The sequence below is a fragment of the Curtobacterium sp. MCLR17_055 genome (genome assembly GCF_003234305.1).
In the GTDB taxonomy this organism is placed as follows: domain Bacteria; phylum Actinomycetota; class Actinomycetes; order Actinomycetales; family Microbacteriaceae; genus Curtobacterium; species Curtobacterium flaccumfaciens.
Genome location: NZ_QKSX01000009.1, coordinates 111467 through 160572, shown reverse-complemented (window position 1 = coordinate 160572; position 49106 = coordinate 111467). Strand labels below are relative to the sequence as shown.

Sequence of the window (49106 nt, the reverse complement as noted above, 5' to 3'; positions counted from 1 at the left end):
GGCCACCCCCAGCCCGCTCAGCCGTGCAGCGGCCCCGACCCCGGAACGTTCGCACCGTCCGCGAACCCGGCCACGAGTGCACGCAACGCTTCTTCGGAGGTGTGTCGGGCCTCCCATCCGAGCACCGACCGGGCGCGGTCGGTCCGCATGATCGGCACGCCGGCGGCGATGTCGATCCACCCGGCGTCCGTCGGCTGCAACCGCAGCCGCCACGTCACCGTCACGATCCCACGCAGCAACCGCAGCGGGATCCGGACGGCACCGAGCATGCCGAAGGCCCGGGCCAGACGCGGCGGGTTGAGCACGGGCGACGCGGCGATGTTGAACGCCCCCGCTGCCCGTCGGTCGACCGCGCGCCAGTAGGCGTCGGCGACGTCGTCGGCGTGCACGGCCTGGAACACGAACGGGTACGGCAACGGCAGCACGAGCCAGCGGATCCACCGCACGATCGACATCGGCACGAGGTGTCCGAGGAACAGCCCCCGGATCTCGGCGGCGGCGTCCCGCTGGAAGATCAGCCCCGGGCGGAGCCGGGTGACGGTCACGGAAGGGTGGTCGGCCTCGAACGCGTCCATCGCCGCTTCGTTCGCGGCCTTGTGGATCGAGTACGTCGCCGTCGGGATGCCGTCGGCGGGCCAGCTCTCGTCCACGGGGGTGCGCTTGCCGTCGACGTCCACCCCGCGGTAGGCACCGACCGACGACGCGACGACGACCTGGGGTACCTCGGCGCGCGCGACGGCCGCCAGGACGTTCGCCGTCCCGGTCACGTTCGTGCGGTGCTGCGCGGGGATGTCGTGCGTCGGCTGGAGCGCCCACGCCAGGTGGATGACGGCATCGGCGCCCTGGAACACGGCCGTGAGCTGGTCCACGGCGTCCGCGGCGCCGACGTCCACGGCGTGCCAGACGGCAGCAGCATACGGCTCCGCGCGCAGGTCCGGCAGGCGCCGGGCGACACCGACGATCTGGACGCCGGCAGCGTCACGCGCGACGTCACCGGCGGCGTGACGGCCGCCGTCACCGTCGCCGTCGGCGCGCACGGCCGCGAGCCGACGGAGCACCGCCGTCCCCACGTTGCCGGTCGCGCCGACGACGACGATGCGCATCAGGCCGCGGCCATCGCGGGGTCGAGCACGACCTTGACGCAGTCGTCCTGCTTCTTCTGGAAGACCTCGTACATGTGCGGGGCATCCTCGAGCGAGACGCGGTGGGTGGTCAGGTCGAGCGTGCCGAGCGGGTCCGACGGGTCGGAGACGAGCGGCATGATGTCGTCGATCCAGCGCTTCACGTTGCACTGGCCCTCGCGGATGGTGATCTGCTTGTCGAACAGCGTCATCATCGGCATCGGGTCGGCCATGCCGCCGTAGACACCGCTCAGCGAGACGGTGCCCCCGCGGCGGACCAGGTCGATGGCAGCGTGCACGGCCGCCAGGCGGTCGACGCCGGCCGTCTCGATCGCCTTCTGCGCGAGCTTGTCGGGCAGCAGGCCGGCGGCGCGCTGGGCGAAGCCCGCCATCGGGTTGCCGTGGGCCTCCATGCCGACGGCGTCGACGACCCCGTCGGGGCCACGGCCGTCGGTCAGGTCGACGAGCTCGGGCACCAGGTCCTTCGTCAGGTCGAACACCTCGGCACCGTGCTTCGCCCCGAGGTCACGGCGGACCTGCTCGGGGTCGACGGCGAGCACGCGGTAGCCGAGGTGCTTGCCGATGCGGGCGGCGAACTGGCCGACCGGGCCGAGGCCGAGCACGGCGAGCGTGCCGCCCTCGGGCACCTGGGCGTACTGCACGGCCTGCCACGCGGTCGGCAGGATGTCGCTCAGGAACAGCCAGCGGTCGTCGGGGGTGCCGTCGTCCGGCACGACGATGGGGCCGTAGTCGGCGTGCGGCACGCGCAGGTACTCCGCCTGGCCACCCGGGACCTGGCCGTACATCTTCGTGTAGCCGAACAGCGAGGCACCGGTGCCGTACTCGGTCACCTGGGTGGTCTCGCACTGCGACTGCAGGCCGTGCTGGCACATCCAGCAGTGGCCGCAGGAGATGTTGAAGGGGATGACGACCCGGTCGCCGACCTTCAGGTTCGTGACGCCGGATCCGACCTCTTCCACGATGCCCATCGGCTCGTGGCCGAGGACGTCGCCGCGGTCGATGTACGGGCCGAGCACGCGGTACAGGTGCAGGTCGGACCCGCAGATCGCCGTGGAGGTGATCCGCACGATCGCGTCGGTCGGCTCCTGGATGGTCGGGTCGGGGACGGTCTCGACGGACACCTTCTCGGTGCCCTGGTAGGTCAGTGCGCGCACGTTGCGTTCCTCTCGTGGTCGCTTCGAGCCGGCCTGGAGGCACGACTCGCGTTCCCCTCCTCGGTACGCGCCCGCCCCGTGGACGCTCCCAGCCCCGCGTCCCCCTCGCGGACGTCGGCGCGGGTGGACAGCGGTGGTCGCGACCTCAGGCGAGGACGGCTGCGAGGACCCGCTCGTGCTCGTCGCGACCACCCGGTCCGGCACTGCCGGCGAGCATGATGAGCGCCTTCCACAGCGCCCAGCCCCGGGCGCGCGCCCATGTGTCGTCGTCCAGGTCGACCGCCTGCCGGAACACCCGTCGCGCCGGGCCGTCCAGCATCGTCCACGCGAGCACGAGGTCGCACGCCGGGTCCCCCACGCCGCACGTGCCGAAGTCGATCACCGCGCACAGCCGCCCGGTGTCGTCGACCAGCAGGTTGCCCGGGGCGACGTCGCCGTGGAACCAGACCGCCGGCCCGTCCCACCGGCTGGCGAGGGCCTCGGCCCAGACCGCTTCGCACGCGCCGCGGTCGACGACGGTACCGCCGGTCCTGCCGCCGCCGCCGCCGCCGCCGCCGAGCGTGTCGAGCGCCGTCCGCACCTCGGCGTCGTACACGGACGGGTGCTCGCCGCGGTGGAACGAGTGCGCGCCGGCGGTGGGGCCGCCCGTCGCCGGGACGCTCCGGAGCTGCCGGAGCACGGCACCGACCCCGGCAGCGAAGCGCTCGTGGTCGAGGTCGTCGACCTGCACGGCGGGCACCCCGTCGAGCCACCGCCGCACCGACCACGGGAACGGGTACCCCTGGCCCGGTTCCCCGAGCGCCACGGGCTCCGGGACGGCGACGTCCAGCCGCCGGGCGAGGTACGGCAGGACGTCCTGCTCCTTCTCGACCGCGGCACGTAGCCGGCCGCGCTCGGCAGTCGCACCGACAGGGCGTCCCCGAGCCGGTAGGTGCGGTTGTCCCAGCCCTGGTGGTCGACCTCGCGCACGAGCAGGTCGGCCCAGTCGGGGAACTGCTCCGCGACGAGTCGTTCGACGAGTCCGGCGTCGATCCGGGGCACCTCGGTGTGCATGCCCGCAGCCTAGGCGTCGGACCGGGCCAGCGGTGGGGCCGGTGCGCGCGGGCGGCCAGCGGCGGGGCGGACTCGCACCGGGCCTCCCGGCCGTCGCCTCAGGCGGGTTCTGCCAGGGCGAGCAAGGCGTCGCGCGCGACCGCGAGCTCCCGCTCGTCCAGGTAGGGCGGCATGCCGACCGCGGCCGCGAGGCCCTCGGCCGCGTGCCGGACCACCAGTGCGCGGTCCTCGGGCAGGCCGTCGCGTGCGAACAGCGTCCGCCAGTGCTCGGCGTCGGCGGCGACGGCCGCGGCGATCCCCGGGACGGCCATCAGACCGGGCCAGTGCGACGACGGTGCGAACAGGTCCATCGCCTGCTCGCTGCCGCCGCAGAGCGTCCGGACGTAGGCGCGCAGGACCTTGCCCGGTCGGTTCTCGGCGAGGTCCACGTGCTGCATGACCTCGTCCGTGAACGCGGCCAACCCGTGCTCGACGACCGCGAGCAGGAGTTCGTCCTTCGACGGGAAGTGGTGCAGCAGCCCGCTCTTCGAGACGCCGGCTTCGGTCGCGATCTCGGCGACGCTCACCCGCGTACCGCGCTCGGCGAGCAATCGGCGTGCGGACTCGAGCACGGCCTGCCGCGTGCGCTCGCGGTCGCGGGAGCCGTCGGTGCCGGTGCCGGGGCCCGTGCTGCGGTCAGTGGTCATGCGGTCCATCCTGCCGGTTCGGGATGACCCGGAGCGCGACCACGGCGGCGACCGCGAGCAGCACCGCGGCGCAGACGGAGGCGAGTTGCATGCCACCGGTGAACGCTTCACGGGCGTGCTCGAGCACCGGCGACCCCGGTTGCAGTACCTGGCTCGCCGACGCCAGCGACTCCCGGACCCGGTCCGCGACCCCCGAACCCAGGCTGTCGCCCGTGAGGTCGAGGTTCGACCGGTAGAACGCGGTCTGCAGCGACCCGAGCACCGCGATGCCGAGCGCGACGCCGAGCTCGTACCCGGTCTCCGAGATCGCCGAGGCGGCGCCCGCCCGCTCCCGCGGAGCCGCGGCGACGACCGCGTCCGTCGCCAGCGTCATCGACACCCCGACGCCGAGGCCGACCACGGCGAGCGCGATGGCGATCCCCCAGTACGTCGGCAGCCCCTCGGCGAAGGCGAGTCCGGCCATGCCGACCGCGGCGACCGCCAGCCCGAGGCCGATGGAGCGACCGGGGCCGACGCGACGGGAGAGCAGGCCGATCACGGCGATGACCGCGATGGACGCCAGGGTGGCCGGCAGCTCCGCGGCTCCGGCGAGCAGCGGGGTGAACCCGCGCACCAGCTGCAGGTACTGCGAGAAGAAGAACAGCAGACCGCTCAGCGCGAAGACGGACAGCGAGTTCGCGACCACCGCACCGGAGAACGCCGGGATCCGGAACAGCTGCAGGTCGATGAGCGGCGTGGTCAGGCGTTTCTGCCGCCGGACGAACCACCAGCCCGACGCGAGCCCGAGCAACGCGGTCGCCGGCACCGTCCAGTCGAACCCGTGCCCGGCGACGTGCTTCACGGCGTAGACCAGCGGCACGATCGCGAGCACCGAGAGCACCGCGGAGAGCAGGTCGATCGGGGTCCGGGCGCCGCCGCGGGACTCCGGCAGCAGGAACGCCCCGGCGACGACGATCACCGCGATGACGGGGATGTTGATGAGGAACACCGATCCCCACCAGAAGTGTTCCAGCAGCGCCCCGCCGACGAGTGGTCCGGCCGCGGCACCACCGGTCGCGCCCGCGGACCACACCGCGATGGCGGTGGTGCGCTGCCGCGGGTCGCGGAAGATCGTGCGCACCAGCGACAGCGTCGAGGGCATCAGGGTGGCGCCGGCGACGCCGAGGAGTGCCCGTGCGGCGATGAGCAGCTCCGGGCTCGAGGCGAAGGCCGCAGCGGCCGATGCCAGTCCGAACGCGACGGAGCCGAGGAGCAGCAGGCGCTTCCGACCGATCCGATCGGCGACGTTGCCCATCGTGACGAGCAACCCGGCGAGTGCGAACGAGTAGACGTCGCCGATCCAGAGCACCTGGGTCGCGGTCGGGTCGAGGTCGGCGGTCAGGGACGGCACCGCCAGGGCCAGCACGGTGCCGTCGATCGCCAGGAGCACCACGGCCAGGGTGAGGACGCCGAGGGACGCCCACTCACGGACGGAGGCGCGGTGGGTCGGGGTGGTGCTGGTCGTGGTCATCGGTCGACCGTAACCGACCATTTGGTCGGTTGGGCAGACTGCACAGTCGGTTCACAGCACAGCACAGCGCCGCTCGGTCAGCCCCGCAGCCGGTCACGCTCCCCTGGCGGCAGGTGCTCGGTCGCCGTCCGGCGGGCAGCCGGGCTGAGGAACCGGCCGCTCTGCTCGAGGAACGCCACGAGCGCCGCCTCGGACGCCCGCTTCCCCGTCTCGCGCAGGACCAACCCGAGCGCCGACTGCACCGTCTCGCTGCGCTCCCGCACCAGGCGGCCGGCGATCCCGAGTGGCACCTCGGCGTCGCCCTGTTTCACGAACGCCAGGGTCGCCACGACCGCGATCCGACGGACCATCGCGACGTCGGACTTCGCCAGCGCGAACAGCGGACCGGTCGAGGCGCCCACCAACGGGGCGCCGACGAGTTCCTCGGCGGCCAGGTCGACGAGCACCGGGTCTTCGAGCCGCTCGGCCTTCGCCGCGGACAGGTACTCGTCGGTGAGCTCCGGGTCCGGCTGCGCCCGCATCGCCTGCACGAACAGCAGGACGGCGACGAGCTTCGCGCCGTCGTCCTCGCTCCAGAGCAGCGCCGAGCGCTCCCCCTCGTCGAGGTCGTGGAACTGCCGCGCGACCCGGCGGGCCGCGGCGACATCGCCGGTGGTGCGGGCGAATGCCGCCAGCACGGCTTCCGCGTCCCGCCCTGCCTGGAGGCCCGTCACGCGACCTCCCCGTCGCTCGCGTCGTTCTGTGGTGCCCTCCGACGCCCGCGGCTGAGCACGATGACCGCGACGACCACCAGGAACGCCGCGAACATCCAGGTGCCCACCTGCGGATCCACCAGGCGCGCCAGCACGGCACCGCCCGGCGAGCACACGGCGGCGGTGACGCCGACCGTCAGCCCGACCCGCAGGTCGACCGCGCGACGCCGGAGGTTCGCGACCGTCCCGGACACCGACGTCGGCACCATCGTGAGCAGCGACGTGCCCTTCGCCAGCAGGTCGCCGGCACCCAGCACGACCTCGAGCCCCGGCACGATGACGACCCCGCCGCCGACCCCGACGAGCCCGGACAGCACCCCGGACAGCAGCCCGAGCAGCAGCAGGACGATCGCTTCGACGACGCCGAAGTGCACCTCGCCACCGCGGGTCGGCACCGTGGTGAACAGCGACACGAGCACGACGGCGATGAACCCGACGAAGATCCACGGCAGCGCGCGGAGGGGCAGGGCACGGAGGAGCCGGGTACCGATCGGGGCGCCGATGACGCTGCCGACCGCCAGGGTCAGGGCCGCGAGCCAGTGCACCTCGCCCTGCACGGCGTAGGTGACCGCGCCGACGACGGCCGCGGGGGCGATCGCCACGAGCGATGTGGCCGAGGCCCGACGCTGGTCCATCTGTGCGAAGGCCATGAGCGCCGGCACCACGATGACCCCACCACCGACGCCGAACAGCCCGGACAGGACGCCCGCCAGGACCCCGATCGCCACCAACACGAGCACCGTTCCGCCGCGCTTCCTCATCCCGCCCAGGCTATCCGCGCCGCGGGCTACGACGCAGCGAGCGCCGCCGGCTCACCCTCGTGCACGAGCTGGTGCACCCGCTGGCACGAGACACCGAGGACGACCGCGATGTCCCGCAGGGTGAGGCCGTCGTCCTTCAGCGAGACAGCGATGGCCCTGCGGAGCGAGAGCGCGCGGGCCTCCTTCACCTCGGCCTCGGCGCGCAGCGCGGTCGCCTCTTCGAGCGAGCGCGCCAGGGCTGGTTCGAGCTCGGCACGGATGACCACGGTGACGTCGTCCTGATCGACCTCGGCGACCAAGGCGATCGCTTCACGCTGGGCATCGGCAGCGAGGTCGAGCCGACGGACCTGCGAGATCGCGCCGGGGAACTGGTCGTTCTGCTCGAACTGCTTGAAGAACGCCCGAGCGGTGCCGTCGGCGAACTCGGAGTGCCGTCCGACGGTGCTCCGAGTCGACCCGTCGACGATCCCGGTGTTGCACTGTCCACTGCCCTTGATTCCTCAACGCAAGCGACAGAGACAGAGCGGGATGTCGCCACCCTCGCACCGAGCGGGGGCGGCCAACGAGTGAGCAGAAAAGGTCGAGTGACCTCGAGCCACCCGACCTTTTCTGCTCACCCGATGCGCGGGGCGGGGTCGCGCGCGACACACGCGACGTGCGACGAACCCCACGCCCGCGCCCCGCACGCCCCGCCCCGCCTCAGCGGAAGTGCATGTTCTTCAGCGGGTCGACGAGGGTGCCGTTCCGCCGCGTCTCGACGTGCACGTGCGGCCCCGTCGACTGCCCGGTGTTGCCGGACTTCGCGATCTCGGTGCCGAGCTTCACGATCTGCCCCTGCTTCACCTCGATCTTGCTGAGGTGCGCGACCAGCACCGCCGTCATGCCGTACGTGACGACGATGTAGTTGCCGTAGGCCGCGTCGTTCGCGATGGTCTTGGTGACCGTCCCGGTCCCGGAGCCGTACACGGCCGTCCCCACCGGCACCGGGGCGTCGGTGCCCTGGTGGTAGCGCGGCACGTGCCCGGCGCCGCGGTCGTCGCCGTACCGGCCGGTGATCTTCGTGCCGTTGACGGGCCAGGCCAGGCCGGTGACCGGTCGGCTCGACCAGACCCGGGTGTCCTTCGCGCCGTAGAGCACGACGTTGCCGTCGACCTGGACGAGCAGGTTGCCCGACCCGGCGGTGCTGGTGCGCGAGCTCCAGAGCGCGACCTTCTTGCGTGAGGCGTCACGGGTCCAGATGACGAAGTTGCCCTTGGCCTGCAGCTCGGCCCAGGCGCCCGGGTGCCCGCCGGTGCGCGACTGCCAGACGACGCGACCGCTGACCTTCTGCACCAGGTTGCCGTCGGTGCGCATGTTGAGGATGCGCGTGTTCGAGGTGTCGGATCGCAGCACGGTGCCGCCCAGGATGGTGTTCCCCGACGGGACGCGGTCCTGGTAGCCGTTCCAGCTCACGACCACGGTCTTGCCGGCGAGCAGCGCCATCGTGCCGTCGGCGCGCACCTTCAGTGCGGTCGAGTTCACGGTGCCGGCCGAGGCCCATCGGGCCACACGCTTGCCGTTCTTCGTGATGTCGAGGGCGCGGTTCTTGCCGACCACGGCGATCGCGCCGGAGTTGCCGGCGGTGTTCGACGCCCACAGCACGCGGTTGCCGATGCCGTACTCGACCAGGTTGCCGTCGCCCTGCATGATGAGCTTGAACTGGCCGTTCGGCGACGTGACCTGGTCCCCGGGCAGGATCTTGGTGCCGGCCGGGGCCGAGCCGACCCAGACCGCAGAGGCCGCTGCCGGTTCGGCTGTCGCCACGAGCGCCCCCGCCGCCAGGGCCAGTGCCGTCACGGCGCCGGCGATGCGTGGGAGTCGGCGCGCACGTGCGACGGTCGACGGAGTGGTGGTCATGGATCCCCTGCCCTGGAACCGACCGTGCGAGCGCGCGGTCGTTCGGCGCTCGCCCTGCACGAGTCGCCGAACGATGTTCGCTTTTCTGCGCGGGGTGCACAACCCCTTGGACGGGGGGTGTACAGCACGGGAGTATTCGCCGCGGGACAGGATGGGACCATGTCGACGCCGAACCCCGCCTTCGTCCCTCCCGCTGCGCAGACCACCCGTCCGGACCTGCGGGGCACGTTCGGGATGGCGGCCTCGACGCACTGGATCGCGACGGCGACCGCCCAGTCGGTGCTCGAGCGCGGCGGCAACGCCTTCGACGCGGCCGTCGCCGGGGCCTTCGTCCTGCAGGTCGTGGAGCCCCACCTGAACGGCCCCGGGGGCGACCTGACGGCGGTCTTCGCGACGGCAGCCAACCCCGTGCCGACGGTGCTGGTCGGTCAGGGTCCCGCGCCCGAGGGCGCGACCCCGGAGCACTACCGCGCCGAGGGCCTCGACCTGGTCCCCGGCTCCGGCGCGCTGGCCTCGACCGTCCCCGGCGCCGTCGACGCCTGGCTGCTCCTGCTCCGCGACCACGGCACGTGGGAGCTGGCCGACGTCCTCGCCCCCGCGATCGGGTACGCCCGCGACGGACACCCGGTCGCACCTGCGGTGGTCCGGACGATCACCGCCGTGCGCGGCCTGTTCGAGCAGCACTGGCCCACCTCCGCCACGCAGTGGCTGCCGGGAGGCACGGTGCCGGTCTCCGGGGACCTGGTGCGCAACGAGGCACTCGCTGCAGTGCTCGACCGGCTGGTCGAGGCCGGCGCCGGTGCCGGCAGCCGGACCGGCCGCATCGATGCGGCCCGGTCCGAGTGGGCGGAGGGGTTCGTCGCCGAGGCGATCGACCGGTTCGTCCGCGAACCGCACCGGCACGCGTCGGGCACCGACCACGCGGGGGTCATCCGGGCGTCCGACCTGGCGGCGTTCCGGGCGTCGTACGAACCCGCGACGACCGCCGAGTTCCGCGGCTGCACGATCGCCAAGACCGGACCGTGGGGCCAGGGTCCGGCGCTGCTCCAGACACTGCGGCTGCTCGAACCGCTCGACGACGCCCTGCTCGACCCGTCGACCGAGCTCGGCGCGCACACGATCGTCGAGGCGCAGAAGCTCGCCCTCGCCGACCGCGAGGCGTTCTACGGCGACGGCGAGGTCCCGATGGACGTCCTGCTCTCCGACGCCTACGCCGACGAGCGCCGCGCACTGATCGGCGAGCGGGCCTCGGCGGAGCTCCGACCCGGCACGATCGCCGGGGCCGAGCACGCGCTGCCGCCGATCCGCACCTCGTACGACTCCGCCGGGTCGGTCGGGGTGGGCGAACCGACCGTGCAGGTCGCCCGCGAGGCAGAAGCCGACACCGAGGTCCCGCCCGCCGCTCCGCTCGAGGACCGCGGCGAACCGTTCGTCACCCCCGACGGCGAGACCCGCGGCGACACGTGCCACATCGACGTCGTGGACCGCTGGGGCAACATCGTCAGCGCGACCCCGTCCGGCGGGTGGCTGCAGTCGTCGCCGACGATCCCCGAGCTCGGGTTCTGCCTCGGCACCCGACTGCAGATGACGTGGCTCGAACCGGGCACGGCCTCGACCCTGCGGCCCGGCGAGCGCCCCCGCACGACGCTGACCCCGACCCTGGTGCTCCGCGACGGGCAGCCGGTCGCCGCGCTCGGTTCCCCCGGCGGTGACCAGCAGGACCAGTGGCAGCTGCTGTTCCTGCTGCGGTGGATCGTCGGCGGGTACTCCCCGCAGCAGGCCATCGACGCACCGGCGCTGCACACCACGTCGTTCCCGGGGTCGTTCTGGCCGCGCACGTGGGAGCCCGCCGGACTGGTCGTCGAGGACCGCCTGGGTGAGGAGGTCATCGCGGCGCTCGAGGCCCGCGGACACGTCGTGACCCGCGGCGGTGACTGGAGCCTGGGCCGGCTGTCGTGCGTCACCCGTGACCCGGACACCGGGATCCTCGGCGCGGCCGCGAACCCCCGCGGCGCGCAGGGGTACGCGGCGGGACGCTGACCGACGCCCGTTCCTTCCCAGAACACCCGCACTGGAAAGTGGAATCGGGCGTACCTGGTCAGAACTTCCGACCAGGCACGCCCGATTCCGCCAGGTACGCCCGATCCGACCAGGTACGCCCGATTCGACCGGGCACGCCCGGTTCAGAGCGTCGGGACGACCACCGCGCGACCCGAGAGCTCGCCGGCCTCAAGCTTCCGGTACGCCTCGAGTGCGTCGGACAGCGCGTAGCGCTCGACCTCGGGGACGATCTGCCCGGCGCGGTACATCGCGACGACCTCGTGCAGGTCCTCGATGGTGCCCCAGTAGGTGTTCGTGATCGTCGACTCGTACGGCGTCGCGAAGAAGTTCCACTCGGTGGTGCCGCCGGCGATCCCGACGACGGTGAACCGCCCGCCGACCGCCATCGAGGCCTGCGCGACCTTGATCGTGGGGGTGGCACCGACGAAGTCGAAGGCAGCGTCGACGCCGCGTCCGCCGGTGATCTCGCGGATGCGCTCGGCCTGGTCCGGGCCGCCGGGGACGGTGATCGCGCCCCGGGCTGCGGCGCGGTCCATCGCGTCCTGCTTCATGTCGGTCGCGATGACCGTGGCACCGGTGAGCGCCGTGAGGATCTGCACGGCGATCTGCCCGAGGCCACCGAGCCCGACGACGAGCGCAAAGCGACCGCCACCAGCCAGGTTCGGCAGGGAGTTCTTGATCGCGTGGTACGGCGTGAGCGCGGCGTCGCTCAGCGGTGCGGCGGCGACCGGGTCGGCGTCGCCGAGCGGCACGAGGTTCCGCGCCGGGACGCTCACGTACTCCGCCATGCCGCCGTCGCGCCCGAGGCCGATCCCCATGTACGGGTTCGTCGCGGCGTTCTCGCAGTAGGTGTCCTGTCCCTTCGAGCAGTACGAGCAGTGCCCGCAGCCGACCGGCCCGTAGACCAGGTAGGCGTCGCCCTCGGCGAAGCCGGTGACCCCGTCACCGACGGCCTCGACCCAGCCGGAGTTCTCGTGGCCGAGCACGAAGGCGGGGGCCTGGGCTCCCGGCTGCCCCTGCTGGAACTCGCGGTACACGGCGACGTCCGAGTGGCAGGCACCGGCGCCGGCGACCTTGAGCAGGACCTCACCGGGCCCGGGGGCGGGCTTCGGGACCTCGGTCAGGGACGGGAAGGTCTGGTACTGCTCGAACACGACGGCGCGCATGGGGTTCTCCTTTGATCGCCCTTCACGCTACACCTGTCGTCGAGGACGACATGTGTCGTCCAGTTGCCTCGGGGTCACGCCCTCCCGCGAACAGTCCACGGTCGAACCGTGCCCCACCGGGACGCGACGACCGCGCCACCATGACACCCAGCACGACCGCACCGAGCGGTCCGGTGAACACGAGGAGCAGGATCCACAGCCCGCTGTGGTCCCGGTCGTGCAGTCGCCGCACGAGCAGCGACCACCGGGGCACGATGGTCAGGATCGTCGGCACGAGGATCGCCAGGTCCCACGCGTCCGGCCAGACGTCCCGCCCACCGCTGCCCCAGCCGAACCACGCCCCCTGCCCGCGGTCGATCAGGTGGAACGAGACCCGCGGTGACGGAACGACCCCGAACGGGTCGACGTACATCTCCCACCGCCCTGCGGTCCCGTGCACGCCGACGACCCAGAGCGCGACCCCGACCAGCGCGAGCTCGAGCGCGATCACCCACCAGAACTCCGAGCGACTCGCCCGCCCGTGGAACCGCCACCCCTGCGTCCAGAACCGGAGCCAGGCGACCACCGGGTTCGTCACGTCGGCCGGCCCCTGCTCGAGTACGGACTCGCGGAAGCCTGTCTTGTCGCTGTCCCCCATGTGCCAGATCGTAGGGCAGACCTGCGTCTTCGCCGTGAGCCCGTTGCGAGAACGTTCGTTCTCCGATTGACTCAGGAGCGGTGGTCCCGTTCGGGGCCGCTCCCCCACACGAAAGGAGCGGGCATGCCCACTCGCACCGCACGCACCGCCTGGAACGGCGGCCTCGAGGACGGTTCCGGCCAGGTCGAACTCTCGAGCTCGAAGGTCGGCACGTACGACGTCTCGTTCCCGAAGCGCACCGCCGAGGACGCCGGGGGCACCACGAGCCCCGAGGAGCTCATCGCCGCCGCACACTCGGCCTGCTACGCCATGCAGTTCTCCGCGGTCCTCGGCGAGGCCGGCGGCACGGTCGAGGCCCTCGACGTCAAGGCCGACGTCTCGCTCGGCCCGGACCCGGCCGGCGGCTTCCGCCTCACCGGCATCGTCCTGACCGTCAGCGGCGAGGTCTCCGGCATCGACGAGGCCGCCTTCCTCAAGGCCGCCGAGGACGCCAAGGCGACCTGCCCCGTCAGCAAGGCGCTGACCGGCGTCGAGATCACGCTGCACGCGACCTTCGAGCAGTAGCGAACGCAGCGCAGTAGGCGCGCGAAGCAGGAACCGTCACCACGTGACGGACGGGAGGCCCGGTGCCAGCTGGCACCGGGCCTCCCGTCCGTCGTCCACCTACGCTGGGTGCCGTGCCCCGCTTCCTCGCCACCCCGACCCTCGTCGCCCTCTGGCTCGGCCTGCTGGCCGTCGTCGTCGGGATCGTGTTCGTGCTGACGGCTCCGACGTTCACGTTCGGCTTCGCCGCCGTCGCCCCGCTGTCCGACTACGCGTTCGTCGCCAACGGCCGACCGTGGCAGCTGACCGCCGGACCGGTCCTCGTGCTGGTGGGCGCGGTCGTCGCGGCGTTCGCCCTCGGTCGTCTGAGCACGCGCCGCCGGGGCTGATCCGAAGGCGTCCAGCGGACGTCCGGACTCGGCCGCCGTCGACTGGCACCATGGCGTGATGGCCGAGCAGCACCCCCCGGGCCCGCACAAGCCGGGCCGCCCACCCCGGCCACGACGCCGCAGCCTCGCGCAGCACGACCTGCGCGACGCACGAGCCCGCCTGCGCGGGACGATCTACGAGCACGTCGAGCCCGACGCCAAGGGGCGCGACCAGTACACGGCGACCCAGATCGTCGACTTCTGCCTCGACCTGGCCGAGGTCATGCTCGCCTCCGGTGCCGACACCCGCAGCGTCGAGACGGCCGTCGTCGCGGTCTCGACGAAGTGGAACCTCGCGCCGCTCGACCTCGACTTCTCCGGCAGCTCGGTGACGATCCAGTACGCCCCGGCCGACGTCCCGCCGCTCGTCAAGGTCCGCACCGTGCGGTCGGACGGCTCCGACCTCGACAAGCTCGCGCGGGCGAACCAGATCGTCGACGACCTGATCCACGACGACCGCGACATGACCTCGGCGGTGAGCGCCCTGGTCGCCGTCCTGCGACTCCCGCCGCGGTGGCCGATGTGGCTGTCGGACGTCGGCCTGTCGATCCTCGGCATCTCGATCGCCGTGCAGGCCGGAGGCGGGTGGCGGGCCGGACTCGGGGCGTTCGTGCTGATGCTCGGGATCATCGTCTCCGGGCGCTGGCTCACCGACCGGGGGTACCCGCAGTTCTTCGTGTCCGGGGCGCAGGGCGCGGTGGCGTCGGCGATCGGCACGCTGGCCATCTGGGCCGGCGTGCTGAACGCGAACGGTGCGGCGACGATGGTGGCGGCACTCGTGGTGCTCCTGCTGCCGCACCCGTCCCTGGTGACCTGGGCGCAGGACGCCATCTCCGGGTTCCGGGCGATGGCCGTGGCCCGGGCGTTCTACATCGGGCTGGTCATCGCGGCGATCGTGGTCGGGGTGCCGGCCGGGATCGCGATGACGCACTGGCTGCGGATCGAGGTCGACCCGTCCGGCATCGTAACGCAGACCCTGCCGCTCTGGGCGTCGCTGTCACTGACCGTGGTGTCAGCGGGCGCGAACTGCTTCGTGCAGCAGGCGAGCGCCCGGGTGATCCCGGTCGCCGTGGTGTTCTCGGTCGCCGCCGGTGCCGCGCTGTGGGCGCTGCGCCAGGCCGGGCTGCCGCTCCTCGGGGCGACGTTCCTGGCGGCGGTGCTGCTCGGGGTGCTCTCGACCTACGCGGCCGTCCGGATGCGCACGGCCGTGGCGGCGATCGCGGTGCCGGCGTTCTGCGGGGCGCTGCTGCCCGGTGTCGCCGTGTCGAACGCCCTGCTGAACTTCATGTCCGGGTCGTCGAGCGCCGCGCTCGACTTCGTGGCAGCGGTGTCCGTGGCACTCGGGATCGGCGCGGGCCTGGTGCTCGGTGGGCTCTTCGCGACGCCCGGTGCCCGTCGAGCGCTCCGCCGGACGCGTCGGGTCGTCGTGCACTCGGTCCACAACGACACCACGGCGCTGCGTGTCATCCGTGACACCGGGTACGACCCCGGCGACGGTTCGGTGCCGCGCGGGTCGCGCTCGAACGGCGCTTCATGAGCTGCGCGGCCGGCACCGCCCCGGAAGACGCTTCGTGAGCAGAAGAGGTCGGGTGCGACGCACGCACCCGACCTCTTCTGCTCACCGAGTGAGTCCGCCGCGCTCAGCCGGCGTCGGACACCGCGCTCGACACCGCGGTCGGGGCGTCGTACTCGCCGTCCGGGATCGCGCGGAGCGCCTCGAGGACGTCGTCCGGGGCGCCCTCCTGCTCGGCCGTCGAGACCACGTCGTCCTTGGACGCCGGGTAGTCGATGCCGCTCAGGTACTTCTGGACCTGGATGGGGTTCGGTGCTGCCATGTCGGTTCCTTCCGTCAGGTTGCGCCTCCCGGAGTACCCGCGGGGCGCTGCACGACGGCGCAAGGAACGCGCTCCGCGGACGAACCGCCGGTCAGATCTCCCAGCTGCCCGAGTCGTCGTCGTCCCACATCGCCAGACGGCGGGCGGCCTGCGGCTCGTACCGCTCCATCCAGCCGCGCTCGAGCCGGGCGACCGCGCGGTCGAACGCCGCCACCAGGTCGAGCTCGGCGCGCAGCAGGGCCTGCAGCTGCAGCCCCTCGTACAGGGCGATGAGCTGCTCGGCACCGCGGCGGGGGTCCATCGTGTGCGGGGCACGGCCGATGGCGACGTCGTGCTCCAGGCCGCGCTTGATCTGCGCGAAGAAGAGCTGGTACCGCGACCGCAGGTAGGTCGCCATCGGGTGCGCCGGGTTGCCCGCGACGGACAGCAGGGCGACGAGCAGGCGCATCAGGGCCGGGTCCTCGGCGTTCGAGGCGACGATGGCGCGGAGCAGGTCCACGGTCGAGCCGTCACCGACCTCGTGCGTGACCTCGTCCATCCGGGCACCGTTCCAGCGGTCCAGCGCGGCGAGGACCAGGCCGTCCCACGACGGGAAGTGCTGCTCCAGCTCGGCGACGCTGATGCCCATCCGCTCGGCGACCTGCACGGGCCGGGCTTCGTGGAAGGGGACGTCCCGGAGCAGGTCGACGGTGGCCCCCACGATCGTGATCCGCAGGTGCAGCGTGGCCGCCGCGGCCGCTGCGGCCTGCGTGTCGGAGCTGGTGTGTTCGAGCATCGTGCCCTCCGTCGTCCCCGGACGTCCTGTCCGTGTCACCCCGGATCCGGGGTACCTCCATCCAAACGCAGAACGGGGGACACCAGAATCCCCGGTACGGGTGTCGGCACAAGGGGGGACAGACCCCGACGTCGAGCCGGTTCGCGGCCGTCCGTGCGACCATGCGGGCATGACCCCGAACGACCCCACAGCCCAGGGACTCGCGACCATGGCCTCGACCGGCTTCGAGTTCGGCGGCGACCCCGAGCAGGTGGCGCACGACGTCCGGGCCATGTGGGAACAGCTCGGACGGCCCGCCGGTGCGTTCGAGGCGGCGGCTCGAGCCATCGCCGTGCTGCCCCAGCGCCCCGAGGTGCCGATCGCCGACCAGGCCCGCCGTCGCGCGTTCGAGCAGGCGATCGGCATCAACCCCGTCGAGGTCGAGCTGGCCGCCGCGATGTCGGCGCGCGAGCTCCTCGAGCGGATGGCGCGCTCCGTCAGCTGCTGACGCGACCAGGCGCCGTGGACCCGACCACACGGACGACGGGAGGCGCGGTGCCCACCGGCACCGCGCCTCCCGTCAGAGCCCCGTCAGGAGCAGGCACCCTACGGCGTCGGCATCCCACCGTCGACGTGCAGCGTCTCGCCCACGACGTACGACGACTCACCGCTCGCCAGGAACACGTAGGCCGGCGCGAGCTCGGCCGGCTGGCCCCAGCGGCCCAGGTAGGTCTGCTCGCCCGCGCTCGGCAGCGCCTCCGGCGGCTGACCGCCGGCCGGCTGCAGCGGCGTCCAGATCGGGCCAGGAGCGACCGCGTTGACGCGGATCCCCTTCGGCGCGAGCTGCGCGGCCAGGCCCTTCGCCATGTTGTTCACGGTCGCCTTCGTGGCCGCGTAGTGCACCAGGTGCGGCGACGGGGCGTACGCCTGGATCGACGTCGTGTTGATGATCGTGGAGCCGGGCTGCAGGTGCGGCACGGCGGCCTTCGTGATCCGGAACGTCGCGTACGCGTTCGTCTTGAAGGTCTCGTCGAACTCCTCGTCGGAGATCTTGGTGATGTCGTCGACGTTCTGCTGCTTGCCGGCGTTGTTCACCAGGATGTCGAGGCCACCGAGCTGCTCGACCGCGTCGGCGACGAGCTGCTCGCAGACCTCGAGCGAGGTGATGTCGCCCGGCAGTGCGACGGCCTTGCGTCCGGCGGCCTCGATGAGCCCGACGATGCGGTCGGCGTCCTCCTGCTCCTCGGGCAGGTACGAGATCGCGACGTCCGCACCCTCGCGGGCGTAGGCGATGGCCACGGCGGCGCCGATGCCGGAGTCGCCACCGGTGACGAGCGCCTTGCGGCCGGTCAGGCGACCCGAGCCGCGGTAGGTGTCCTCACCGTGGTCGGCGGGGACGTTCTGCGCCATCTCCGCGTCGGTGCCGGCACCCTCGAGGTACTGCTCGTCGGGCTTCTTGTCGGCGTACATCTTCGTGGGGTCCTGCATCACGTACTGGTCAGGCCCGGTCTGGTCGTTCTGCTGGTCCGTCATGCCGCCGACGGTACGCAGGGGGTCGCTGCGGGCCGTCCAGGAGGCTGTCCCCCGTTGCGCGGAGCGGCCTGCGCCCGTCGACCGCGCCGTTCCAGGGCCGCAGGTGCGTGATCCTCGTTTGTCACGGTCCGGTGACGGGCAGGCTCCGATTCGGTAACACCTGTCGTTCTGTTCCGATCGAGGCCCTACCGTCGAACGGTGACTCCTCGGACCCTGCTGGCGCTCGGCGCCGCCGTGCTGGCCTTCTCGGCCGGTGCGCTCGCGTTCGACGGCACAACCGGGCTCGGGGCCGACGTGGCCGTGGCCGCCGAGACCTCGCACGACGCCGCTCCGGTGCACGTGACGAAGGCGGAACTCCGCCGGGTGGACTCGATCGAGCTCGACGCCGAGGCTCTCGTGCTCCGGAACGGCGACGACACCGTGGTGGAGTCCTCGATGCGCGACTCCGGGCTGACCGTGAGCGTCCTGAACCGTCTGCTGGGCACACCCTCCCGCACGCAGACAGCCGAGGGTGACGGCGGGGCGTGCTTCCCCGCCGGCACCACCTACACCTGGGGCGGCGCCATCCGCGTCGCAGCCCTGACGACCGACGCGGCGGCCGGCAACGCCGTCGAGATCCGGGTGCTGCGCGACTCGGTCCGCAGCGTGCTCGGCCGGCAGATCGAGCTGACCGGCCCGGGCGGTGTCCGGGTGGGCGACGACATCGCGGACGAGATCGCCGACGCTCCCCGCTCGGAGCGGGTGTCCTACGGCTCGGACGACTCGCGCGCCTGGCAGCTCCTGCTCCGCGAGGGCTGGGCGGACCGGCACGACGATGACGACGACGACGACGACGACGAGTCGAGCAAGCACTCCGACGACGCCGGCACCAACGGGGTCTCCGCCCTGACGAACGAGACGACCGTCACGGTGCTCGGTTCACCGATGCCCGTCCACGCGCAGCGCAGCTGCTGAAGCGACTCAGACCCGCAGTGTCGCGATCACCGGGAAGTGGTCGCTGGCGAACCAGGTCTCGGGACCGTCGTGGTCGATCACGACGCGGTCCACGGCGCTGACGTCGCGGGTGAGCACCCAGTCGATCCGCTCGCCCGAGTCGACCGGCGGCTGCCAGTCGTTGAACGTGGCGGTGCGGTCGGCGGGGTCCCCCGCGGCGAGCCAGGCGTCGGCGAACCCGGCCTCGGCGAACACCCGCGAGGCCGTCCCGCTGCCCGCGGGTTCGTTGCAGTCCCCCGCGAACACGACCGGGCCGGTGGTGCCCGCCAGACGTTCGGCGATGAGCGCGGCACTCCGGCCGCGGACCTCGTCACCGTGCGCACCGGGCTCGTGGTCCAGGTGCGTGGTGAGCAGCGTGAACGCGGGTCCCTCGGCGTCGAGGAACCGGGCGTGGTTCGCGATCCGCGGGTACAGGCTGCCCCAGGTGTTCGAAACGGGCTCGTCCGGGGTGTCCGACAGCCAGAACGACCCCTCGTCGGACGGCCGGAACCGGTCGCGGCGGTAGAAGACGGACGCGTGTTCGCCGGCGTCACCGCCCTCGCGCCCCTGTCCGACGTCGGCGTGGTCCGGCAGGCCGGCACGGAGGTCGTCCATCTGGTGCGCGAAGGCCTCCTGCACGCACAGCAGGTCGGGGTCGTGCCGGCGGATCAGGTCGAGCACGACCGGCAGGCGGGCCGGCCAGTCGTGCGCGGGGTCCGGGTTCTTGATGTTGTAGGTCATCAGGACGATCGGGCGTGCGGCGCTGGTCACACCGTGAACCTACCGATCGGTTGCCCGGCGGGTTCCCATCAGTTGATGCAGGTGCCCTCGGTGCCGTAGTTGTGCACGTCGGTCGACTTGGGCGTCGGCTCCTTCGCGGGCTTCTTCGTCGGCTTCGAGCCGGTGCTCGAACCGCCGGTCGACGGCGTCGAGGCCCCGGCGCTCGGCTCGGTCGCGATCGGCTTGGCGGTCTTGCCGTCGGTGCCGAGCACGAGCGTGACACCGGTGACCGCACTGGTGCGGACGGCGACGGCGCCGGGCACCACGGACGCGATGGCCTTCGCCTGCGACTCCTGACCGGCGGGGTACTGCACCTGGGTGGTCTTCGTCGTCGCGGACGAGCCGGCCGGGGCGACCTGGAAGCCGCGGGCGGTCAGGACCTGCCCCGCAGCCGTCGCTGCGCCCTCGACCCCGCTGCCGTTCAGCACCGTGACCGAGGTGTTCGCCGGCTGTGCGCGGCCGGCCTTCGTGTACGCCTCGGGTTCGCCGACCAGGCCCTGCACGAACGCGGGCAGGCCGACGGTGTCGACCTCGACGATCGACAGGGCGGACCCGTTCACGTAGATGGTCGGCGTGCCGAGCGTTGGGATCGTGGCGGACTGGATGTTGCCGGGCCGCAGGTTGCGCATCTGTGACGCCAGGTCGATGAGGTCGGTGTCGGTCTGGATCGATCCGCCGACGGCCTTGAGGATGTTCCCCATCTTCACCGGGTTGAGCAACGTCCCCGCCGACGTGACCTTCCGGGCCTCCTGCGACAGGAAGTACTGCTGGCGGACGTTGCGGTCCAGGTCACCGTTCGGCAGGCCGTGGCGCTGTCGCACGAAGGACAGCGCCTCCTTCGCGTTGAGCGAGGACTTGCCCGCGGGCAGGTCGACGCCGGAGTACGGGTCGCTGGTCGCCTGGTTGAGGCAGACCTGCACCGGGCCGAGTTCCTTGACGACCTGGTAGAAGCCGAGCAGCGAGACGCGGACGTAGTGGTCGATCTGCAGGCCGCTCAGGTTCTCGATCGTCTTGATGAGCATCTTCGCACCGCCGGTGTCGCCACCGCCGTTGAGCGTGCCGTAGTAGAAGGCGCTGTTGAGCTTGCCCTTGCCGACGTCCGGGATGTCGACGTACGAGTCACGGGGGAACGAGATCATCGTCGCCTGGCTGCCGTCGGCGTTGATGTGCAGGACGATCATCGTGTCGGTGTTCGTCGCACCGCCGTCCGACGTCGTGCTGAGTTCCGCCATCTGCTCGGGGGTGGCGTTCTCCGGCCGGTGGTCGTCCCCGACGAGCAGGATGTTCTGCGCCTTGCCGTCGACGTCGTCCTTCGTGTCCTTCTTGCCGGTGATCGCGTTGACGATCGTGACACCGTCGGACAGCTGGTTGTACGCGTACCCGGCGTACCCGACGCCCAGCAGCAGGGCCATCGTGAGCACCCCCGCGACGGCCGGGAACACGACGCCCGCCCGACGCTTCTGGCGCCCGTGGCGCGGCGTCGCAGCACCGCGGTGTGCGGGCTCGGTCGTCTGCTCGGGTTCGTTGCTCACCGGGAAACCATAACCGCCACGCGGGGAACGGACATGGGATGCGCCTGGAAGGTCACCCCGCACTCGCCGTCACCCCGTGACGGACTGGAGGCCCGTGGCGGCGTCCCCACGGGCCTCCAGTCCGTCTCCTGGTCGCGCTAGCCGCGCGACGGGAGCAGGTGGATCGCCTCCATGGCGAGTTCGGCAGCGATGGGGTCCTTCGCGACGACGGCGTCCTTGAGCTTCGTCAGCTCGGGCAGGATCACGTCGGCCGGCAGGAGCTCGGCGAGCTCCGGCACGCGGAGCTTGAAGGAGAGCCCGTCCGTGGTCGAGTTGCAGAGCTGCACGAGCGAGGGGTTGCCGCACGCATCCGCCCACATGGCGTAGATGCCGGCTCCGTCGCGCGCCACCTGGTCCTGCTCGTCGGCGCTCACCCGCGCGTGCACGTCGTCGAGCATCTTCACGATCTTCTTGCGCTGCGCGTCCGTGAACCGGGGCACCGCGAGCCGCACGACGCCGCCGTAGATCACGCCGAGGGTGCGGTACGCGTCGAGGAGCTCACCCTTCGTCGGCGCCGCGACCCGGGTGTAGCGGTTCGGTGCCATCTCGATGAGGCCGGCCCGGGCGAGCTCGGCGAGGGCCTCACGGATCGGGGTGCGGGAGACCCCGAGCCAGGCGATCAGGTCGTCGTCGTTGAGCCGTTCCCCGGGCTCGAGCGTGCCGTCCATGATGGCGTCGCGGATCTTGTCCTGCACCGTGTCACGGAGGAGCTTGCGCTCGGCAGCGGGCTGCGTCGAGGGAACTGGCATGGGTCCAGCGTGTCACATGTCAGGGTTCGTGCGCGAGAGGCGCGACGGCCACCAGGCGCGGTGCCCGAGGTCGTAGGCCAGCGCCGGCACGAGCAGCGAACGAACCACGATCGTGTCGAGCAGGACGCCGAACGCGACGACGAACGCGATCTGCACGAGGAACAGGATCGGGATCACGCCGAGGGCGGCGAACGTGGCGGCGAGCACGACGCCCGCCGACGTGATCACTCCGCCGGTCACGCCGAGTCCACGCAGGACGCCCTCGCGTGGACCGTGCCGCAGCGCCTCCTCACGCACTCGTGTCATGAGGAAGATGTTGTAGTCGACGCCGAGTGCCACCAGGAACACGAACGAGTACAGCGGCACGCTCGGGTCCGCGCCCGGGAAGTGGAACACGTGGTCGAAGACGAGCGCTCCGACACCGAGGGCCGCCGCGAAGGACACGATCACGCTGCCGATCAGCACGAGCGGCGCGACGATGCTGCGGAGCAGGAGCATCAGGATCAGCAGGATCACGACGAGCACCACGGGGATGATCAGGGTGCGGTCACGGATGCCGGTGTCGTTCGTGTCGACCGCCGTCGCGGTGACGCCACCGACGATCGCTCCCGGGTCGACCCGTTCGACGGCGGTGCGGAGGTCGCGGACGGTCTGCTCGGCGGCGTCCGAGTCGGCGGCATCGGACAGCGTCGCCTCGAGCAGGACGTCACCGCGGGAGACGGTCGGCGTGCTGCTGCCGGCGGCGGACCCGGTCACCGGGACGGTCCCGGCGGGGCTGTCCTTCGCTGCGGCGACGACACCGTCGACCCCGTCCACCGCGGTGATCGCGTCGACGAGCTGGTCGAGGTCGCGCTCCGCGCCGATGACCTGCGCGGGGCTGCCCGAGCCGCCCGGGAAGTGGTCGGCCAGCACGTCCTGACCGTCACGGGCCTGCGACGACCCGATGATCAGGTCGCTCTGCGGCACCCCGTCCGCCTTGAGTCCGAACAGGCCGGCACCCATCGCGAGCAGGCCGACCGTGCAGACGATCCACACCACCCGCGACCGCCGGGCGACGAGCCGGCCGACGCGCGCCCAGATGCCGCGGGCGTCCGGACCGGTGAGCACGGGGTGGGCACTGCCGAACGCGGGACGCAGCGGCCAGAACGCCGCGCGGCGGAACGCGAGCAGCAGCGCGGGCAGCAGCGTCAGGGCGGCGAGCAGGCTGAACGCGATGCCGATGGCCGCGACGGGGCCGAGCGCCTTGTTCGAGTTGAGGTCGGAGAGCAGCAGGCAGAGCACTCCGACGATCACCGTGCCACCCGAGGCCAGGATCGGCTCGAGGCTCCCCCGCAGGGCGGCCTTCGTCGCGTCCCAGCCGGTGCGGTGGTCGCGCAGCGCCTCCCGGAAGCGCGAGGTGTACAGGAGCGCGTAGTCCGTCGCCGCGCCGATCACCAGGATCGACAGGATGCCCTGGACCTGCCCGTTGACCGTCACGATGTCGGCCTTGGCGAGCCACCAGACCACGAGGATCGAGGCGCACAGGGCGAACGTGGCGGTCCCGAGCACGAGGACGGGCAGCAGGGGTGATCGGTAGACGATGATCAGGATCACGAACACCGCGGCGAGCGCCACCCCGAGCAGCAGCCCGTCGATGCCGGCGAAGGCCTCGGTCAGGTCCGCGGTGAACCCGGCGGGGCCGGTGACGTAGCCGCTCACACCGGACGGCAGTGCGTCGTCGACGTCGGCCCGGATGGCCTCGACCGCATCTCCGGTCTCGGCGTCCTGCGTGAGCGTGGCGACGATCTCGACCGCGTCGCCGTCCTCGCTCGGGATCACGGGGCTGACGGCATCGACGTCGGCGCGGTCGGGCAGCTTCGTGGCGAGTGTCTTCGCGTCGGCGAGGTCGGCCGACGTCAGTCCGCCGTCGCGCTCGAGGACGATGATCGCGGGCGCTCCGGACTCGTCGCGGAACTCGGAGGACCGCTCCTGCACCTTCGTGGCGTCGGCCGAGGCGGGCAGGAACGAGGTCTGGTCGTTGGTGGAGACCTCGGAGATCTTGCCGAAGAAGGGACCGCCGACCGAGGCGATGCCGAGCCAGACCACGATGACGAGCGCGGGGAGGACGATGCGGAGGAAGCGGGACACGTCGGTGAGCGTACACCGATCGTCAGCATGCTGATCACTTGACGGTCGAGCGCTCCTGACGACCATAGAATCACGGCATGCAGGACACGAGCGAGCAGTGGCCCCTCGGGCGCCTGCTGTCCGCGGCTGCACGGTCCGTCGAGCGGGACTGGGACGAACGGCTCCGCGCCATCGGGCTCTCGCACGCCGCGGTCGTCGCGATCGACATCCTCATCCGGACCGGTCCGACCGGCGCGGACACCATCGCCCGCACGGCCCGGGTGCAGCCGCAGACGATGTCCCGCACGCTCGAGCGGATGGAGCGGGACGGCCTGGTCGAGCGCACCCCGCATCCCGCCGATCGCCGGCGCCGCGTGGTGAGCGTGACGTCCGCTGGCCGGTCCGCCTGGGAGACCGCGCGGCACATCGAGCGCGAGGTCCTGCCGGAGGACTCGGCGCTCCGGACGGCACTGGGCGAACTGCTCGCCAAACCGCAGTCCGAGTGACACACTGTTCATGAAATACCACATGCGATAAGATCCTGTGGTCGGTGCGTGCCGACCTGACCACAGGAGCCCCGCATGTCCGAACGCCGAGCCGCCCGGGCGGCCGCAACCCACACCCGCCGCGCACCCCGTCCCAGCACCCGGCGACGGCGACCGTTCCTGGTCGCCCTGATCGCGACGCTCGGCTCGCTCGTCGGTGTCGCCCTGGTCCTCGCCGTCGTGGCGAGTGTGTTCGTCGGCGGACTCGCGCGCAGCTTCGACGCCGGTCGCGACACCATTGCCGACCCGTTCCCGAACGGCGCTCGGCCGAGTGCCTCCGGCGGTGAGAACATCCTGCTCATCGGGTCCGACGCCCGAGCGCAGGGCGGACCCGAAGGTGCGCGGCCCGAGCTCGGCGGGCGCTCCGACACCCTGATGCTCGTGCACGTCCCCGCCGACCGGCAGCACGTCTACCTCATGTCGATCATGCGGGACTCGTGGGTCGAGGTGCCCGGACACGGCCGTGCGAAGATCAACGCCGCCTACTCCTGGGGCGGAGTACCCCTGACCGTGCAGACCGTCGAGCAGCTCCTGGACGTCCGGGTCGACCACGTCGCCGAGATCGACTTCGCCGGGTTCGCGGACATGACCGATGCCCTCGGCGGGGTCACGGTCGACTCCCCCCGGGCGTTCTCGGCACGGGGCCACGACTTCACGGCGGGGGCGAACCGGCTCGACGGCGCCGCCGCGCTCGCCTTCGTCCGGGAGCGCTACGCCTTCGCCGACGCCGACCACACGCGGGTCCGCAACCAGCAGGCGTTCATGCGCGGCGTCGTGGACGGACTGCTGTCCCGCGGCACCGTCACCAACCCGGGGCGCATCCAGGAACTTCGTCGCCGCGACGAGCGACCACCTGGCGGTCGACGCGGGGCTGTCGTCCTCACGGCTCGTCGAGCTGGGCTGGTCGCTCCGGGCCGCACGGGCCGACGACCTGGTGACCTTCACCGTCCCGACGGCAGGCTCCGGCACCTCGCCGGACGGGCAGTCGGTCGTCACGTTGAACGGACTCGAGGTCGCCTCGCTGTCCCAGGCGCTCCGGTCCGACGACGTCGCCGGCTGGCTCAGCGACAACCCGCAGTAGCCCGGCACCGCACGCACGACGACGCCCCACGACTCGAGGTCGTGGGGCGTCGTCGTGTTCGGTCTGCGGAGAGATCAGGCGGGGAGCTGGAGCTCCTGGCCGGCGTAGATCAGGTTCGCGTCGTCGATGGTCGACGTGTTCGCGGCCCAGAGCTGCTTCCAGCCGCCGTCGATCCCGAGCTTCGTCGCGATCGTGTCGAGCGTGTCACCCGGGGCGATCGTGTACGTCTTGCCGCTCGTCTTGACCGGGGCCGGCTTGCTCGGCGTCGTCGCTGCCGGGGCGGGCGTCGACTCGGTCGTGCTCGGCGCGGCCGGCTGCGGGGCGGCCTGCTCGGCGGGAGCCGGTGCCGGTGCAGCGGGCTGCGGGGCGGCCTGCTGTGCGGGCGCGGGAGCCGGAGCTGCCGCGGCGGGGGCTGCACCGCTGGTGCCGCTCAGCCCGAGCTGGGCGGAGCAGGCGGGCCATGCACCCCAGCCCTGCGAGGCGAGGACACGCTCGGCGACGGCGATCTGGGCCTCGCGGCTGGCGGAGGCGGGGTTGCCCGCGCCACCGTTCGCCTGCCAGGTACCGAGGTTGAACTGCAGGCCGCCGTAGTAGCCGTTGCCGGTGTTGATGGCCCAGTTGCCGCCGGACTCGCACTGCGCGAGCTGGTCCCAGGTCGAACCGGACGCTGCGTTCGCGGGGGCTGCCGCGAGGCCGACACCGGTCGCGGCGATGCCGGCGAACGCCAGGCCACCGACGATGGTGCGGGTACGGGAAAGCTTCTTCATGTGATTGCTCCACCGGGGTCACGAGCCGCATCTGTTGCGGGATCCACTGCCCACCCCGACCGATCGCGGTCAGTTGTGGGGGTGCGCCACCGGGGGCAGTGGTCATCGGGCCGGCGGCACCTCGGTCGGCAACCATAGGAAACTCTTGACCGTTATCAAACCGAGACAAACGGTTCTACCCGTGCATGCTATGTACCCCGCCCCAGAACCTGAACGGCTCGATGCCCATGGCCATGGTGATCGAGGCGTACCCGGGTACGTGTCCTTGGCAATTCCCTGGCAATGCCGATCGACGGTCGGGATCAGGCCCGCGTGAGCAGGGTCACGGCCTCGAGGTGCCCGGTCTGCGGGAACATGTCGAGCACCCTGGCCCGGCGCAGACGGAACGACGGCATGCGTGCCAGGTCCTTCGCCAGGGTCACCGGGTTGCAGCTCGAGTAGACGACGTGCTGGACGTCCGACTCCTCGAGCCAGGTCGACAACCGCTCCCCGATCCCGCGACGCGGAGGGTTCACGACGACGAGCTCGGGCACCGCGTCCGGACGAGCCCGGAGGGCGTGCTCGGTCGCGTCGTCGGCGGCGAACCGGAGGCCTTCGAGGCCGGCCTCACGAGCGGACTGCTTCGCGGAGCGGATCGCCTCGGCGCTCGTCTCGATGCCGGTCACCACGCGGCCGGGACGGGCAGCGTGCAGCGCGAACCCGCCGACGCCGCAGTACAGGTCCCACATCGACGCCGGGTCGAGCTCGTCGATCCAGGCCGTCGCCTGCGCGTACAGCTCCGTCGCGACGCCGGTGTTCGTCTGGAAGAAGCTCTGCGGCCGCAGGTGCATCGTGATCCCGCCGAGCCGCATCGGCAGGGTCTCCTGCTCGGTCAGCACGACCTCGCGGTCGCCCTCGGTGACGGCCTTGTGCTCGGGCAGCAGGTTGGCGGTCACCACGACCGCGTTCGGCAGTACGGCACGCAGGGCGTCGAGGTGCTGGCGGAGCCGCGGGAGCTGCCCCTCGGAACGCAGCACGAACCGGATCATCAACTCGCCGTCGGGCGACTCGGTGACCAGGACGTACTTGAGCTCACCCCGGCGCGCGGCGACGTCGTACGGGATCAGCCCGGCGGTCGAGACGAACTCGGCCAACACGGGCAACGCGTGCCGGATGCCGGGCGTGCAGATCCCGCAGTGCCGCAGGTCCACCCCGCGCTGCCGGTGGTCGAGGATGCCGACGGTGGGGTGCTGGACGGTCCCGCCCACGACCATCTTCGCCTTGTTCCGGTACCCCGACTCCGGGCTCGTGATCGCGGGCGACCAGGAGACCGCTCCGGGGCCTCCGGCGGCCTCGACCGCGGCGTGCAGGAGCTCGCGCGTGCGGAGTTCCTTGTCGAGGACCTGGTCGGCGTAGGGCTGGCCCATGAGCGTGCACGACCGGCACACCCCGCGGTCGAAGTAGTCGCACTGCATGGCCGAGTCAGGATACGGCAGCGTCCCGCGTCGTCGTGGCGATCCGGTACACCGACGTCGTCGCGGTCAGGAACAGCGTCGTACCGTCGTCGCCGCCGAAGCACAGGTTCGACGTGACCTCCGGCACGGCGACCGCACCGATCCGGGCACCCGTCGGGTCGAACACGACGACGCCGCGGTGCGAGGACGACCAGACGTTGCCGTGGACGTCGACCCGGATGCCGTCCGGCGCACCCTCTCCGGGCTCGAGCCGCGCGAACACCCGGCCGTTCTTCAGCAGGTCGCCTCGGCGGTCGTAGGCGCGGATGACCGGCTCGTCGCCCGACGAGCTCGCGACGTACAGCACCCGCTCGTCCGGGTCGAAGGCCAGGCCGTTCGGCTCGTCCAGGTCGGTCGCCACTGGTCGCAGGTCCTCGCCCGCCGGGCCGCACCGGAACACCCAGTGGTCGCCGTACTCACGCACGCCCGGGTGTCCCTCGCGCGGCTGGGTGATGCCGTAGGCGGGGTCGGTGAACCAGACGCCGCCGTCCCGCGCGACCACGACGTCGTTCGGGGAGTTGAACCGACCGCCGTCCCACACGTCGACGATCGGCGTGACGACGCCGTCGCGGTCCCGCTCGACCCGACGCAGCCCGTGCGAGCACTGCACGACGCTGCCGTCCCGGTCGAGCGTGCGGCCGTTGGTGAACTCGACACCGTCCGCGTACACCGAGGTCTCCCCCGAGTCCGCGTGCCACTGCAGGATCCGTTCACCCGGGATGTCGGACCACCGCAGCGTGCGCGTCGACGGGATCCAGCAGGGCCCCTCGGCCCAGGTGCTGCCGGTGGCGATGCGCTCGAGCGCGTCGGGGTCCGGTACGAGGTCGTCGAGCAGCACGGGTTCTCCTTCGAACGGGGTGCTCAGCCTACGTTCGTCAGGCCGCGGCCGCAGCCTCGCTCCGGCGTCGCACGGCCTTCTCGATCGCGGAGATCGCGAGGCCGAGCAGGATCGACGCCACGACCGCGAGGGTCGTGACGAGGAAGGGCTGCTCGCGGCTCCAGCGCCCGGTGGCCGAGGCGATGCCGACGCAGTACGCGGCCCACACGACGTCGGCGAGCACACAGCTGAGCAGGAACCGCCGGAGGTCGAGCCCGCTGTCCGCTCCGACCAGGTTCGTCGTCAACCGGCCCATCGGGATGAAGCGTCCGAGCACCGCGATGCGCCCGGGAGCGGCACGGTAGCGGCCGTCGATGGCGTCCCGGGCCGCGCGGACCTTCGGACGCGCGAACCACGACCTCGAGCCGAGGTCGACCGACCGCGCCAGGTGGTAGAGCCCGAGGTCGCCGAGGACCATCCCGATCGACGCCGCGACGACGAGGAAGAGGACCGGCAGGAGACCGCCGTCACCGCCCACCAGGAGCGTGCCGATCGCGACGACGAGTGCCTGGCTGGGCAGGAAGACCGCGACGCTGCCCACGGCGAGCACGAGGCCGACCACGAAGAACGCCCACGGGGTGCCGACGAGCTGGACGACCAGGTCCTGTGCTGCGTCCACGACTCACCCTCCACGGGCGCCGGAGGGGCGCGCCGGGGTCCATCCTCGCAGGTCCGGCGCGCCCCGCTCACGTGCGGTCGACGATCGCCCGCATGGTCGAGGCCGCGTCGTCCGGGCGGCCGTCGAGGACGGCGTCGGCGAGTGCCAGGTGGAGGCCGACGTCGTGGAGGTCCGGGCGGATGCCCCCGCGCTCGCGCAGTACCTGGCCGACGACCTGGTGCAGGCGTCGGTACAGGGCGTTGCCGGACAGGTCGAGCACGAGCGCGTGGAACCGCACGTCCGCGGCCACGAAGTCGGGGCGGTCGTCGCGGGTCGCGGCGGCGGCGAGTTCGTCCGCGGTGATGCGGAGGGCCTCCCGTCGGTCCGCGCACGCGTCGAGCGCCGCTCGCCGGGCTGCTGCGGCAGCGGCGGCGGGTTCGACCGCCGCGCGCAGCTCGCGGAGTTCGACCGCCACGCGGTCACCGTCGGGGCCCCGCAGGCGCCACCGCACCACACGCGGGTCCAGGACGTCCCATTCCCGCACGCCGAGGACGGTCACGCCGACCCGGCGCCGCGCGCTGAGCAGGCCGAGCGCGACGAGGACGCGGACGGCCTCGCGGACGATGCTGCGACTGGCGCCCGTCCAGGTCACCAGGTCGTCGACGCTCCGGCGGCTGCCCACGGCGACCGCACCGGAGACGACGGCGGCACCGACCTGGTCGAGGACCCGTTCGAAGGTGCTCGTCACCGCTGCGAGACCGGCGACAGCACGAGCTCGTCGATGCGCACGTGTGCCGGCGACCCGAGCACGAAGGCGACCGTCCGCCCGATGTCCTCCGGTTGGAGCATGCGCTGCCGGGCGGCCGCGTCGGGGACCTCGGGCCGTTGGTCGAGGAAGTCCGTCGCGACGTCACCCGGGCACAGGTGGGTGGCACGCACGCCGTGCTCGGCCTCCTGCTGGTTGAGCGTCCGGACGACCGACGCGAGCGCGGACTTGCTCGCCGAGTACGCGACACCCGCCCCCGGCTGGAAGGACCACCCGGCGTACGACGACACGACGACGACCACGCCGCCGGCCGCGCGGAGTGCCGGCAGCGCGGCGTCCACCAGCGAGACGACGGCGGTGAGGTTCGTGTCCACGATCGCGCGGAAGTCGGTCAGCGACTGGTCGTCCCACCGGCGCCTCGGGGCGTTCAGCCCGGCCGCCAGCACGAGCCCGTCGAGCCGCCCGTGCCGCTCGAGCACGGTGTCCCGCGCGGCTGCGACGGCGTCGGGGTCGTTCGCGTCGAGGGGCAGGACGTCCGCGGTTCCCCCGGCGCCGCGGACGGTGCGTGCGACCTGCTCGAGCCGGTCGGCACGGCGCCCGCTGAGGACCACCGTCCAACCGTCCCGCGCCGCTGCCTCGGCGCTCGCGGCCCCCATGCCGCTGCCCCCACCCGTGACCCAGAGCACACGCTGATCCGTCATGCTCGAATAGTATGCCTATTCAAGGCACCGACGACGGGAGCAACGATGCACCTCGACCTGACCGACCGCGTGGTGGTCGTGACCGGCGCAGCGCGCGGGATCGGCCGCACGCTCGCCGACCGCTTCGTCAGCGAGGGGAGCCGCGTCGTCGCGCTCGACCTGGCCTTCGAGCCGGACTTCCCGCTCGACCACGTCGTGTGCAACGTCGCCGACCCGCAGTCGGTTCGCGACGCCGTGGACGAGGTCGTCCGGCGGCACGGCACGATCGACGTGCTGGTGAACAACGCCGGCATCAACGTCACGGGCACGGTCGCCGAACTGGAGTGGGACGCCTGGCGCCGCTGCATGGACGTCAACCTCGGCGGCACGTTCCTGATGAGCCAGGCCGTGGCTCCGGTGATGCAGGCGGCCGGGCGCGGGCGGATCATCAACGCCGCATCGTTCGCGGCGATCGTGCCCAGTGTCGGGAGCGCTGCCTACGCGGCGTCGAAGGCAGCCGTCGTCTCGTTCACCCGGGTCCTGGCGTCGGAGCTCGGCCCGTGGGGGATCACCGTGAACGCCTACGCACCGGGCATGGTGCCGACGGCGATGAACGGCTTCGCGACGATGCCGGCCGAGGCGCAGGACCGCCTGCTCGACACGCTGTCGCTCCGCCGGTGGGAGACCGCGGACGACGTCGCCGACCTGCTCGTCTTCGTGGCGAGCGACGCTTCCGGGTACATCACCGGCACCCTGCTCGACGTCTCCGGCGGCAAGCTCGCGACCCAGATCCCCGCTCGCGCGCACGGCCGGACCTGAGCGGACTACTGTCCGGCCGCACAGGTTCTCCACATGGCCCTCTCCGTAGGCTGTGAAAGCCCAGTGAGCCGGACTGCAGCCCGACCCCGAGGAGGTGCCCGATGGTCCTCGTCCTCGTCGCGTTCGCGATCGTCGCCCTGATCGTCCCCGCCCTGACCCCCGTCCTCGGCCGCCGCGCGTTCTACGTGGCGGCCCTCGCCCCCGCCGCGGCGGCGGTGCTGACGATCGCCCAAACCGACGCCGCCCTGCACGGCAGCGTCGTCGAACGGCACCAGTGGGTCCCCCAGCTCGACCTCGACGTCACGCTGCGGATGGACGCCCTGTCGTGGGTGCTCGCCCTCGTGGTGTCGATCGTCGGCGCGTTGGTGCTGGTCTACTGCGCCTCGTACTTCGAGCGGGACGAACCCGGGCTCGGTCGGTTCGCCGGGGTCCTGACCGCCTTCGCCGGCTCGATGTACGGGCTCGTGATCGCCGACGACGTCATCGTGCTGTTCGTCCTGTGGGAGGCCACGACGGTCTTCTCCTACCTGCTCATCGGGCACGACGCCGCGAAGCGTGCCAGTCGTGCCGCCGCCATGCAGGCGCTCGTGGTCACCACCGCGGGTGGTCTGGCGATGCTCGCGGGCCTCGTGATGCTCTCGGTCTCGGCGGGCACGACCTCGCTGTCCGCGATCGTCGCCGATCCCCCGAGCGGCACGGTCGTCTCGGTGTCGGTGGTCCTCGTGCTGCTCGGGGCGCTCACGAAGTCGGCGATCGTGCCCTTCCACTTCTGGCTCCCCGCCGCGATGGCCGCACCCACACCGGTCAGCGCGTACCTGCACGCCGCGGCGATGGTGAAGGCCGGCATCTACCTGGTGGCCCGGCTCGCCCCCGCGTTCGCGCTGCTCGACGGCTGGCGCGAGACGATCACGCTGCTCGGCGTCGCCGGGATGCTCGTCGGCGGGTACCGCGCCCTGCGGCAGACCGACCTCAAGCTCCTGCTCGCCTACGGCACCGTGGCCCAGCTCGGGTTCCTCGTGCTCGCCGCCGGCTGGGGTGCCCCCGCGGTCGCCCTCGGTGGGGTCGCGCTCCTCGTGGCCCACGCCGCCTTCAAGTCGACGCTCTTCCTGGTCGTCGGCGCGATCGACCACGTCACCGGCACGCGTGACCTCGGTCGGCTCAGCGGGCTCGGCCGGAAGGCACCGTGGCTGGCCGTCGTGGCCGCCCTCGCGCTCGTGTCGATGGCCGGCATCCCGCCGACGATCGGCTTCGTCGCCAAGGAAGCCGTGCTGACCGGCTTCACCGAGTCCCTGCACGGCCCCGACGCCGGCTGGGCCTGGTTCGCCCTCGTCGGTGTGACGCTCGGCTCGGTGCTCACCGTGGCGTACTCGCTCCGCTTCTTCTGGGGAGCGTTCGCCCGCAAGCCCGACGTCGCCCAGACGGAACCGCACGCCCTGCACGGCCTGGGTATGGTGCCGTCGATCCTGGCACTGACCGGCGTGGCCCTCGGCCTGCTGACCCCGGTCGTCGCGCACGGCATCGAGCCCGCGGCGACGGTGGCATCGATCCCCGGCGAGGAAGTCCCGCACCTCGCGCTCTGGCACGGCCTCGAACCCGCACTCGGCCTGTCTGCGATCACCCTGGTCGGCGGCCTCGCACTGTTCGCCCTGCGCCGTCCGGTCGAAGCGCTTCAGCACCGGCTCGCGGGGTTCCCGAGCGCCGCGGGCACGTACCGGCACGGCATGCGACTGCTCGACCGCGGAGCGACCGGACTCACCGCGAGCCTGCAGCGCGGCTCGCTCCCCTACTACCTGACGGTGATCCTGTCGGTCTTCGTCGCCGGGGCGCTCGCCAACCTGGTGCTCGGCGGGCCGTGGGAGTTCCACGTCCGGTTCGCCGACTCGTGGGGCCAGATCCCGGTGATGATCGTGATGTCGATCGCGGGCATCGCGGTGCTCACGGCGAAGACCCGGTTCGCCGCCGCGGTGCTGGTCGGCGTCACCGGCTACGGCCTCTCGGTGCTGTTCGTCCTGCACGGCGCCGTCGACCTCGCCCTGACGCAGCTCGTGGTCGAGACGGTCACCCTGATCGCCTTCGTCCTGGTGCTCCGACGGCTGCCCCCGCGCATCGCCACGACCAACCCGTCGCGGTTCCGGGTCGTGCGGGCGCTCTTCGCCGGGCTGGCGGGGCTGACGCTGGCGATCGTCGTGGTCGTTGCGGCCTCGGCCCGCACGGCCCGCCCCCTCTGGCCCGACCTGCCCGCACTGACGAGCTCGTTCGGGCACGGTCTGAACGTCGTGAACGTCGCCCTCGTCGACCTGCGCGGCTGGGACACCCTCGGTGAGCTCACGGTCGTGGTCGCCGCGGCCACCGGCGTCGCGAGCCTGATCTTCGTGAACTCGCGCGAGGACACCCTGCCCCGGCTGCGCGACCTGCCCGAGACCCTGACCGCGAACGGCGAGCGCACCGACGGCGAGCCCCGCGCCTGGCTGCCGACGAGCGCCGCGATCCCGACCGGCCGTTCGGCACTGCTCGACGTGGTCGTCCGCCTGCTGTTCCACGGCCTGATCGTGCTGTCGGTGTACCTGCTGTTCGCCGGGCACAACTCGGCCGGTGGTGGGTTCGCCGGTGGCCTGGTCGCCGGCATCGCACTCGCGGCCCGCTACCTGGCCGGCGGCCCGGCCGAACTCGGTGCAGCGGCCCCGGTGCGTGCCGGTCGACTGCTCGGGCTCGGTGTCGCGACGGCAGCGATCACCGCGATCGTGCCGCTGTTCTTCGGCCGTGAAGCCCTGTACTCCGAGTTCTTCGAGGCCACCGTCCCGATCCTCGGGCACGTCGAGTTCGTCACCGCCACGTTCTTCGACATCGGCGTCTACCTGGTCGTCGTCGGCCTGGTGCTCGACGTCCTCCGCAGCCTCGGTGCCGAGGTCGACCGGCAGCGCCTCGAGGACGCCTCGACCCCGACCCGCGACACCACCGAGGGGTCCGTCAGCGACGCCCTCGATGCCCCCACCCCGGAAGGGAGCGCCACGTGACCGTCACCCTCGTCCTCGTGATCGCCATGGCGGTGTTGTTCTCGTGCGGCGTCTACCTGCTGCTCGAACGCTCCCTGACCCGGATGCTCCTCGGCTTCCTGCTGCTCGGCAACTCGCTCAACCTGCTGCTGCTGGTGATGTCCGGCGCCGCGGGCGATCCGCCGATCGGCAAGAGCGCCGAGGGCATCACCGACCCGCTCCCCCAGGCGTTCGCCCTGACCGCGATCGTGATCACCTTCGCCGTCAGTGCGTTCCTGCTGGCCCTGATCCACCGGTCGTGGCAGCTGTCCCGCGCCGACGAGGTCGAGGTCGACGAAGCCGACGCCGCGATCGGCCGCGACCGCGACGAGGCGGCCGACGAGGACCCGGAGACCACCACCGACGCAGAACAGGAGGCGACCCGATGACCTGGCTCGTCCCGCTCCTCGTCCTCGTCCCGCTGCTCGGTGCCGCGGTCGCGCTCGGACTCCTCCGGCACCAGAAGCTCCAGCGTGCGATCACCGTCGTGGTGCTCGTCGTGGCCCTGGCCGTCGCCGCCACGCTCATGGTCCTGGTCGACCGGCACGGCACGATCGTGGTGCAGGTCGGCGGGTGGGACGCCCCCTACGGCATCTCGCTCGTCGTCGACCGGCTCAGCGCACTGCTGCTCACCGTCAGTGCGAGCGTCCTGTTGCTCGTCCTGCTGTTCTCGATCGGGCAGGGGCTGGCCGCCGACGACGAGGACGCCCCGGTCACGATCTTCTACCCGACGTACCTGGTGCTCGCCGCCGGTGTGCTCGACTCGTTCATCGCGGGCGACCTGTTCAACCTGTACGTCGCGTTCGAGATGCTGCTGGTGGCGAGCTACGTGCTCATCACGCTGGGCGGCAGCGAACAGCGCGTCCGGGCCGGCACGACGTACATCGTCACGAGCCTGATCGCGTCGGCGATCTTCCTCGCCGCCATCGGGCTGGTCTACGGCGCCACCGGCACGGTGAACATCGCCCAGATCAGCGAGCGCGTCGCCGACCTGCCGGAGCACGTCCAGCTGCTCCTGCACACGATGCTGCTGATCGGGTTCGGCATCAAGGCGGCCGTGTTCCCACTGGCGTTCTGGCTGCCGGACTCGTACCCGACGGCCCCGGCGCCGGTCACCGCGGTCTTCGCGGGCCTGCTGACGAAGGTCGGCATCTACGCGATCATCCGGCTCGAGACGGTGATCTTCCCGCGACCACAGCTCAACGAGGTGCTGCTCGTCGTCGCCGCACTGACGATGGTGGTCGGGGTGCTCGGCGCGGTGTCGCAGACCGACGTGAAACGGCTGCTGTCCTTCACGCTGATCAGCCACATCGGTTTCATGGTGATGGGCGTCGGACTCGGCACCGTCGCGGGGACGGCGGCAGCGGTGTTCTACACGGTGCACCACATCGTCGTGCAGACCACGCTGTTCCTGGTGTCCGGTCTGATGGAACGCGTCGGCGGGACGACCTCGACCCGGTCGCTCGGCGGACTGCTGAAGGCCGCTCCGCTGCTGGCCGCCCTGTACCTGATCCCCGCGTTCAACCTGGGTGGGATCCCGCCGTTCTCCGGCTTCATCGGCAAGCTCGGCCTGTTCCGCGCCGCCGCCGAGGACGGTTCCCCGATGGCGTACGTCACCATCGGCGCCGGCGTCGTCACCTCGCTGCTCACCCTGTACGCGCTCATGCGGGTCTGGGACGCCGCCTTCTGGCGGCCGAAGCCGGCGGCCGAGGCCGCCGCCCCGCACGCGACGAGTGCCGAACCGCACGCCCACCTGCGGTCGCCGGAACCGGCGCCGCTCACCGTCTCCGAGGAGACGGGCGAGGCGTACCACCCGGGAGGCTCGGTGACGGTCACCGACGCACCGCACGCGGCCACCGCCTCCAGTCCGACCACCGGCGTGACCGAGGCGGTCGGCGAGGCTCCAGAGAAGGTGCGCCTGCCGCGCATGCTCGTCGGCGTGACGACCGTCGCGGTGCTCGGGTCCGTCGCCCTGACGGTCGTCGCCGGCCCGCTCTACGGCTACGCGACCCGCGCAGCGGAGTCGCTGGAGTCGCCCGACCGCTACGTGCAGGCCGTGCTCGGAGGTGAGCGATGACCGACGTCCGCCGCATCTCGAACGCCCGCCGGATCGCGCTGGCGTGGCGCTACGACGTGCCCCTGGTCGCGGGGCTCACCGTGCTCTGGGCGCTGCTCTGGGGGTCGTGGACCCCGCTGACGCTGCTGTGCGGCATCGTCGTGGCGCTCATCGTCACCCAGGCGCTGCCGCTCCCGCCGGTCCCCCTGTCCGCACGGTTCTCGATCGTGCACGTGCTGCGGTTCCTGGTGGTGTGGTCCGGTCTCGTCGTCGTGGCGTCCTTCCGGGTCGCCTGGGTCGCGTTCCGTCCCCGCGGTGTGCGGCGGAGCTCGATCACGCTCGTGCAGCTGCACTCGACCTCCGAGATGACCTTCACCCTGGCCACCCTCGCGATCTCGCTCGTGCCCGGCTCGTACGTCGCCGACGTGGACCTGCGGCGCCGTCGCCTGCTGCTCCACGTGCTCGACACCGAGCGCCTCGAGCAGGTCGAGGACGAACGCCGCGTCGCACTCCGGATCGAGGCCATGGTCATCCGCGCACTGGGATCCAAGCAGGACGTCTCCGAGCTGTCCGAGCCCCTGCCGGAGGTGACCCGATGAGCCCCGCCGTCGTCGTGATGGGCATCGCCGTCGCGCTCGTGCTCGCGCTCCTCGGGGCGACGTTCGCCCTCGCGGTGTTCCGCATCGTGCGCGGCCCGACGATCCTCGACCGCATGATCGGCTCCGACATGGTGCTGACCACCGTGCTCGTGGTGATCGCCGCCGCGATGGTCATCCGCCAGGACCTGACCGGCATCCCCGTGCTCGTGGTGATCTCGGCGACGAGCGTCTTCGCCACGGTCGCCGTTGCCCGGGCCGTCACGCCCTCGGCTGACCCGTCCGACGAGGGACTGACCGTCACCACCCCCGAGCGCGCCGAGGAGGACCAGTCGTGATCGAGATGATCGAGTCGTTCGTCGACGACGCCGGCATCCGTGCCTGGATCGCCATCGGGCTGCTGCTCGTCGGGTCGCTGCTGTCGCTCGGCGCCGGGGTCGGCATCGTCCGGTTCCCGGACCCGCTCGTCCGCCTGCACGCGATGGCGAAGCCGCAGGTGCTCGGGCTCGCGCTCGCCCTGGCCGCCATCGTCGTGGCGGTGTGGACGTGGACGGCGTTCTGGGTCGTGCTGCCGATCATGGTGTTCCAGCTGTTCCTGGTGCCGGTGTCGACGCACATGATCGCGCGCGCCGGCCTGCGTGCCGACGACTACCGGCACGAGGACCTGCTCGTCGACGACACGGAGTCCTGATCCTTTACGAGCGTTATCCCATTTTATGTGCGATGACTAAAGCGGGATAAACTCGATAAGCTCCCGCCGTGGACAGCGTCAGGAATCCCTACACGCCCAATGCAGGCGCCACTCCGGAGATCGTGGCCGGCCGCGTCGAGCACACGCGGGCCTTCGAGGTACTCCTGCAACGCCTCTCCCGAGGACGCACCGACCAGTCGCTCATCATGACCGGTCTCCGCGGCGTCGGCAAGACGGTGCTCCTCAACGAGTTCGCCGACCTTGCTCGGACCGCGAAGTGGGAGGTCGTGGAGCTGGAAGCGAGCAAACACGACGACGGCCAGTTCCGGCAGACGATCGCCTCACTGCTCCGATCAGCCCTGCTCCAGATCTCTCCACGGAAACGGTGGACGGACCGCGCACGTCGAGCAGCCGAAGTCCTCACCGCGTTCGGGATGTCCGTCGCCCCGGACGGCACCTGGTCCATGACCTGGGACGTCGAGCCAGCTGAAGGGCTCGCTGACCACGGCGATCTCGCCTTGGACCTGACCGACGTCCTAGTCGCGCTGGGCGAAGCCGCACAGGAGCACGGACGCGGTGTCGCGATCCTCGTCGACGAGGTGCAGTTCCTGCGGTCCGCGCAACTCGAAGCGCTGATCCAAGCCCTGCACAAGACCGTGCAGCGGAAACTCCCGATCACCTTCGTCGGGGCTGGACTCCCCCAGATCGCAGAACTCGCCGGGGATGCGAAGTCCTACGCAGAGCGGCTCTTCCGGTTCCCCGAGATCGATTCGCTCGGCGAAGACGACGCACGAGAGGCGCTCATCCGCCCCGCGGAGCTCGAGGACGCGTCCTACGATCCCGACGCGGTCGATCTCGCACTGGAGATCACCAAGGGCTACCCCTACTTCATCCAGGAGCTCGGGTACCAGGCCTGGGAGATCGCGGCCGGGCCGGTCATCACCCTCGACGACATCGATGCAGCCCGCGAGGGCTACCTCACGAAGCTCGATAGGTCGTTCTTCCGTGTGCGACTCGATCGGGCCACGGGGCTGCAGACCGCGTACCTCCGCGCGATGGCCGAACTCGGACCGGACGCCCACAAGGCTTCTGACGTCGCAAGGGTGCTGCACCGAGAATCCACCCAACTCGGGCCGACGCGCGCAGAACTCATCGACATGGGCCTGCTGTACACACCGGAACACGGGTTCGCCGCCTTCACTGTGCCGGACTTCGACCAGTTCATGCTGCGGGCGGTCCCGGAGCTCGTCATCCCGGAAGTGCGGCGGCGCCCCCGCCGCGGGGCCGGTGCTTGACCCTTGACGGACCGGAGGCCCGTGGCGGCGTCGCCACGGGCATCCGGTTCGTCAGGTGGTCACGTTCGCGGTCAGGCGGTCGCGACCCGGCGCGGGAGCAGCAGGTTGAGGACCGCGGCGACCACGACGATCGCGGCGGAGACCGCCGGCAGCAGCATCGCTGCGGCGGTGCCGTGGTGCTCGGCGACGTCCCCGGTGATGGCGGAGGCGATCGACTGCCCGACGATCACGGCCGACCCGAGGATCGTCATCGTGGTGGCGGACCGGCCGACCGGTGACCGGTCGGAGCCGAGGCTGTACTGGGCGACCAGGGTCGGCCCGATCCCGATGCCCATGATCGCGAGGACGACGCCCGCGGCGACGACGGAGTCGGCGCTGGCGAACGCGATCGCACCGGCGAGGAGCACGACGCCGAACACGAGCCAGCGCCAACCGAGGCCGAACGACCGCGGGAACGCTGCCGACCCGAGCGCCAACCCGGCGGAACCGATGCCCATCAGGCCGTAGAGCAGGCCGGCCTGCGAGGCCTCGCCGTGGGTCTCCATGAACGCCGTCAGCGAGGTGAGCGTCGAGCCGAAGAACAGGCCGATGCCGAGGATGCCGACGACCACGACGACGAGCCGCGGACGCAGGAGCTGCCGCGCGGGTGCCTGCGTCGACTCCGCGTGCTGGCCGACCACGAGCTTGCCGGTCGGGTGCAGCGCGAACGCCGTCACGAACACGAACGTCAGGACCGAGGCGCCGGCGACGGCCACCCACGGGGCGATCGCGCTGGCGAGGATGCCGACCAGGAACGGGCCGATGATGAACACGGTCTCGTCGGCGGCGGACTCGTAGGCCATCGTGCCGCTGAGGGTCTTCTCGCGCCGCGCCGGGGCCATGCGCTGCCGGATGATCGCGACGAGCCGGGTGCGGGACATCGGGGCGACCTGCGGGGCCGAGGCACCGATGCAGAATGCGACCGCGAGGACGGCGAGGTCGGGCGCGGTGCCGCTGACGACGAACGGGAAGAACCCGAGCAGCGCCGCGTTCACCAGGCCGACGGGGACGAGCACCGCCCGCTGGCCGTAGCGGTCGGCCGCGGCGCCGACCATCGGGCCGAAGATCGCGGAGCCGATGCCGACGGCGGCGGAGTTGATGCCGCCGAGGGCGACGGAGTCACGGGCGGCGACGACGAGGGTCAGGACGCCGACCACCATCATCGCGAACGGGAGCCGGGCGATGAACGCCACGGGGAAGTACCAGCGGCCGGCGAGGGAGACGAGTGAGCGGTCCGGAGCGGGCGGAGCGTCGGTTGAGCGGGTCTGGAGCATCGGGGTTGTGCCTTCTCGGCCCGCCCGGTTCGGTGGCGGCGGACCCATCGGGTGCCGCCGTTGTCCGCCGGGATGCCGGCGGCCGGTAGATACACACTGCGTGTTGTCGAACGCTGTCGATGGTACCAACCGGCCGCCGCGCACCGGAGGAGTTCGCTCCGGGCGCCGTCCCGGCGGTCAGCCGTGGTGCGGTCGCAGACCGTCGCCTGCGGCGCCGCCAGCCGACGGTTCGTGACCGGTCGGCGGGCGACCCGCGACGTGTCGTGACCGGCCAGCGGGACCCGCCGAGCGACGAGATGCGACCAGCCGAGCGACTACTGCGGCGTGGTGCTCGGGTCAGGAGACCTCGCCTGCGCGGGCTCCCGCCCACAGGTCGACATCGGTGATGCCGACCGAGTGCTCGTCGATGACGCGGAGCTCCTCGTCGGTGAACGACGTGTTCGACAGCGCGGCGACGTTGTCCTCGAGCTGCGACACCCGCGAGGCACCGATGACGAGTGAGGTCACCCGCTCGTCGCGGAGCGCCCACGCGAGGGCGAGCTGCGCGAGGGACTGTCCGCGCGCGGCCGCGACGTCGTTCAGGGCGCGGAGGTGCTCGACGACCTCGGGCGTGATGCTCGACGCGTCGAGGGACTTGCCCGCTGCCGCGCGGGAGTCCTCGGGCACCCCGTTCAGGTACTTGCCGGTCAGCAGCCCCTGCGCCAGCGCGGTGAAGCCGATGACGCCGAAGCCGAGCTCGCCGGCGGCGTCGAGCAGCCCCTCGGTCTCGATCCAGCGGTTGAGCATCGAGTACGAGGGCTGGTGGATCAGGAGCGGGGTGCCGAGGTCGCGGAGGATCTCGACTGCCTGCCGGCTGCGCTCGGCGTCGTACGAAGAGATCCCGACGTACAGCGCCTTGCCCTGCTGGACCGCGGTGTGCAGGGCGCCCATCGTCTCCTCGAGCGGGGTCGAGGCGTCGAGACGGTGCGAGTAGAAGACGTCGACGTAGTCCAGGCCCGTGCGCTGCAGCGACTGGTCGAGCGAGGCGAGCACGTACTTGCGCGAGCCACCGCCCTGCCCGTACGGCCCCGGCCACATGTCCCAGCCTGCCTTCGTCGAGATGACCATCTCGTCGCGGTAGGGCCGGAAGTCCTCGCGCATCAGGCGGCCGAAGTTCACCTCGGCGGCACCGTACGGCGGGCCGTAGTTGTTCGCGAGGTCGTGGTGGGTGATCCCGAGGTCGAACGCCCGGCGGCTGATGGCACGCTGGTTCTCGAAGGGCATGTCGTCCCCGAAGTTGTGCCAGTACCCCAGGGAGAGCAGCGGCAGGTCGAGGCCCGAGCGGCCGGTCCGGCGGTACGTCATCGAGTCGTAGCGGTCGTCACTGGCGATGTAGGTCATGGGACGAGCCTGGCACTCGTTCGAGCCCTGGCCTCGCATGCTTCGCTTCCCGGACCCATGATGGGTGCACAAGACCACGAGGAGACGACGATGGCACGGACGACGAAGACCGAGACCACCTTCACCGACGAGGAGCGCGCGGCGATGCAGGAGCACGCCGCGGAGGTCAAGCGCGCCCGCGGCACGAGGGGCACCAAGGCCGAGAAGGCGGCGGCCGACGCCGCTGCGGTCGAGGCGAAGATCGCCGAGATGCCCCAGCCGGACCGGGGGCTGGCGGAGCGCATCCACCGCATCGCGCTCGAGGTCGCGCCCGAGCTCGCGCCGAAGCTCTGGTACGGCATGCCCGCCTACGCCCGGGACGGCAAGGCGGTGTTCTTCTTCCAGGACGCCGCCAAGTTCAAGGCCCGCTACGCGACGCTCGGGTTCCAGGACTCGGCCGCGCTCGACGACGGCACGTTCTGGCCGACGTCGTGGGCGATCAGCCCCGAGTTCTCCGAGGCCGACGAGGCACGGGTGGCCGACCTGATCCGTCGCGCGGTCGGCTGACGGTGCTCGGGCTGGGCGCCGCTCCCGTCTTCGCCCTGCTGTTCCTGGTGCTGTACGTCCTGGGGCGGCGACGGGACCCGCGGATGCTCCGCAACGGGGTGTTCCTGACGGCGGCCGTGCTGTTCGGGCTCGCGACGGTCGTGGCCGTGCTGACCAGGGTGGACCCCGGGTTCAGCCTGCTCGTCGCCGTGGTGCTGCTGCTCGTGCCGCTCGCCGTGGTGGTGCTGGGCGTCGCCCTGGTCGCGAACGGCCTGCAGATGCTCCGGGCCGAGGGGCGCAGCGTCGGCAACCTGCTGTCGCTCGCCGCCGGGGTGGCGGTGTTCGTGCTGCCGGCGGTCGCCATCGCCCTGCTCGTCTCGGGCAGCGGTGAGGGCTTCACGCTGTGGGACGGCACGAAGATCGCCGTCGCCGTCCTGATGGTGTTCGTCTGCGGGTACTTCGCGCTGTCGCTGGTCGCGTTCGCCCTGTACTCCGTGGTCTACGGGCGGACGCGGCACGGCATCGTCCCCGACACGATCGTGGTCCTCGGCTCCGGGCTCGTGCACGGCGAGGTCCCACCGCTGCTGCAGAGCCGGCTCGACCGGGCGCTCGGCGTCTACCGGGCCGAACGGGCCGCCGGACGCCGACCGCTCCTCGTGCCGTCCGGCGGACAGGGCGACGACGAACCCCGCCCCGAGGGCACCGCGATGGCCGAGTACCTGGTGGCGCACGGTGCCGACGCGGACGACGTCGTGGCGGAGACCGCGTCGCGGAACACCCGCGAGAACCTCCGGTTCTCGCGGGACGTGCAGACGGCCGCCGGCCGGGACGGCCAGATGGTCGTGGTCACGAACAACTACCACGTCCTGCGGGCCGCGACCCTGGCCCGTCGCCTCGACCTGCCGGCCCAGGTCGTCGGCGCGCGCACGGCGGCGTACTACGTCCCGAGTGCGTTCCTGCGGGAGTTCGCCGCGGTGATCGTCGAGCACCGCTGGCTCAACGTGGTCGCCTGCACGCCGTTCGTACTGTTCACCGGGTTCCTGCTCTGGGAGTCGTTCCAGCAGTAGGATCTCCACCATGGTCGAGATCCCGGCGCCGCGGCCGACCGACCTGCTGCCCATCGGCGAGATCGTGCGCCGCACGGGCGTCGCCGCCTCGGCCCTGCACTTCTACGAGCGCAAGGGGCTGATCCACCCGGAGCGCACCGACGGTGGCACGCGGATGTACCCGCGGCACGTCGAACGGCGGATCGCGATCATCCAGGTGGCCAAGCGCCTCGGCATCCCACTCAGCGAGGTCGCCGAGCAGTTCGAGGCCCTGCCCGCCGACCGGATGCCCTCGCTGCGCGACTGGAACCGGTTGAACGAGCGGTGGCGCGCACGACTGCGGGCCCGCCAGCTCGAGCTCGAGCGCCTGCAGCAGGAGATGACACAGTGCATCGGCTGCGGGTGCGTCTCGCTCGGAGCGTGTTCGGTCGTGAACCCCGGTGATGCCCTGGGCGACGAGGGGCACGGCGCGCGTCGCCTGCTGCCGATCCAGGACGAGGCGGCCGACGATGCCGACGCCGCTGCCGCTGCCGCTGCCGCTGCCGCTGCCGCTGCCGCTGCCGAGGACGCTGTCGCCTAGCCCGCGCGCAGTCCGTCGTCGATCCGCTGCAGCAGTTCCAGCGCCTCGACCGCACCCCGTTCGTCGCCACCGAGGGCCGTGCGGAGCTTGCCCGACCAGTGCCGGTAGAGCCGGTCGACGCTCTCCTGGGCCAGGGCGGTCGAGTGCAGCTGCACGGTCCGGGCGTCCGCCGGGTCCTGGCGCCGCTCGACCATGCCCTTCGCCACGAGCGACCGGAGCGCGACGCTGAGGTTGCTGCGCTGCAGGGCCGTCGCCTCGGCGGTGGCACTGGGCGAGGTGCCGGGGTTGCGGTTGATCCAGCGCATGACGAGCGCCTCGGTGCCGGTCAGCGGCACGATGTCGAGGGTCTCCGAGCCGTGCGGGTCGATGTCGCGCGCGATCCGGAGCAGGACGTCCGCGAACTCGGCGAGGACGTGGTCGGACACGGCGGAGTGCATGACCGTACTGTACCGATCTCGGGCGATGAGTTATGCTTTCATAACAATGACCACGGACACCGGAACCATCCGCGCGACGATCGCGACACCCACGACCAAGCAGCAGGGCATCACGACCGCGCTGCTCCTGGTGCTCGGCCTGCTCAGTGCCGTCGCCCCCTTCGCCACCGACCTGTACCTGCCGGCGTTCCCGCAGATGACCACCGAGCTCGGGGCGAGCGCCACCGCCGTCCAGCTCACCCTGACCGCGTTCCTGGTGGGCGTGACCGCGGGCCAGCTCGTGTTCGGTCCGCTGTCCGACCGGTTCGGCCGCGTGCCACCGCTCATCGCCGGTGCCGCGGTGTGCGTGCTCGCCAGCATCGCCGCGGTGCTCGCGCCGAACATCGGCGTGCTCATCGCGGCCCGCCTGCTGCAGGGCCTCGGCGGTGCGGCCGGCATGGTGATCAGCCGTGCGGTCATCTCCGACCTGGCGACCGGCAAGTCCGCCGCCCGCGCGTTCTCGCTCATGATGATCGTCGGCGGGGTCGCCCCGGTCGTCGCACCGCTGCTCGGCGGCCTGCTCACCGGTCCGATCGGCTGGCGCGGCCTGCTCTCGATCGTGCTCGGCCTGTCGATCGTCATGCTCATCGCGGTCCTCGCCGTGATCCGCGAGACCCACCTGAAGGAACACCGCGACGCCCTGCGCGAGGAACGCCGTGGCTCGGGCTCGGCCCTGCGTGCCCTGCGCTCCCGCACGTTCCTCGGCTACACCGCGGTGTTCGGCTTCGCGTTCGCCGTGATGATGGCCTACATCTCCGCGTCGCCGTTCCTGTACCAGGACATGATCGGCTTCGGCACGGTCGGCTACGGCCTGGCCTTCGGGCTGAACGCCCTGGCGCTGATGGGCGTCAGCATCCTGTCCGCCAAGCTCACCGCGACCCGTTCGGTCACGGGCGTGCTGTCGCTCGGCATCGTGCTGGTGCTCGCGTCGACCGTGGCGTTCGCGCTGCTCGTCGTCTCCGGGGCGCCGGTCATCTGGCTCGCCGTGCCGCTGTTCACCGCGGTCGGCTCGCTCGGCCTGGTGCTCGGCAACGCCACGGCACTCGCCCTCGGTGCCGTGCCCTCGGCCGCCGGCAGCGCCTCGGCCGTGCTCGGTGCCCTGCAGTTCGGGCTCGCGGCGCTCGTGTCCCCGCTCGTCAGCATCGGCGGCTCGGACACCGCGGCGCCGCTGGCGATCGTGATGCTCGCAGCCGCCGTGGTGGCCGTCGTGGCGCTGCTCGCGGCGCGGGGCCGGACCAGCCGGACCAGCACGCTCAGCTGACCCGGAAGGACACCGGCCGCTGGCCCGGAACGGCACCGCCTGCTGACGCGGAACGACACCCGCCGCTGACGTGGAACGACACTGTCGACGTCGCCCGACATCGACAGTGTCGTTCCGCGTCGACCAGACCGCCCCCGACCCGGCCCCAACCAGCCCGGCGTCAGCCCCGCCCCGGCCGCAGGAACGGCACCCGCGGCATGAGCCAGTCGACCCACACCACCCGCACCCCCGGCGCCACGGCGAGCGCCCACAGGATCGAGGCAGCGGCGTCGGTCGGGTAGTGGACCGCGTCGATCGACACCGCGAAGAACACGATCACGATGGCCACGACCCCGAGCGTCAGGGCGAGCCGGTGCCACCGGGTCTCGCGGAGCAGCCAGATCAGGGCGATGACGAACGCCGTGATGTAGACCGTGTGCCCGCTCGGGTACCCGGGGTCGGGCTGCACGGGGAACGGGTGCGGCAGCACGGCGACGTCGGGCCGGGCGCGGTGCACGATCTCCTTGACGATCGCGGACGGCACCCAGGTGATCGCGATGGTGCCGCCGAACGCCAGGGCCGGGCGCAGGTCGCGCGTGCGCCACCAGATCACGGCGACGACGACGACCGTGATCCCGATCGCCGGTGCCGGACTGATCACGTGGTAGACCGCCGTGCTGAACGCCCCGATGAACCCGGTGTGCAGCGCGTTGAGGTCCTTGGACAGCCCGAGGTCCACGGTGCCGAGGGTGAACCCGACGATGGTGATGACGACGACCGCGATGACGGCGATCGCCACCGAGACGAGCGGGTACGGCGAGCGCTCGAGGATCCCGTACGCGGCGGGCTCCCGTCGGCGGGGACGGAGGAGCGGCGCGTCGTCGGTCATCCCGCCATCGTCGCAGTCCGACCCCGGCATCCCAGGGCGAGTGAGCCTCACAAAACTCCGAAAGCGTTCAGCGCGGCGGTCGGGAGTAGACAGGACGCATGCCAACCGTTGCCGAGAACATCGTCGCCACCCTCCGCGCCAACGACATCCACCGGGTCTACGGCCTGCCCGGGGACTCCCTGAACGGCTTCACCGACGCCCTGCGCAAGGACGGCACGATGCGGTGGGAGCACGTCCGGCACGAGGAGGCGGCCGCGTTCGCCGCCTCTGCCGAGGCCGCCCTGACCGGTGACCTGACCGTCTGCGCCGGCAGCTGCGGGCCCGGCAACCTGCACCTGATCAACGGCCTGTACGACGCGAATCGTTCGCGGGTGCCGGTGCTGGCGATCGCCGCCCACATCCCCACGGCCGAGATCGGCTCCGGTTACTTCCAGGAGACGCACCCGCAGGAGCTGTTCCGCGAGTGCTCCGTCTACGTCGAGTACGTCGCCGACCCCGTCCAGATGCCCCGCCTGCTCGAGATCGCGATGCGCGAGGCGATCGAGAAGCGCGGCGTCGCCGTGCTCGTGATCCCGGGCGACGTGCTGCTCGCCGAGGCGAAGGACGACCGCACCACCCGCATCGAGCGGGCCACCCCGCGCATCGTGCCGAGCGAGGCCGAGCTGCAGCGCACCGCCGACCTGCTGAACGGTGCCGACCGGATCACCATCCTGGCCGGAGCCGGCGTCGCGGACGCCCACGACGAGGTCGTCGCCCTGGCCGAGCGGCTGCAGGCCCCGATCGTGCACGCGCTGCGTGGCAAGGAGTACATCGAGTACGACAACCCGTACGACGTCGGCATGACGGGGCTGCTCGGCTTCGCGTCCGGGTACCGCGCGATGGAGGACGCCGACGTCGTGCTCATGCTCGGCACCGACTTCCCGTACCAGCAGTTCTTCCCGGCCAAGGCGAAGCACGTGCAGGTCGACATCCGCGGTTCGCAGCTCGGCCGCCGGCACCCCGTCGACATCGGCCTGGTCGGCACCGTCAAGGACACCGCACTCGCACTCATCCCGCTGCTGACCGGCTCGCACCCGACGAAGCACCTCGAGGACTCCCTGAAGCACTACCGGAAGACCCGCGAGAAGCTCGACGACCTGGCGGTCCCCGCCGGGAAGAAGAAGCCGCTGCACCCGCAGTACGTCGCCCGGGTGCTCGACCGGCTCGCCGCCGAGGACGCCGTCTTCATCCCCGACGTCGGCTCCCCCGTCGTCTGGGCCTCGCGCTACCTCACCATGAACGGCAAGCGTCGGCTGATCGGCTCGTTCGTGCACGGCACGATGGCGAACGCCGTCCCGCAGGCGATCGGTGCGCAGACCGCGTTCCCGGACCGGCAGGTGATCGCCCTGGCCGGTGACGGCGGGCTGACGATGCTCCTCGGTGAGCTCATCACGATCGTGCAGAACAAGCTGCCGGTGAAGATCGTCGTGTTCGACAACTCGTCGCTCAACTTCGTCGAGCTCGAGATGAAGGCCGCCGGCTTCGTGAACTACGGCACCGAGCTGCAGAACCCGGACTTCGCCGCCGTCGCCGAGGCGATCGGCATCAAGGGCTTCCACGTCGACGTGTCCGACGACTTCGAGGACGCGATGGCCGCCGCGCTCGCGCACGACGGCCCCGCACTCGTGTCGGTCCGCGCGAACCGCCAGGAGCTCTCCATGCCCCCGGCGGTCACGCTCGAGCAGGCGAAGGGCTTCACGCTCTACGCCATCCGCACGGTGCTGTCGGGTCGCGGCGACGAGCTGCTGGACCTCGCGTCCACCAACGCGCGGCAGCTGCTGTAGACGCGAGCGGATGACGGCCTGGAGGCGCGGTGCCAGCTGGCACCGCGCCTCCAGGCCGCCTTTTCGTCACCACCCGAGCGTCTGGCCGTCCTCCAGGAACACGCCGGTGGGGCCCTCCGGGCCCGCGCTCGCGGCGGCCGCGATCGTCGCGGCGCTGACCTCGACGGGGCGACCGTGCGGGTTCGGCATGCCACCGAACTCGGTGGCCGTGTAGCCGGGCTCGATCGCGACGAAGTGCACCTCGGGCACGACGCGGGCGTACTGCACGGTCAGCATCGAGACGGCGGCCTTGGACGCGCCGTAGACGACCGCCGGCACGGTGAACGCCGGCTTCGACGGGTCGTGGGTGGCGGTGAAGGAGCCGAGCGCGCTCGACAGGTTCACCACGATCGGGTTCGCGGAGCGACGCAGGAGCGGCAGCGCGGCCTCGGTCGCGCGGATCGTGCCGA

Annotated in this window: 50 protein-coding genes and 1 pseudogene (1 of these 51 cut by a window edge); 22 read left to right on the top strand and 29 right to left on the bottom strand. The window is 71.8% G+C overall.

The genetic code is table 11. The features are described 5' to 3' along the window. Window positions 1–17 precede the first annotated feature (17 nt). From DEJ09_RS10075 to DEJ09_RS18485, 9 genes are all read right to left on the bottom strand, one after another. Window positions 18–1103: an NAD-dependent epimerase/dehydratase family protein gene (locus tag DEJ09_RS10075; RefSeq protein ID WP_111088412.1), complete on the bottom strand. Its 1086-nt coding sequence runs from the start codon at window positions 1101–1103 to the stop codon at window positions 18–20. After that, on the bottom strand, window positions 1103–2296 hold the full coding sequence (locus tag DEJ09_RS10070; protein WP_071404842.1) for a zinc-dependent alcohol dehydrogenase: 1194 nt from the start codon (window positions 2294–2296) through the stop codon (window positions 1103–1105). Before DEJ09_RS10070 ends, DEJ09_RS10075 begins: the two co-directional genes overlap by 1 nt. 145 nt (window positions 2297–2441) lie before the next feature. Continuing rightward, window positions 2442–3146, bottom strand: coding sequence for an aminoglycoside phosphotransferase family protein (locus tag DEJ09_RS10065; RefSeq protein WP_258373861.1), 705 nt, complete (start codon window positions 3144–3146; stop codon window positions 2442–2444). 301 nt (window positions 3147–3447) lie between these two features. Beyond that, entirely contained in the window at window positions 3448–4035 is a 588-nt protein-coding gene (locus tag DEJ09_RS10060) for a TetR/AcrR family transcriptional regulator (protein ID WP_051597141.1), read from the bottom strand. Next, window positions 4025–5545, bottom strand: a complete 1521-nt coding sequence (locus tag DEJ09_RS10055; RefSeq protein WP_111040079.1) for an MFS transporter — start codon at window positions 5543–5545, stop codon at window positions 4025–4027. Before DEJ09_RS10055 ends, DEJ09_RS10060 begins: the two co-directional genes overlap by 11 nt. A 77-nt stretch (window positions 5546–5622) precedes the next feature. Next, on the bottom strand, window positions 5623–6258 hold the full coding sequence (locus DEJ09_RS10050; RefSeq protein WP_181433326.1) for a DNA alkylation repair protein: 636 nt from the start codon (window positions 6256–6258) through the stop codon (window positions 5623–5625). Continuing rightward, on the bottom strand, window positions 6255–7058 hold the full coding sequence (locus tag DEJ09_RS10045; RefSeq protein ID WP_111088409.1) for a sulfite exporter TauE/SafE family protein: 804 nt from the start codon (window positions 7056–7058) through the stop codon (window positions 6255–6257). The genes DEJ09_RS10050 and DEJ09_RS10045 overlap by 4 nt, the downstream gene beginning before the upstream one ends. 26 nt (window positions 7059–7084) lie before the next feature. Continuing rightward, window positions 7085–7357 carry a sigma factor-like helix-turn-helix DNA-binding protein gene (locus DEJ09_RS10040; protein WP_220034926.1) on the bottom strand — a complete coding sequence of 91 codons (273 nt, stop codon included), beginning with the start codon at window positions 7355–7357 and terminating at the stop codon, window positions 7085–7087. A 400-nt stretch (window positions 7358–7757) separates the two neighbouring features. Beyond that, complete coding sequence (locus tag DEJ09_RS18485; RefSeq protein WP_111028636.1) at window positions 7758–8954, bottom strand: peptidoglycan DD-metalloendopeptidase family protein; 1197 nt, start codon at window positions 8952–8954, stop codon at window positions 7758–7760. Window positions 8955–9113: 159 nt separating this feature from the next. On the opposite strand from DEJ09_RS18485, the gene DEJ09_RS10030 reads away from it, so the two are divergent. Further along, the gene (locus DEJ09_RS10030; RefSeq protein WP_111088407.1) at window positions 9114–10994 is read left to right on the top strand and encodes a gamma-glutamyltransferase family protein; all 1881 of its coding nucleotides are present in this window, start codon (window positions 9114–9116) and stop codon (window positions 10992–10994) included. 143 nt (window positions 10995–11137) lie between these two features. Here the strand turns inward: DEJ09_RS10030 and DEJ09_RS10025 are convergent, their stop codons facing one another. Continuing rightward, window positions 11138–12181 (bottom strand): NAD(P)-dependent alcohol dehydrogenase, encoded by a 1044-nt coding sequence (locus DEJ09_RS10025; protein ID WP_111088405.1) that lies wholly within the window; start codon window positions 12179–12181, stop codon window positions 11138–11140. A 22-nt stretch (window positions 12182–12203) separates the two neighbouring features. Continuing rightward, entirely contained in the window at window positions 12204–12818 is a 615-nt protein-coding gene (locus DEJ09_RS10020; RefSeq protein WP_111088403.1) for a DUF805 domain-containing protein, read from the bottom strand. Between the two features lie 123 nt (window positions 12819–12941). Between DEJ09_RS10020 and DEJ09_RS10015 the strand changes: the two genes are divergently transcribed. From DEJ09_RS10015 to DEJ09_RS10005, 3 genes are all read left to right on the top strand, one after another. After that, entirely contained in the window at window positions 12942–13382 is a 441-nt protein-coding gene (locus DEJ09_RS10015; RefSeq protein WP_027467170.1) for an OsmC family peroxiredoxin, read from the top strand. 113 nt (window positions 13383–13495) lie between these two features. Then, window positions 13496–13750, top strand: coding sequence for a hypothetical protein (locus DEJ09_RS10010; protein ID WP_111040058.1), 255 nt, complete (start codon window positions 13496–13498; stop codon window positions 13748–13750). Between the two features lie 58 nt (window positions 13751–13808). Continuing rightward, window positions 13809–15326, top strand: coding sequence for a threonine/serine exporter ThrE family protein (locus DEJ09_RS10005; protein ID WP_111040059.1), 1518 nt, complete (start codon window positions 13809–13811; stop codon window positions 15324–15326). A gap of 103 nt (window positions 15327–15429) precedes the next feature. Here the strand turns inward: DEJ09_RS10005 and DEJ09_RS10000 are convergent, their stop codons facing one another. Further along, window positions 15430–15624, bottom strand: coding sequence for a DUF2795 domain-containing protein (locus tag DEJ09_RS10000; protein WP_027467172.1), 195 nt, complete (start codon window positions 15622–15624; stop codon window positions 15430–15432). A gap of 91 nt (window positions 15625–15715) precedes the next feature. Next, window positions 15716–16399 carry a TetR/AcrR family transcriptional regulator gene (locus tag DEJ09_RS09995; RefSeq protein WP_111088401.1) on the bottom strand — a complete coding sequence of 228 codons (684 nt, stop codon included), beginning with the start codon at window positions 16397–16399 and terminating at the stop codon, window positions 15716–15718. A gap of 169 nt (window positions 16400–16568) precedes the next feature. Between DEJ09_RS09995 and DEJ09_RS09990 the strand changes: the two genes are divergently transcribed. Continuing rightward, window positions 16569–16886 (top strand): hypothetical protein, encoded by a 318-nt coding sequence (locus tag DEJ09_RS09990; RefSeq protein ID WP_111024588.1) that lies wholly within the window; start codon window positions 16569–16571, stop codon window positions 16884–16886. A 98-nt stretch (window positions 16887–16984) separates the two neighbouring features. On the opposite strand, the gene DEJ09_RS09985 is transcribed toward DEJ09_RS09990, so the two are convergent. Beyond that, entirely contained in the window at window positions 16985–17911 is a 927-nt protein-coding gene (locus DEJ09_RS09985) for an SDR family oxidoreductase (RefSeq protein ID WP_110858602.1), read from the bottom strand. A 198-nt stretch (window positions 17912–18109) separates the two neighbouring features. Here DEJ09_RS09985 and DEJ09_RS09980 point away from each other — a divergent pair, with 198 nt between their 5' ends. Continuing rightward, window positions 18110–18865, top strand: coding sequence for a hypothetical protein (locus DEJ09_RS09980; RefSeq protein WP_111088400.1), 756 nt, complete (start codon window positions 18110–18112; stop codon window positions 18863–18865). A gap of 6 nt (window positions 18866–18871) precedes the next feature. Here DEJ09_RS09980 and DEJ09_RS09975 read toward each other — a convergent pair whose 3' ends face one another. The 4 genes from DEJ09_RS09975 to DEJ09_RS09960 form a co-directional block, all read right to left on the bottom strand. Then, window positions 18872–19654: an endonuclease/exonuclease/phosphatase family protein gene (locus DEJ09_RS09975; RefSeq protein WP_111088398.1), complete on the bottom strand. Its 783-nt coding sequence runs from the start codon at window positions 19652–19654 to the stop codon at window positions 18872–18874. Window positions 19655–19692: 38 nt separating this feature from the next. Then, window positions 19693–21195 (bottom strand): LCP family protein, encoded by a 1503-nt coding sequence (locus DEJ09_RS09970; protein WP_111028644.1) that lies wholly within the window; start codon window positions 21193–21195, stop codon window positions 19693–19695. A 137-nt stretch (window positions 21196–21332) separates the two neighbouring features. Then, the gene (locus DEJ09_RS09965; protein ID WP_111040062.1) at window positions 21333–21983 is read right to left on the bottom strand and encodes a GntR family transcriptional regulator; all 651 of its coding nucleotides are present in this window, start codon (window positions 21981–21983) and stop codon (window positions 21333–21335) included. Window positions 21984–21995: 12 nt separating this feature from the next. After that, window positions 21996–24110: an efflux RND transporter permease subunit gene (locus DEJ09_RS09960; protein ID WP_111088396.1), complete on the bottom strand. Its 2115-nt coding sequence runs from the start codon at window positions 24108–24110 to the stop codon at window positions 21996–21998. A gap of 77 nt (window positions 24111–24187) precedes the next feature. Between DEJ09_RS09960 and DEJ09_RS09955 the strand changes: the two genes are divergently transcribed. The 3 genes and pseudogenes from DEJ09_RS09955 to DEJ09_RS18120 all read left to right on the top strand — a co-directional run bounded on the left by DEJ09_RS09955 (window position 24188) and on the right by DEJ09_RS18120 (window position 25715). After that, window positions 24188–24595 carry a MarR family winged helix-turn-helix transcriptional regulator gene (locus tag DEJ09_RS09955; protein WP_111088394.1) on the top strand — a complete coding sequence of 136 codons (408 nt, stop codon included), beginning with the start codon at window positions 24188–24190 and terminating at the stop codon, window positions 24593–24595. A gap of 75 nt (window positions 24596–24670) precedes the next feature. Continuing rightward, window positions 24671–25405 (top strand): annotated as a pseudogene (locus tag DEJ09_RS18515) (LCP family protein); the annotation flags it as partial. A 163-nt stretch (window positions 25406–25568) separates the two neighbouring features. Beyond that, window positions 25569–25715, top strand: a complete 147-nt coding sequence (locus DEJ09_RS18120; RefSeq protein ID WP_181433325.1) for a hypothetical protein — start codon at window positions 25569–25571, stop codon at window positions 25713–25715. Between the two features lie 74 nt (window positions 25716–25789). Here DEJ09_RS18120 and DEJ09_RS18480 read toward each other — a convergent pair whose 3' ends face one another. The 6 genes from DEJ09_RS18480 to DEJ09_RS09920 form a co-directional block, all read right to left on the bottom strand. Next, the gene (locus DEJ09_RS18480) at window positions 25790–26482 is read right to left on the bottom strand and encodes a transglycosylase family protein (protein ID WP_111088392.1); all 693 of its coding nucleotides are present in this window, start codon (window positions 26480–26482) and stop codon (window positions 25790–25792) included. Between the two features lie 302 nt (window positions 26483–26784). Beyond that, window positions 26785–27936, bottom strand: coding sequence for a 23S rRNA (uracil(747)-C(5))-methyltransferase RlmC (gene rlmC, locus DEJ09_RS09940; RefSeq protein ID WP_111088390.1), 1152 nt, complete (start codon window positions 27934–27936; stop codon window positions 26785–26787). A 7-nt stretch (window positions 27937–27943) separates the two neighbouring features. Continuing rightward, the gene (locus tag DEJ09_RS09935; protein WP_375537957.1) at window positions 27944–28810 is read right to left on the bottom strand and encodes an SMP-30/gluconolactonase/LRE family protein; all 867 of its coding nucleotides are present in this window, start codon (window positions 28808–28810) and stop codon (window positions 27944–27946) included. A 40-nt stretch (window positions 28811–28850) separates the two neighbouring features. Then, window positions 28851–29471, bottom strand: coding sequence for a DedA family protein (locus tag DEJ09_RS09930; protein WP_071404822.1), 621 nt, complete (start codon window positions 29469–29471; stop codon window positions 28851–28853). Window positions 29472–29538: 67 nt separating this feature from the next. Next, a complete protein-coding gene (locus DEJ09_RS09925; protein ID WP_111088388.1) occupies window positions 29539–30198 on the bottom strand; it encodes a FadR/GntR family transcriptional regulator in 660 nt (219 codons plus the stop codon). Continuing rightward, complete coding sequence (locus DEJ09_RS09920) at window positions 30195–30917, bottom strand: SDR family oxidoreductase (protein WP_181433324.1); 723 nt, start codon at window positions 30915–30917, stop codon at window positions 30195–30197. The genes DEJ09_RS09925 and DEJ09_RS09920 overlap by 4 nt, the downstream gene beginning before the upstream one ends. A 45-nt stretch (window positions 30918–30962) precedes the next feature. Here DEJ09_RS09920 and DEJ09_RS09915 point away from each other — a divergent pair, with 45 nt between their 5' ends. The 8 genes from DEJ09_RS09915 to DEJ09_RS09880 all read left to right on the top strand — a co-directional run bounded on the left by DEJ09_RS09915 (window position 30963) and on the right by DEJ09_RS09880 (window position 39385). Next, a complete protein-coding gene (locus tag DEJ09_RS09915) occupies window positions 30963–31715 on the top strand; it encodes an SDR family NAD(P)-dependent oxidoreductase (protein ID WP_111088384.1) in 753 nt (250 codons plus the stop codon). A 101-nt stretch (window positions 31716–31816) separates the two neighbouring features. Beyond that, window positions 31817–34729 carry a Na+/H+ antiporter subunit A gene (locus DEJ09_RS09910; RefSeq protein ID WP_111088382.1) on the top strand — a complete coding sequence of 971 codons (2913 nt, stop codon included), beginning with the start codon at window positions 31817–31819 and terminating at the stop codon, window positions 34727–34729. Continuing rightward, window positions 34726–35136 carry a Na(+)/H(+) antiporter subunit C gene (locus DEJ09_RS09905; protein WP_110865552.1) on the top strand — a complete coding sequence of 137 codons (411 nt, stop codon included), beginning with the start codon at window positions 34726–34728 and terminating at the stop codon, window positions 35134–35136. Before DEJ09_RS09910 ends, DEJ09_RS09905 begins: the two co-directional genes overlap by 4 nt. Then, window positions 35133–36824: a Na+/H+ antiporter subunit D gene (locus tag DEJ09_RS09900; protein WP_111088380.1), complete on the top strand. Its 1692-nt coding sequence runs from the start codon at window positions 35133–35135 to the stop codon at window positions 36822–36824. The genes DEJ09_RS09905 and DEJ09_RS09900 overlap by 4 nt, the downstream gene beginning before the upstream one ends. Continuing rightward, window positions 36821–37402 carry a Na+/H+ antiporter subunit E gene (locus tag DEJ09_RS09895; RefSeq protein WP_071404815.1) on the top strand — a complete coding sequence of 194 codons (582 nt, stop codon included), beginning with the start codon at window positions 36821–36823 and terminating at the stop codon, window positions 37400–37402. Before DEJ09_RS09900 ends, DEJ09_RS09895 begins: the two co-directional genes overlap by 4 nt. After that, the gene (locus DEJ09_RS09890; RefSeq protein ID WP_051597118.1) at window positions 37399–37737 is read left to right on the top strand and encodes a hypothetical protein; all 339 of its coding nucleotides are present in this window, start codon (window positions 37399–37401) and stop codon (window positions 37735–37737) included. Before DEJ09_RS09895 ends, DEJ09_RS09890 begins: the two co-directional genes overlap by 4 nt. Before the next feature lie 5 nt (window positions 37738–37742). Then, entirely contained in the window at window positions 37743–38090 is a 348-nt protein-coding gene (mnhG, locus tag DEJ09_RS09885; protein ID WP_258373860.1) for a monovalent cation/H(+) antiporter subunit G, read from the top strand. Between the two features lie 68 nt (window positions 38091–38158). Next, complete coding sequence (locus DEJ09_RS09880) at window positions 38159–39385, top strand: ATP-binding protein (protein ID WP_071404814.1); 1227 nt, start codon at window positions 38159–38161, stop codon at window positions 39383–39385. Window positions 39386–39456: 71 nt separating this feature from the next. Here the strand turns inward: DEJ09_RS09880 and DEJ09_RS09875 are convergent, their stop codons facing one another. Both DEJ09_RS09875 and mgrA read right to left on the bottom strand, forming a co-directional pair. Then, on the bottom strand, window positions 39457–40698 hold the full coding sequence (locus DEJ09_RS09875; RefSeq protein WP_111088376.1) for an MFS transporter: 1242 nt from the start codon (window positions 40696–40698) through the stop codon (window positions 39457–39459). 336 nt (window positions 40699–41034) lie between these two features. Continuing rightward, complete coding sequence (gene mgrA / locus DEJ09_RS09870; RefSeq protein WP_111088374.1) at window positions 41035–42078, bottom strand: L-glyceraldehyde 3-phosphate reductase; 1044 nt, start codon at window positions 42076–42078, stop codon at window positions 41035–41037. A 90-nt stretch (window positions 42079–42168) separates the two neighbouring features. Between mgrA and DEJ09_RS09865 the strand changes: the two genes are divergently transcribed. The 3 genes from DEJ09_RS09865 to soxR are packed head-to-tail and all read left to right on the top strand — an operon-like array spanning window position 42169 to window position 44229. Next, complete coding sequence (locus tag DEJ09_RS09865; RefSeq protein WP_220034925.1) at window positions 42169–42624, top strand: iron chaperone; 456 nt, start codon at window positions 42169–42171, stop codon at window positions 42622–42624. 2 nt (window positions 42625–42626) lie between these two features. Beyond that, window positions 42627–43670 (top strand): YdcF family protein, encoded by a 1044-nt coding sequence (locus tag DEJ09_RS09860; protein ID WP_258373856.1) that lies wholly within the window; start codon window positions 42627–42629, stop codon window positions 43668–43670. 10 nt (window positions 43671–43680) lie between these two features. Continuing rightward, entirely contained in the window at window positions 43681–44229 is a 549-nt protein-coding gene (gene soxR / locus DEJ09_RS09855; RefSeq protein WP_111088370.1) for a redox-sensitive transcriptional activator SoxR, read from the top strand. Here the strand turns inward: soxR and DEJ09_RS09850 are convergent. Then, entirely contained in the window at window positions 44226–44666 is a 441-nt protein-coding gene (locus tag DEJ09_RS09850) for a MarR family winged helix-turn-helix transcriptional regulator (RefSeq protein ID WP_216852147.1), read from the bottom strand. The genes soxR and DEJ09_RS09850 overlap by 4 nt on opposite strands. 46 nt (window positions 44667–44712) lie before the next feature. Here DEJ09_RS09850 and DEJ09_RS09845 point away from each other — a divergent pair, with 46 nt between their 5' ends. Next, window positions 44713–45966, top strand: a complete 1254-nt coding sequence (locus DEJ09_RS09845; protein WP_111088368.1) for a multidrug effflux MFS transporter — start codon at window positions 44713–44715, stop codon at window positions 45964–45966. A 160-nt stretch (window positions 45967–46126) separates the two neighbouring features. On the opposite strand, the gene DEJ09_RS09840 is transcribed toward DEJ09_RS09845, so the two are convergent. Continuing rightward, on the bottom strand, window positions 46127–46834 hold the full coding sequence (locus tag DEJ09_RS09840; protein WP_181433323.1) for a phosphatase PAP2 family protein: 708 nt from the start codon (window positions 46832–46834) through the stop codon (window positions 46127–46129). A gap of 98 nt (window positions 46835–46932) precedes the next feature. Here DEJ09_RS09840 and poxB point away from each other — a divergent pair, with 98 nt between their 5' ends. Next, complete coding sequence (gene poxB / locus DEJ09_RS09835; RefSeq protein ID WP_111039725.1) at window positions 46933–48657, top strand: ubiquinone-dependent pyruvate dehydrogenase; 1725 nt, start codon at window positions 46933–46935, stop codon at window positions 48655–48657. A gap of 66 nt (window positions 48658–48723) precedes the next feature. On the opposite strand, the gene DEJ09_RS09830 is transcribed toward poxB, so the two are convergent. Beyond that, a protein-coding gene (locus tag DEJ09_RS09830; RefSeq protein ID WP_111088364.1) for an SDR family NAD(P)-dependent oxidoreductase crosses the window boundary here: on the bottom strand, window positions 48724–49106 show its 3' portion. The gene runs 301 nt beyond the window's last position; only the last 383 of its 684 coding nucleotides appear in the window; its start codon lies off the right edge, out of view; it ends in the stop codon at window positions 48724–48726.

Excerpts from the sequence above, each read along its gene's own strand:
- DEJ09_RS10075 (WP_111088412.1), bottom strand. The coding sequence starts at position 1,103 with ATGCGCATCGTCGTCGTCGGCGCGACCGGCAACGTGGGGACGGCGGTG.
- DEJ09_RS10060 (WP_051597141.1), bottom strand. The coding sequence starts at position 4,035 with ATGACCACTGACCGCAGCACGGGCCCCGGCACCGGCACCGACGGCTCC.
- DEJ09_RS10055 (WP_111040079.1), bottom strand. The coding sequence starts at position 5,545 with ATGACCACGACCAGCACCACCCCGACCCACCGCGCCTCCGTCCGTGAG.
- DEJ09_RS10045 (WP_111088409.1), bottom strand. The coding sequence starts at position 7,058 with ATGAGGAAGCGCGGCGGAACGGTGCTCGTGTTGGTGGCGATCGGGGTC.
- DEJ09_RS18485 (WP_111028636.1), bottom strand. The coding sequence starts at position 8,954 with ATGACCACCACTCCGTCGACCGTCGCACGTGCGCGCCGACTCCCACGC.
- DEJ09_RS10030 (WP_111088407.1), top strand. The coding sequence starts at position 9,114 with ATGTCGACGCCGAACCCCGCCTTCGTCCCTCCCGCTGCGCAGACCACC.
- DEJ09_RS10025 (WP_111088405.1), bottom strand. The coding sequence starts at position 12,181 with ATGCGCGCCGTCGTGTTCGAGCAGTACCAGACCTTCCCGTCCCTGACC.
- DEJ09_RS10020 (WP_111088403.1), bottom strand. The coding sequence starts at position 12,818 with ATGGGGGACAGCGACAAGACAGGCTTCCGCGAGTCCGTACTCGAGCAG.
- DEJ09_RS10015 (WP_027467170.1), top strand. The coding sequence starts at position 12,942 with ATGCCCACTCGCACCGCACGCACCGCCTGGAACGGCGGCCTCGAGGAC.
- DEJ09_RS10005 (WP_111040059.1), top strand. The coding sequence starts at position 13,809 with ATGGCCGAGCAGCACCCCCCGGGCCCGCACAAGCCGGGCCGCCCACCC.
- DEJ09_RS10000 (WP_027467172.1), bottom strand. The coding sequence starts at position 15,624 with ATGGCAGCACCGAACCCCATCCAGGTCCAGAAGTACCTGAGCGGCATC.
- DEJ09_RS09995 (WP_111088401.1), bottom strand. The coding sequence starts at position 16,399 with ATGCTCGAACACACCAGCTCCGACACGCAGGCCGCAGCGGCCGCGGCG.
- DEJ09_RS09990 (WP_111024588.1), top strand. The coding sequence starts at position 16,569 with ATGACCCCGAACGACCCCACAGCCCAGGGACTCGCGACCATGGCCTCG.
- DEJ09_RS09985 (WP_110858602.1), bottom strand. The coding sequence starts at position 17,911 with ATGACGGACCAGCAGAACGACCAGACCGGGCCTGACCAGTACGTGATG.
- DEJ09_RS09965 (WP_111040062.1), bottom strand. The coding sequence starts at position 21,983 with ATGCCAGTTCCCTCGACGCAGCCCGCTGCCGAGCGCAAGCTCCTCCGT.
- DEJ09_RS09955 (WP_111088394.1), top strand. The coding sequence starts at position 24,188 with ATGCAGGACACGAGCGAGCAGTGGCCCCTCGGGCGCCTGCTGTCCGCG.
- DEJ09_RS18480 (WP_111088392.1), bottom strand. The coding sequence starts at position 26,482 with ATGAAGAAGCTTTCCCGTACCCGCACCATCGTCGGTGGCCTGGCGTTC.
- rlmC (WP_111088390.1), bottom strand. The coding sequence starts at position 27,936 with ATGCAGTGCGACTACTTCGACCGCGGGGTGTGCCGGTCGTGCACGCTC.
- DEJ09_RS09920 (WP_181433324.1), bottom strand. The coding sequence starts at position 30,917 with ATGACGGATCAGCGTGTGCTCTGGGTCACGGGTGGGGGCAGCGGCATG.
- DEJ09_RS09915 (WP_111088384.1), top strand. The coding sequence starts at position 30,963 with ATGCACCTCGACCTGACCGACCGCGTGGTGGTCGTGACCGGCGCAGCG.
- DEJ09_RS09910 (WP_111088382.1), top strand. The coding sequence starts at position 31,817 with ATGGTCCTCGTCCTCGTCGCGTTCGCGATCGTCGCCCTGATCGTCCCC.
- DEJ09_RS09900 (WP_111088380.1), top strand. The coding sequence starts at position 35,133 with ATGACCTGGCTCGTCCCGCTCCTCGTCCTCGTCCCGCTGCTCGGTGCC.
- DEJ09_RS09895 (WP_071404815.1), top strand. The coding sequence starts at position 36,821 with ATGACCGACGTCCGCCGCATCTCGAACGCCCGCCGGATCGCGCTGGCG.
- DEJ09_RS09890 (WP_051597118.1), top strand. The coding sequence starts at position 37,399 with ATGAGCCCCGCCGTCGTCGTGATGGGCATCGCCGTCGCGCTCGTGCTC.
- mnhG (WP_258373860.1), top strand. The coding sequence starts at position 37,743 with ATGATCGAGTCGTTCGTCGACGACGCCGGCATCCGTGCCTGGATCGCC.
- DEJ09_RS09875 (WP_111088376.1), bottom strand. The coding sequence starts at position 40,698 with ATGCTCCAGACCCGCTCAACCGACGCTCCGCCCGCTCCGGACCGCTCA.
- mgrA (WP_111088374.1), bottom strand. The coding sequence starts at position 42,078 with ATGACCTACATCGCCAGTGACGACCGCTACGACTCGATGACGTACCGC.
- DEJ09_RS09865 (WP_220034925.1), top strand. The coding sequence starts at position 42,169 with ATGGCACGGACGACGAAGACCGAGACCACCTTCACCGACGAGGAGCGC.
- soxR (WP_111088370.1), top strand. The coding sequence starts at position 43,681 with ATGGTCGAGATCCCGGCGCCGCGGCCGACCGACCTGCTGCCCATCGGC.
- DEJ09_RS09850 (WP_216852147.1), bottom strand. The coding sequence starts at position 44,666 with ATGCACTCCGCCGTGTCCGACCACGTCCTCGCCGAGTTCGCGGACGTC.
- DEJ09_RS09845 (WP_111088368.1), top strand. The coding sequence starts at position 44,713 with ATGACCACGGACACCGGAACCATCCGCGCGACGATCGCGACACCCACG.
- DEJ09_RS09840 (WP_181433323.1), bottom strand. The coding sequence starts at position 46,834 with ATGACCGACGACGCGCCGCTCCTCCGTCCCCGCCGACGGGAGCCCGCC.
- poxB (WP_111039725.1), top strand. The coding sequence starts at position 46,933 with ATGCCAACCGTTGCCGAGAACATCGTCGCCACCCTCCGCGCCAACGAC.